Annotated in this window: 59 protein-coding genes (1 of these 59 only partly in view); 25 read left to right on the forward strand and 34 right to left on the reverse strand. The window is 35.8% G+C overall.

The features are described 5' to 3' along the window. Positions 1 to 48 precede the first annotated feature (48 nt). Complete coding sequence (locus ACK4R1_RS12305; RefSeq protein ID WP_409687409.1) at positions 49 to 1533, reverse strand: TonB-dependent receptor; 1485 nt, start codon at positions 1531 to 1533, stop codon at positions 49 to 51. 111 nt (positions 1534 to 1644) lie between these two features. On the opposite strand from ACK4R1_RS12305, the gene ACK4R1_RS12310 reads away from it, so the two are divergent. The 3 genes from ACK4R1_RS12310 to ACK4R1_RS12320 are packed head-to-tail and all read left to right on the forward strand — an operon-like array spanning position 1645 to position 3413. Beyond that, entirely contained in the window at positions 1645 to 2412 is a 768-nt protein-coding gene (locus tag ACK4R1_RS12310) for an MBL fold metallo-hydrolase (protein ID WP_409687612.1), read from the forward strand. A gap of 4 nt (positions 2413 to 2416) precedes the next feature. Further along, positions 2417 to 2911: a hypothetical protein gene (locus tag ACK4R1_RS12315; RefSeq protein ID WP_409687412.1), complete on the forward strand. Its 495-nt coding sequence runs from the start codon at positions 2417 to 2419 to the stop codon at positions 2909 to 2911. Between the two features lie 13 nt (positions 2912 to 2924). After that, complete coding sequence (locus ACK4R1_RS12320; protein ID WP_409687415.1) at positions 2925 to 3413, forward strand: hypothetical protein; 489 nt, start codon at positions 2925 to 2927, stop codon at positions 3411 to 3413. Between the two features lie 29 nt (positions 3414 to 3442). Here the strand turns inward: ACK4R1_RS12320 and ACK4R1_RS12325 are convergent, their stop codons facing one another. From ACK4R1_RS12325 to ACK4R1_RS12345, 5 genes are all read right to left on the reverse strand, one after another. Beyond that, on the reverse strand, positions 3443 to 4087 hold the full coding sequence (locus ACK4R1_RS12325) for an alpha/beta hydrolase (RefSeq protein WP_409687615.1): 645 nt from the start codon (positions 4085 to 4087) through the stop codon (positions 3443 to 3445). Then, positions 4087 to 4410, reverse strand: coding sequence for a DUF4870 domain-containing protein (locus tag ACK4R1_RS12330; protein WP_409687418.1), 324 nt, complete (start codon positions 4408 to 4410; stop codon positions 4087 to 4089). The genes ACK4R1_RS12325 and ACK4R1_RS12330 overlap by 1 nt, the downstream gene beginning before the upstream one ends. Positions 4411 to 4416: 6 nt before the next feature. Beyond that, positions 4417 to 5670, reverse strand: coding sequence for a dihydroorotase (locus ACK4R1_RS12335; protein ID WP_409687421.1), 1254 nt, complete (start codon positions 5668 to 5670; stop codon positions 4417 to 4419). After that, a complete protein-coding gene (locus ACK4R1_RS12340) occupies positions 5667 to 7607 on the reverse strand; it encodes a BatA domain-containing protein (protein ID WP_409687424.1) in 1941 nt (646 codons plus the stop codon). Before ACK4R1_RS12340 ends, ACK4R1_RS12335 begins: the two co-directional genes overlap by 4 nt. 61 nt (positions 7608 to 7668) lie before the next feature. Further along, on the reverse strand, positions 7669 to 9012 hold the full coding sequence (locus ACK4R1_RS12345) for a DEAD/DEAH box helicase (protein WP_409687427.1): 1344 nt from the start codon (positions 9010 to 9012) through the stop codon (positions 7669 to 7671). A gap of 241 nt (positions 9013 to 9253) precedes the next feature. Here ACK4R1_RS12345 and ACK4R1_RS12350 point away from each other — a divergent pair, with 241 nt between their 5' ends. From ACK4R1_RS12350 to ACK4R1_RS12400, 11 genes are all read left to right on the forward strand, one after another. Further along, the gene (locus ACK4R1_RS12350; RefSeq protein ID WP_409687430.1) at positions 9254 to 9994 is read left to right on the forward strand and encodes a LytR/AlgR family response regulator transcription factor; all 741 of its coding nucleotides are present in this window, start codon (positions 9254 to 9256) and stop codon (positions 9992 to 9994) included. Positions 9995 to 9997: 3 nt separating this feature from the next. Further along, entirely contained in the window at positions 9998 to 11920 is a 1923-nt protein-coding gene (locus ACK4R1_RS12355) for a histidine kinase dimerization/phosphoacceptor domain -containing protein (RefSeq protein WP_409687432.1), read from the forward strand. A gap of 218 nt (positions 11921 to 12138) precedes the next feature. Continuing rightward, positions 12139 to 12897 (forward strand): hypothetical protein, encoded by a 759-nt coding sequence (locus tag ACK4R1_RS12360; RefSeq protein WP_409687435.1) that lies wholly within the window; start codon positions 12139 to 12141, stop codon positions 12895 to 12897. A 23-nt stretch (positions 12898 to 12920) separates the two neighbouring features. Then, positions 12921 to 13436 (forward strand): nuclear transport factor 2 family protein, encoded by a 516-nt coding sequence (locus ACK4R1_RS12365; RefSeq protein ID WP_409687438.1) that lies wholly within the window; start codon positions 12921 to 12923, stop codon positions 13434 to 13436. Positions 13437 to 13500: 64 nt separating this feature from the next. Further along, on the forward strand, positions 13501 to 14439 hold the full coding sequence (locus ACK4R1_RS12370; RefSeq protein ID WP_409687441.1) for an NAD-dependent epimerase/dehydratase family protein: 939 nt from the start codon (positions 13501 to 13503) through the stop codon (positions 14437 to 14439). Positions 14440 to 14450: 11 nt separating this feature from the next. Further along, positions 14451 to 15797, forward strand: coding sequence for an MFS transporter (locus ACK4R1_RS12375; protein ID WP_409687444.1), 1347 nt, complete (start codon positions 14451 to 14453; stop codon positions 15795 to 15797). Positions 15798 to 15810: 13 nt separating this feature from the next. Beyond that, entirely contained in the window at positions 15811 to 16986 is a 1176-nt protein-coding gene (locus ACK4R1_RS12380) for a DUF1624 domain-containing protein (protein WP_409687447.1), read from the forward strand. A 35-nt stretch (positions 16987 to 17021) separates the two neighbouring features. After that, complete coding sequence (locus tag ACK4R1_RS12385; protein WP_409687450.1) at positions 17022 to 19115, forward strand: S9 family peptidase; 2094 nt, start codon at positions 17022 to 17024, stop codon at positions 19113 to 19115. Between the two features lie 18 nt (positions 19116 to 19133). Then, on the forward strand, positions 19134 to 20867 hold the full coding sequence (locus ACK4R1_RS12390) for an amidohydrolase family protein (protein WP_409687453.1): 1734 nt from the start codon (positions 19134 to 19136) through the stop codon (positions 20865 to 20867). Positions 20868 to 20873: 6 nt separating this feature from the next. After that, entirely contained in the window at positions 20874 to 22127 is a 1254-nt protein-coding gene (locus ACK4R1_RS12395; protein WP_409687456.1) for a DUF418 domain-containing protein, read from the forward strand. A 10-nt stretch (positions 22128 to 22137) separates the two neighbouring features. Beyond that, a complete protein-coding gene (locus tag ACK4R1_RS12400) occupies positions 22138 to 23445 on the forward strand; it encodes an amidohydrolase (RefSeq protein ID WP_409687458.1) in 1308 nt (435 codons plus the stop codon). A gap of 72 nt (positions 23446 to 23517) precedes the next feature. Here ACK4R1_RS12400 and ACK4R1_RS12405 read toward each other — a convergent pair whose 3' ends face one another. Genes ACK4R1_RS12405 through ACK4R1_RS12415 form a run of 3 tightly spaced genes read right to left on the reverse strand, consistent with a single transcriptional unit; the run spans position 23518 to position 26639 of the window. Beyond that, on the reverse strand, positions 23518 to 24282 hold the full coding sequence (locus ACK4R1_RS12405; protein ID WP_409687461.1) for a TIGR02757 family protein: 765 nt from the start codon (positions 24280 to 24282) through the stop codon (positions 23518 to 23520). After that, a complete protein-coding gene (locus tag ACK4R1_RS12410; RefSeq protein ID WP_409687463.1) occupies positions 24275 to 25975 on the reverse strand; it encodes an LIC_10190 family membrane protein in 1701 nt (566 codons plus the stop codon). Before ACK4R1_RS12410 ends, ACK4R1_RS12405 begins: the two co-directional genes overlap by 8 nt. Before the next feature lie 4 nt (positions 25976 to 25979). Continuing rightward, positions 25980 to 26639, reverse strand: a complete 660-nt coding sequence (locus ACK4R1_RS12415) for an ABC transporter ATP-binding protein (RefSeq protein WP_409687466.1) — start codon at positions 26637 to 26639, stop codon at positions 25980 to 25982. A 154-nt stretch (positions 26640 to 26793) separates the two neighbouring features. Between ACK4R1_RS12415 and folE the strand changes: the two genes are divergently transcribed. Then, on the forward strand, positions 26794 to 27465 hold the full coding sequence (gene folE / locus ACK4R1_RS12420) for a GTP cyclohydrolase I FolE (protein ID WP_409687469.1): 672 nt from the start codon (positions 26794 to 26796) through the stop codon (positions 27463 to 27465). A gap of 52 nt (positions 27466 to 27517) precedes the next feature. Here the strand turns inward: folE and ACK4R1_RS12425 are convergent, their stop codons facing one another. The 7 genes from ACK4R1_RS12425 to ACK4R1_RS12455 all read right to left on the reverse strand — a co-directional run bounded on the left by ACK4R1_RS12425 (position 27518) and on the right by ACK4R1_RS12455 (position 34852). Next, positions 27518 to 27838, reverse strand: a complete 321-nt coding sequence (locus ACK4R1_RS12425) for a DUF6787 family protein (protein ID WP_409687472.1) — start codon at positions 27836 to 27838, stop codon at positions 27518 to 27520. Positions 27839 to 27865: 27 nt separating this feature from the next. Beyond that, entirely contained in the window at positions 27866 to 28288 is a 423-nt protein-coding gene (locus ACK4R1_RS12430) for a DUF6146 family protein (protein WP_409687475.1), read from the reverse strand. A gap of 123 nt (positions 28289 to 28411) precedes the next feature. Then, entirely contained in the window at positions 28412 to 29932 is a 1521-nt protein-coding gene (locus ACK4R1_RS12435) for a DUF4394 domain-containing protein (protein WP_409687477.1), read from the reverse strand. A 141-nt stretch (positions 29933 to 30073) separates the two neighbouring features. Next, on the reverse strand, positions 30074 to 31036 hold the full coding sequence (locus ACK4R1_RS12440; protein ID WP_409687480.1) for a D-2-hydroxyacid dehydrogenase: 963 nt from the start codon (positions 31034 to 31036) through the stop codon (positions 30074 to 30076). Between the two features lie 102 nt (positions 31037 to 31138). Further along, positions 31139 to 32239 (reverse strand): 3-phosphoserine/phosphohydroxythreonine transaminase, encoded by a 1101-nt coding sequence (gene serC, locus ACK4R1_RS12445; RefSeq protein WP_409687483.1) that lies wholly within the window; start codon positions 32237 to 32239, stop codon positions 31139 to 31141. A 141-nt stretch (positions 32240 to 32380) separates the two neighbouring features. Further along, a complete protein-coding gene (locus ACK4R1_RS12450; RefSeq protein WP_409687486.1) occupies positions 32381 to 33760 on the reverse strand; it encodes a T9SS type A sorting domain-containing protein in 1380 nt (459 codons plus the stop codon). Between the two features lie 33 nt (positions 33761 to 33793). After that, positions 33794 to 34852 carry an acyl-CoA reductase gene (locus ACK4R1_RS12455; protein ID WP_409687489.1) on the reverse strand — a complete coding sequence of 353 codons (1059 nt, stop codon included), beginning with the start codon at positions 34850 to 34852 and terminating at the stop codon, positions 33794 to 33796. Positions 34853 to 35010: 158 nt separating this feature from the next. Between ACK4R1_RS12455 and ACK4R1_RS12460 the strand changes: the two genes are divergently transcribed. Next, positions 35011 to 35361: a 4Fe-4S dicluster domain-containing protein gene (locus ACK4R1_RS12460; protein ID WP_409687492.1), complete on the forward strand. Its 351-nt coding sequence runs from the start codon at positions 35011 to 35013 to the stop codon at positions 35359 to 35361. Positions 35362 to 35397: 36 nt separating this feature from the next. After that, positions 35398 to 35829 carry a hypothetical protein gene (locus ACK4R1_RS12465; protein WP_409687495.1) on the forward strand — a complete coding sequence of 144 codons (432 nt, stop codon included), beginning with the start codon at positions 35398 to 35400 and terminating at the stop codon, positions 35827 to 35829. 50 nt (positions 35830 to 35879) lie between these two features. Here the strand turns inward: ACK4R1_RS12465 and ACK4R1_RS12470 are convergent, their stop codons facing one another. Then, complete coding sequence (locus ACK4R1_RS12470; RefSeq protein ID WP_409687498.1) at positions 35880 to 36416, reverse strand: hypothetical protein; 537 nt, start codon at positions 36414 to 36416, stop codon at positions 35880 to 35882. Positions 36417 to 36692: 276 nt separating this feature from the next. Between ACK4R1_RS12470 and ACK4R1_RS12475 the strand changes: the two genes are divergently transcribed. The 6 genes from ACK4R1_RS12475 (at position 36693) to ACK4R1_RS12500 (ending at position 45234) form a co-directional block, all read left to right on the forward strand. After that, positions 36693 to 37859 (forward strand): hypothetical protein, encoded by a 1167-nt coding sequence (locus ACK4R1_RS12475; protein WP_409687501.1) that lies wholly within the window; start codon positions 36693 to 36695, stop codon positions 37857 to 37859. Positions 37860 to 37941: 82 nt separating this feature from the next. Then, positions 37942 to 39036 carry a redox-regulated ATPase YchF gene (ychF, locus tag ACK4R1_RS12480; RefSeq protein ID WP_409687504.1) on the forward strand — a complete coding sequence of 365 codons (1095 nt, stop codon included), beginning with the start codon at positions 37942 to 37944 and terminating at the stop codon, positions 39034 to 39036. Positions 39037 to 39283: 247 nt separating this feature from the next. After that, a complete protein-coding gene (locus tag ACK4R1_RS12485; protein WP_409687507.1) occupies positions 39284 to 41137 on the forward strand; it encodes a DNA topoisomerase IV subunit B in 1854 nt (617 codons plus the stop codon). A gap of 120 nt (positions 41138 to 41257) precedes the next feature. Further along, a complete protein-coding gene (locus ACK4R1_RS12490; RefSeq protein WP_409687510.1) occupies positions 41258 to 41632 on the forward strand; it encodes a GxxExxY protein in 375 nt (124 codons plus the stop codon). Positions 41633 to 41831: 199 nt separating this feature from the next. Further along, positions 41832 to 44546, forward strand: a complete 2715-nt coding sequence (locus ACK4R1_RS12495; RefSeq protein WP_409687513.1) for a DNA gyrase/topoisomerase IV subunit A — start codon at positions 41832 to 41834, stop codon at positions 44544 to 44546. 106 nt (positions 44547 to 44652) lie between these two features. After that, entirely contained in the window at positions 44653 to 45234 is a 582-nt protein-coding gene (locus ACK4R1_RS12500) for a hypothetical protein (protein ID WP_409687516.1), read from the forward strand. Positions 45235 to 45307: 73 nt separating this feature from the next. On the opposite strand, the gene ACK4R1_RS12505 is transcribed toward ACK4R1_RS12500, so the two are convergent. The 8 genes from ACK4R1_RS12505 to ACK4R1_RS12540 all read right to left on the reverse strand — a co-directional run bounded on the left by ACK4R1_RS12505 (position 45308) and on the right by ACK4R1_RS12540 (position 50320). Next, positions 45308 to 46081: a TerC family protein gene (locus ACK4R1_RS12505; RefSeq protein WP_409687519.1), complete on the reverse strand. Its 774-nt coding sequence runs from the start codon at positions 46079 to 46081 to the stop codon at positions 45308 to 45310. Positions 46082 to 46114: 33 nt separating this feature from the next. After that, complete coding sequence (locus ACK4R1_RS12510) at positions 46115 to 46483, reverse strand: DNA topoisomerase IV (protein ID WP_409687522.1); 369 nt, start codon at positions 46481 to 46483, stop codon at positions 46115 to 46117. Between the two features lie 159 nt (positions 46484 to 46642). Continuing rightward, positions 46643 to 46870 (reverse strand): DUF6095 family protein, encoded by a 228-nt coding sequence (locus tag ACK4R1_RS12515; RefSeq protein WP_409687525.1) that lies wholly within the window; start codon positions 46868 to 46870, stop codon positions 46643 to 46645. Positions 46871 to 46874: 4 nt separating this feature from the next. Then, complete coding sequence (locus ACK4R1_RS12520) at positions 46875 to 47342, reverse strand: hypothetical protein (protein ID WP_409687528.1); 468 nt, start codon at positions 47340 to 47342, stop codon at positions 46875 to 46877. 11 nt (positions 47343 to 47353) lie between these two features. Next, complete coding sequence (locus ACK4R1_RS12525) at positions 47354 to 48040, reverse strand: hypothetical protein (protein ID WP_409687531.1); 687 nt, start codon at positions 48038 to 48040, stop codon at positions 47354 to 47356. Between the two features lies 1 nt (position 48041). Continuing rightward, positions 48042 to 48854 (reverse strand): N-acetylmuramic acid 6-phosphate etherase, encoded by an 813-nt coding sequence (gene murQ / locus ACK4R1_RS12530; RefSeq protein WP_409687534.1) that lies wholly within the window; start codon positions 48852 to 48854, stop codon positions 48042 to 48044. Between the two features lie 53 nt (positions 48855 to 48907). Continuing rightward, positions 48908 to 49576 carry a ZIP family metal transporter gene (locus ACK4R1_RS12535; protein ID WP_409687537.1) on the reverse strand — a complete coding sequence of 223 codons (669 nt, stop codon included), beginning with the start codon at positions 49574 to 49576 and terminating at the stop codon, positions 48908 to 48910. Continuing rightward, the gene (locus ACK4R1_RS12540; RefSeq protein ID WP_409687541.1) at positions 49577 to 50320 is read right to left on the reverse strand and encodes a class I SAM-dependent methyltransferase; all 744 of its coding nucleotides are present in this window, start codon (positions 50318 to 50320) and stop codon (positions 49577 to 49579) included. Between the two features lie 154 nt (positions 50321 to 50474). Here ACK4R1_RS12540 and ACK4R1_RS12545 point away from each other — a divergent pair, with 154 nt between their 5' ends. Next, a complete protein-coding gene (locus ACK4R1_RS12545) occupies positions 50475 to 51638 on the forward strand; it encodes a class I SAM-dependent RNA methyltransferase (protein ID WP_409687544.1) in 1164 nt (387 codons plus the stop codon). Here the strand turns inward: ACK4R1_RS12545 and ACK4R1_RS12550 are convergent, their stop codons facing one another. The 6 genes from ACK4R1_RS12550 to ACK4R1_RS12575 form a co-directional block, all read right to left on the reverse strand. Further along, a complete protein-coding gene (locus ACK4R1_RS12550) occupies positions 51639 to 52049 on the reverse strand; it encodes a lipocalin family protein (protein WP_409687547.1) in 411 nt (136 codons plus the stop codon). It abuts the gene before it with no gap. Positions 52050 to 52232: 183 nt separating this feature from the next. Then, positions 52233 to 52481 carry a redox-active disulfide protein 2 gene (locus ACK4R1_RS12555; protein WP_409687550.1) on the reverse strand — a complete coding sequence of 83 codons (249 nt, stop codon included), beginning with the start codon at positions 52479 to 52481 and terminating at the stop codon, positions 52233 to 52235. After that, the gene (locus ACK4R1_RS12560; protein WP_409687553.1) at positions 52478 to 53998 is read right to left on the reverse strand and encodes a redoxin domain-containing protein; all 1521 of its coding nucleotides are present in this window, start codon (positions 53996 to 53998) and stop codon (positions 52478 to 52480) included. The genes ACK4R1_RS12555 and ACK4R1_RS12560 overlap by 4 nt, the downstream gene beginning before the upstream one ends. A gap of 139 nt (positions 53999 to 54137) precedes the next feature. Further along, a complete protein-coding gene (locus tag ACK4R1_RS12565) occupies positions 54138 to 54491 on the reverse strand; it encodes a hypothetical protein (protein ID WP_409687556.1) in 354 nt (117 codons plus the stop codon). 162 nt (positions 54492 to 54653) lie between these two features. Next, complete coding sequence (locus tag ACK4R1_RS12570; RefSeq protein ID WP_409687559.1) at positions 54654 to 55397, reverse strand: NYN domain-containing protein; 744 nt, start codon at positions 55395 to 55397, stop codon at positions 54654 to 54656. A 64-nt stretch (positions 55398 to 55461) separates the two neighbouring features. Continuing rightward, positions 55462 to 55677: a hypothetical protein gene (locus ACK4R1_RS12575; RefSeq protein WP_409687562.1), complete on the reverse strand. Its 216-nt coding sequence runs from the start codon at positions 55675 to 55677 to the stop codon at positions 55462 to 55464. Between the two features lie 103 nt (positions 55678 to 55780). Between ACK4R1_RS12575 and ACK4R1_RS12580 the strand changes: the two genes are divergently transcribed. Next, a complete protein-coding gene (locus ACK4R1_RS12580; protein WP_409687565.1) occupies positions 55781 to 56011 on the forward strand; it encodes a hypothetical protein in 231 nt (76 codons plus the stop codon). On the opposite strand, the gene ACK4R1_RS12585 is transcribed toward ACK4R1_RS12580, so the two are convergent. The 3 genes from ACK4R1_RS12585 to rlmD form a co-directional block, all read right to left on the reverse strand. Continuing rightward, the gene (locus ACK4R1_RS12585) at positions 56012 to 56785 is read right to left on the reverse strand and encodes a DUF6048 family protein (protein ID WP_409687568.1); all 774 of its coding nucleotides are present in this window, start codon (positions 56783 to 56785) and stop codon (positions 56012 to 56014) included. Further along, positions 56757 to 57266, reverse strand: coding sequence for a DUF6452 family protein (locus tag ACK4R1_RS12590; protein ID WP_409687571.1), 510 nt, complete (start codon positions 57264 to 57266; stop codon positions 56757 to 56759). The genes ACK4R1_RS12585 and ACK4R1_RS12590 overlap by 29 nt, the downstream gene beginning before the upstream one ends. 114 nt (positions 57267 to 57380) lie before the next feature. After that, positions 57381 to 57671 carry the end of a 23S rRNA (uracil(1939)-C(5))-methyltransferase RlmD gene (gene rlmD / locus ACK4R1_RS12595; protein ID WP_409687574.1) on the reverse strand. It continues 1122 nt past the right edge of the window, so the window shows 291 of its 1413 coding nt (coding positions 1123–1413); its start codon lies beyond the right edge, outside the window; its stop codon occupies positions 57381 to 57383.

Consider the following 57671-nt stretch of genomic DNA (forward strand, 5'->3'; position numbering starts at 1 on the left):
CGAACTGCCTTCACAATCCGGATTTATATATCTAGTTGCTATAGTTTACTAAGCTTTCTCCAAAATTCTATTCGGATCATAACCAAACAACTGGTGCTGTTTGATAATGTCTGCAATACCTTGAGGTAGTAATTTTTCCCAACCCGGTGTTCCGGTACTTATCATTTTTAATACTTCGCGAGAAAATATTTTTAAGTGGTCTTTGTCGAAATCAGTAATATCAACCACTTTTCCGTTGTAAGCAAAGAATTTGTATAATTCTTTCATGCGCGGATGTACTTTCAGGTTTTGAGAATTTACAATTTCTCCGTTTTCATCTTCCATCGGATATAAGAATACTTTCAAATCACGGTAGAATAATTTACCGAAAGCTTCCAAAATACCACCACTCAAATGACGATAATATTTTTCGTCAAAAATATCTACTAAGTTGTTAACTCCCATGGCCAGTCCCATACGAGCTTTGGTATAATTCGAGAAATATTCTACTACTTTATAATATTCTTGGAAGTTGGAAATCATTACAGTTTGACCAAGAGAACATAGCAGTTCGGCTCTGTCCATAAAATCTCTTTCGTCAATTTCACCTTCAGAACGCAAATTGGATAATGTGATTTCAAAAACAACCAATGTATTGTCTTTGTCAACCTTACTTTCTTCAAGAAACATTTTTAGTGATTTCTCATACATGTCCATGTTTACCTGAGTAACCGGTCGGAAACTTCCTCTTAAGGCCAAAATATTTTTCTTGTAAAGAATAGAGGCCGGCAAAATATTTTTTCCATCAGGACCAAACATTACCGCATCCGTCATTCCATTTTTAACCAACTGTAAACTCATCAAGCGATTGTCAACATTGGCAAAACGCGGACCGGAAAAGTTAATAGTATCTATTTCTAATTGGTCTTTGTCTAAATGATCGTATAAATAACGCAACAATTTTTTAGGATCATTGTATTTGTAAAAAGCGCCATAAATCAAATTCACACCCAATATCCCTAAAGTTTCTTGTTGTAAACGTGCGTCAGTTTCTTTAAAACGGATGTGAAGTGTAATTTCGTTGTAATCTTCATCAGGTTCAACTTGGTATTTTATTCCAACCCAACCGTGACCTTTGAATTGCTTGGCAAAATCAATAGTAGCGACGGTATTGGCAAAACTGAAAAATATTTTATTGGGATGTTTGTCTCTTTTTAAACGTTTTTCAATTAACTCTACTTCATGATTCAGCATTTTTTTCAGACGACTTTCGGTTACATAACGACCGTCATCTTCAATTCCATATATTGCATCACTAAAATCTTTATCGTAAGCCGACATCGCTTTTGCAATCGTTCCGGAAGAACCACCGGCTCTGAAGAAGTGTCTTACCGTTTCTTGACCGGCTCCAATTTCTGCAAATGTCCCGTAAATGTTATCATTAAGATTGATTCTCAGGGCTTTATCTTTGATTGCGGGAATTTGTTCAATGGCTTTATCGCCTTTCAATTTGATAATAGAAACAATATTGTCCATAGTAGTGTAAGTATTCATGGCAAAGTTAGTAAAATAGCTATTTTATTAAAAGATAATTAACCTATTTTTGTAATTAATTACTTTTATAGTACAACTTTAAAAAATGATTCCATCAAAAACCATGCTATGATGCAAGTTTATTTTCTCGGAACAGGTACATCTCAAGGAATTCCTGTGATTGGTAGTCATCATCCCGTTTGTATGAGTGAAGATGTAAAAGACAAGCGTTTGAGGGTTTCGGTTTGGATTACTTTTGAAGAAGCTTCGGTCGTAATTGACTGCGGTCCCGATTTTAGACAACAAATGCTGACTTCTGGTTGTGAGAAGCTAGACGCCATTTTATTTACACATGAACATGCTGATCACACAGCAGGTTTAGATGATATTCGACCGTTTTTCTTCAGACAAAAAAAAGACATTCCAATTTATGCACACCATCGAGTTTTAGAAAATTTCAAAAAGCGTTTTGATTATATTTTTGAAACTGAAAACAAGTATCCGGGCGCGCCTGGTGTTGAGATTTTTGAAGTTAAAAACAATACTGATTTTACAATAGGTCAAGCCAAGATTACACCAATCAATGTTAATCACGGAAATCTTCAGGTTTTTGGTTATCGAATTCAGGATTTTGTATATTTAACCGATGTAAAAACGGTTGAAGCTACGGAAATAGAAAAGATGAAAGGGTTAAAAGTATTGGTAGTGAATGCCTTAAGAGAAGAACCGCATCATACTCATTTTAATTTGCAGGAAGCGTTAGATTTTATACATTTGGTTCAACCCGAAAGAGCTTATCTGACTCACATCAGTCATCTTTTAGGTTTTCATGAAGAGGTTCAAAAAAAATTACCGCCAAATGTGTTTTTGGCCTATGACAATTTGAAAATTACAATTTAATATTATGAAAAAGTCTTTGTTTTTGTACTTGTTTATCATTGCGGTTTTGATGAATATTTTTACTTATAAATATTTTACTTCAAAAGAATCGTCAGAAAAAAAACCAGCAATTGTCCAAGACAGTAAAAAGCTAAATGATAGTATTACAAATTTGACAGACCAATTATACGATGCTAATTATTTTTCTTTAGAAGCCAATGACAGAGCTCAGAATTACTTAAATCAAAAAGACATCAGCACTTTTAGTGAAAAAGTAAAGCAAAAGCTATTGTCTTATAATGATTCACCGGAAGGAAATCAGTATACTGACCAAATTAAAATGGGTGAACAGAAGTTTATTATCAATAAAATCAAACTTTTAAATCACCGTTGGATAATAGCCAATTACAGCAATGGTAAACTTTGGGGTGAAGTGATGCTTAAATATTTCATCAATGAAGACCAAACCATTTCGTTTGAAATCATGAATTCCTATCTATATCCTGAACAATTAAACTAGAAATTTTTAAGGCATGAAAAAAATATCTCTACTCTTAATGGCTTCAATTGTTTTGTTTTCCTGTAAATTAACGGATCAAAACGAAACAGAAACTGAAGAAGAAAATGTTCCTTCGGCAGTTAAAGATTCCACTGTTGTAAATGACAAAGACGAACACGGATGTTTGGCAACGGCAGGTTATATTTGGTCTAAAATGAACAAAGAATGTGTCAAAGGTTACACCGGCATTCCTTTAAATCCGATTGCTAAACCAGACAATGAAGACGAAGCTTTGAGTGCGTTTGTGCTTTTTAGTGAAGATCTAAGTCAGGCGGAAGTTTTTTTTCCAAATGACACCAATTCTTTAGTTTTAAAACGTCTTTCTGAAGGAAAGCCTTGGGTTTTTGAAGATTGGCAATTAGTGCCGTGGAAAGGGTATGTTTTGAAAAAAGGAGACGAAATTAAGTACGCCGGAGATGGTCAAATTGGAAAAAAAGTTACTGGTAGTGATACCGAAGAATAACAAAAAGGTCTTGATTTTCAAGACCTTTTTTATTGGGATAACCAATGCTTGAAATCGAAGAAATTTTGTGGTGCAACGCCATGACCAACCATGTATTCTTTAAAAATAACGTCAATACCTAAAACTTGAAGCATCGGAATAGATTTTCGAGCCCATTCAACCGGAATTACTTGGTCAACCGTTCCGTGTGAAGCAAATATTTTTAACTTACTCAAATCATTTTCAGTATAATCATCAACTGCGATTTCCGGATTAAAATAACCACTCATAGCCACTACGCGCTGAACTTTTTCAGGATAAGACAAAGCCACGGCATAACTTAATATGCAACCTTGACTAAAACCAATTAGTGTTACGTTATCAGCATCGATTGGATAATTGGCTGTTAATTCGTCAATAAAACCGGCAATAATATCTCTCGAGGCTCTGGCTTGTCCAATGTCTGAAAACTTATTCTCATCAGCATCGAAATTAATCGCGTACCAAGCATAACTGCCAAAAGTCATATCAAATGGCGCGCGTGCTGAAACTACATAGTACTCTTCGGGTAATTCACCGGCAAATGAAAACAAATCTTCTTCATTACTACCATAACCGTGAAGCAATAGGAGTAAAGGGTTTTTGTCTTTCTTGTCTTTAGGTTCTCTAACTAGATGGTGAAGTGATAAAGTCATCATAAATTTTTAAATAGGTTTTGAAAAAATCCACCAACCAACGGCAATTCTCTTTTTTGTCCTTGAACGGCTCCTAAAAAGCCATAAATCCAAAGAATAAAATAGAACAAATAAAAGGCAGAAGTCGCCGTCCAACTATTGGCATAACCCACAAAATAACCCAATAAAAAGAAAGAGATAAACAATCCTAAAGCTTGTCGAATGTGAAATGAAGCAAACTCTGATTTGTTTTCTTCTTGATTCATAAAAATGGCAATTACGCTACCAATGATAGTTAAGTAAGCTACAATTGCTGTGTTCTTTGCTTTTTCAATATTTTCCATAATAATTTAGGCTAAAACTAATTTTCCTTGATTGTAAATTCCAATAGCTTTTCCTTTCATGTTTTGTCCAAGGAATGCAGAATTTTTAGATTTTGATAAAATATGTTCTTTAGTAAATGTCCAATCGTTGTCAATTTGAAACAAACTAAAACTAGCGTTATTTTTTTCTTTAATTATATGATTTTCAATATTTAAAATAGTTTTACCGGAAGTTAATTTTTCTATTGTTTTATCTAAAGGCAATATGGTTAACAATGCGCTAAAAGCACTTTCCAAACCAATGGTTCCGTTTTTGGCCAAATCAAATTCCATCTTTTTATGCTCAATATCCATTGGATTATGGTCAGAAGTAATGCAATCAATGGTATTGTCTAAAACGCCATCGATTAAAGCTTTTCTGTCAGCTTCCGTGCGCAATGGCGGTGAAACTTTATAACGCGTATCAAAACCATCCAGTTTTTCATCGGTTAAAACCAAATGGTGTACGGCAACGCTACAAGTCACATGCAAACCTTTGGCTTTAGCTTCTTTAATTAACGCAACCGATTTGGCGGTAGAAATTGTTGGAATGTGTAATTTTCCACCGGTATATTCTAGTAAAAATAAGTTTCTAGCGACCATCAATTCTTCGGCTAAACTTGGAATTCCTTTCAAACCTAATCTTGTAGAAACAACGCCTTCATTGGCAACGCCATTACCTTTGATGTTTTCCTCTTCAGCAAAAGCAATCACTAAACCGTCAAAATCTTGAGTATATTGTAATCCTATTTTTAACAGATTGGCATTCGCTATATTTTTTCCATAATCTCCAAAAGCGATAGCTCCGGCGTTTTTCATGTCAAACAATTCAGCTAAATCTTTGCCTTCGCTGTTTTTAGTTAAAGCACCAATCGGAAACAATTCTGTGGCTGAGTTAGCGCTTTTTTGTTTAACGAAATGTACTTGAGACTGGTTGTCTATTATAGGATTTGAATTGGGTTGCAAAGCGATTCCGGCAAAGCCACTTTTAGCAGCAACTTCTAATCCGTTGGCGATGGTTTCTCGGTCTTCAAAACCCGGTTCGCCTAGAGAAACACTAGTATCAAACCAACCTTGAGAAAGATGCAAACCATCGTGTTGGAATTCCTGGTGCGTATCTATATTGAGCAGAGAAGTGCCTATTTCTTCGATGATGCCTTGTGTAATTTTCACATCAACGGTTTTGTTGTGAAACGGACTTTTAGGGTCAACAATTTTGGCTTTTCGGATGATCAGGTTCATTTTACAAATTTTTGAATAAGTAGTTCTAATACTAAAAAGAGTAGTGTAAGCAGCACAAACCATTTCCAGATTTGTGTATCAGTTCGTTCTGTTTGAATCGTATTGAAAACCGTTTCTATATCATCGATTTCTTTGTAATTCGTTGCAATATCTGTATTGGTTAAACTCAAGTTGCTTTCAGTTCGTGTGTAATTAAAGCTGATGTTTTGGATCAAATCCGTACCGTTAAAGATACCAAAATTTCCGGCTTCAGTTGGATTGTCAGCAAAAGTCATTTTTACTTTAGTATTCAACAACTGTTGAATGGGAATAAAACTCTCGGTCGTGTTTCTAATGCTTAAAATTTCATCTTTCGATAACAATGCATCAACTATTAAGGGTTGGTTTTCACCAATAACAATTGCATTGACACCGGTTTTTTGACTGTTTTGCGCCATATTGTAGAACGTTGGTACAATCAATGGAGAATTCTGAAAATTACTGTTGGTTTTGTTAATTGGCGCTGCAAAAACATAGACTGATGACAATGGATTTGAAATCGAACTCAGAAATGCGCTTTGGTCTTCATACGAAAGTACAGCAGGTGATGTAGTGTTTATACTAAAACTTAATTTAGTGGATGGATATTGAAAATTATCGATTTTTTTTTCAAAAACACTGCTGAATAACGGATGATTAAAATTGATTTTAGTGACTTTTTTTTCACCGCTTGTTGCTGTTTTTAGTTGAATGCTTCCAAAATTGGCTAACAAACTGTTTACCGAATTCACATTGCTTTCTTGCGCCGGAATGACAATCAGGTTTCCGCCTTTGTTTACAAATGATTTTAAGGTTGTTTGTAACGCTTGCGGTATATCTTTGAGTTCATTTAATACAATTGCATCTTGCTTTTCTAATAAGTTGTAATCCAAATTCGCTATCGGAAAATTGGTGTACGCAAACTCATCGTTGGTATAAATTCGGGCCAAGAAATTACTTTTTTCTGTATCGCCAACACTGATTACATTGGTTTTGCTGGGTTTAGAAATGCTGAAATAATATGTATTGTCATAAGCCAAACCATTGTCTGTAATCGAAACATAGCCATGAAAATCTTCTTTCGGAATGGTAAACTTAATTATTTGATTTTTGCCATTGCCATTGTTATTGAAATCTATTAAAGTTTTTGCAGTCAACTTATTTTGGTTGTACAACGCAATCGGAACTGCGGAAATGTCTTTTCCGTTGGCTGATAATTTCACCCCAATTTCATAAAAATTATCTAAGGTTTGTTGGAGGTAAACACTGTCAATGGAAACGTTATTTTTTTGTTCTGCTTGCGGTATAATGAAATAAACATTGTCTTCTTTCTTGAAGCTTTTCGCCTGATTGGTCTCTAATCCAACAGCATCGGTAATGACAATGATGTCTTTATTGAAAGCAGACTTTCTCGCATTGACTTTAGCAATCAAATTGTCTAATCTAAAAGGTGTCGCGCTGTATTTTAAATCCTGTAAATCTTTTTGAATCGATTTGATATCGGTATTCCAATAGGTTTCAGAGTTGGTAATCAACGAAAAGTTTTGTGCTTCCGGAGTGTGTTCTAATAAATCTTGTACGGCGCGTTTTAGCAATTCTCCTTTTTTACCTTTGGCTTGCATGCTATAGGAATTGTCTAGGATAATGTACATTTCATTAGTGGCTTTCAAACTTTCCTTAGCGGTGAAAAAAGGTTGAGCAAAGGCCAAAATCAAACAAGCCAGCAGCAATAATCGTGTAAAAAGCAACAACCATTTTTTGATGGTCGAACTTTTTCGGGTTTGCAGGGAAAGTTCTTTTAGGAATTGTACGTTGGTGAAATATTCTTTCTTAAAACGTCTCAATTGAAATAAATGCACCAATATTGGAATCACCAATAAGAAAAGAAAATAGAGAATTTCCGGGTGTTTGAATTGCATTACGAATTTCGATTTGTCAAAAATAGTAATCAATTGTCAATTATCAATTACTAAGGGTGAATTATTTCTTCTTTCGCTTCGCTGCTCTGTTCTTCAAAATGTTTCTATTCACCGAAGTGCCGGTTTTCTTTTTAGTTTTCGATGGTCCGCCGAGATTGACTTTGGTATTTTTCTTGGCCTTTTCGTGAAAGGAAGCGCCGCCTTCTAGTTTGTTGGTTTTCAGAATGACCTTCATTTTCTTTCTGTCTTTCTCAAACTCAAGCAAACGTTCCGCGATTACAACTTCTTTTGGTAAAGGCAAAAAGGTAAGTTCTTTTTCCATGAGCATTTCGGCCTCAATCATGATTTCTTCTTCTCTTGGACTGATTAAACTAATCGCAATACCTGATTTGTCGGCACGACCGGTTCTACCGATACGGTGGATGTATTGTTCTTGAATTTCGGGAAACTCTACGTTGATTACGTGTGTGATGTCTGAAATATCCAAACCTCTTGCCATTACGTCGGTAGTTACAATCCCGCGAATTTCTCCGGCTTGAAAGGTAGCCATCGTTTGCAAACGGTAGTTTTGTGATTTATTCGAGTGAATCGTTCCGAATTGTTCCGGATAGACTTCTTCCAATTTATCAGCCAACAAATCAGCCGTTTTTTTATTGTTGACAAAAAGCAATACACGTTCGTAGGCTTCGTCTTTTAGTAATTCGATGATCAAATTGACTTTCGTCAAAAAGTTAGGCGTTTTGTAACCCAATTGTTCAATTTGTTCCAATGGCGTGCCACTTGGTGCCAGCGACACTTCTTCGGGAAATTCAAAATATTCTTCTAGCATGCCATCAACCTCATCGGTCATGGTCGCTGAAAACAAAATATTTTGGCGTTTGGTTTTAATCATCGCTAAGATTGAAGTCACCTGAGTGCGGAAACCTAAATTCAGGATTTCGTCAAATTCATCAATGACTAATTTTTGCAAACTGTCAAAGCGAATGACGTTGTCTAAAGCCAAATCCATGATTCTTCCCGGAGTTCCAACCAAAACATCAATTCCTTGATAAACGGCTTTTTTTTGCGTATTGATGTTTACACCACCATAAACGCCTAGAGTTCGCACCGACATAAATTGGGTCAGCTTTTCTACTTCGGCAGCAATTTGCACTACTAATTCACGTGTCGGTACTAAAATAACTACACGTGGCGTATCAGTAGCAACAAATTTCCATTGTTTTAGTATTGGCAATAAATAAGCGAACGTTTTTCCGGTACCGGTTTGGGCAATTCCCATCATATCTCGACCTGACATAATCACCGAAAATGATTTTTCCTGAATAGGTGTTGGTGTTGACAAACCTAATTCGTCGACGGCTTTTTGTAGGGATTTCGGAAGATTGAATTGCTCAAAAGTGTTCATTGCATGTGTAATTTGCGGCAAAGGTAAGGAATTCTATTTTGGGAATTTTTTAGTCGTTTTCTTTTTGTTAATCACCCAATAATCAATTAATTCGGTTTTAATTAATACTGACTTTCTTACTATTAAATTATATTTCATACATTTATAAAAATAATTTCCTTTAGATTAAAATTTCCGCCTCCAATTCGCTTATTGTTTTAACCTGCAAAACGGATTTAGTAAACAACTTAAACACTAGTTGATGAACACAATGCAATCTGTATTGATAGTTGAGGACGAAATGATAATTGCGGCAAATATCTCGATGCAACTCAATCATTTGGGATACCAAGTCAACGGAATTATTCCTCGAGCCGAAGAAGTACTTCCGCACATTAAGCAACAGGTGCCCGATATTCTTTTGATGGATATTAATCTAAAAGGAAAAATGGATGGTATTGAATTGGCAAGTTTGATTCAGAACGAGTATAAAATTCCTATCATTTATTTAACGGCTAATTCAGATGAAGCTCATTTCAATCGAGCAAAATCGACTAATCCTTACGCATTTATTTCCAAACCTTTTAAGAAAATCGATTTACAGCGTGCGATTGAATTAACTATAATTCGTGTTGCCGAAGAAAAGAACAACAAGCCAACAGAAGTAATTTCAGACGAACCTTTTGTGCTTAGTGATTCTATTTTTGTGCGTCATCATGACAAAATGGTAAAAATCAATATTAACGATATTCTGTACATTGAAGCAGAAAGAAATTATTGCAAAATCCACTGCAAAGACAAAGAGCATTTACTGGTTTCGACTTTAAAAGATTTAGAAGAAAAATTAACGGTCAATCATTTGATGCGGATTCATCGTTCGTTTATCGTCAATTTATTCCACATCGATGAAATTGCCAACACTCATGTGGTCATTGCCAGAAAAGCCATTCCATTGAGCGCTGAATTAAAGAAGCAACTGTTACTTCACATCCAAAAGATTTAAGTAATGAAACCATTTATTTTATTTCTGCTCCTAATCGTTTCTCCGTTGCTGTTTTCACAAGCAAAACACCAATTATCGGCTAAAGAAGCCTTGAGCTTAAGTAATAAATACAAAGAAAAGGCCAGTTGGTTTACCGATATGCCACAATATAATAATGACAGTAGCGCTTATTATTCGGCTAAAGCCATTAAAGTTTTAAATCGAAACGAGTCGACACATCGAAATACTTTGTTGCAATTGCAATTGGAACTGAATAAAAGTAAGTTTTACACACTTCCAAATGCTGAGAAGGATTCCATATTGAAAAAACAATGGTCTGACTATGAAGAATTGGATGCTGAAATAACCGAAAACAGAATTTTACAATACCATTATTTGGTTTTTTGGGCCAATATTAAACTTCAAAAAGGCGATTCAAAAGCTTCATTACATTTATTTGAAAAAGCTTTAGCATTAATCCACAAAAATGACAAACCTAATGTGAAAGCAAGAATGACATTGGACAAAGCATTATACTATGGTTTATATGGTTTAGAGGCAGAAAAAAAGCTTTCGCTTAAATATTTAAAAGAATGCCTGGTTTTTTTCAAAGAGAATTACAAAAAATATCCTTCAGAATATTATATGATTAATGCCGAATTACAATATTTTTATGCTACAAAAAATTCGGATTCTACCTATTACTATCTTAATGAGGTAAAAACGATACTCAAGGATTTCAAAAAACCGTTGTGTCATATTTGGTACTACTCGTCTCTAGGCGGTTTTCAGATAGGTGAAAAGAAATATGATCAAGGCAGAATTAACATTAAAAAAGCACTTGAACTGATCGAAACCTACCAATTTGATTTTTATTATGCCTATTGTCTTGAGCGATTGGGTCAAATAGATTATGAAACAAAAAATTATGATCAAGCAGTTGTTAGTTATGCTAAAGCGCGAGATGTTTATCTAAAAGATAACGATCATTACAGTGCTATCAATGCCTTAAACAATATAGCCGATACTTATGAAGCCAAAGGAGATTTAGCCAATGCCTTAAAGTTTAAAAAACAATATTATACCGAATCATTGGATTCTCAAAAAGAATTGAATGATAGAAGTTTACGCGAAAGCGAACTTAAAGTCAATGTACTAAACCAAGAAAAAGAACTGACACAAAAGAGCAACCAACAAATTTTCTTTATTGTGGCTTTAGGTTTGTGCGCGATTTCATTGTTGTTAATCTATCGAAACGTAAGGCTCAAGCAAAAAAGTAATTTAAAATTGGCAGCGGTTAATCACGAACTAGAGGATAAAAATAATTTGTTAGACAAACGCAATGCTGAAAACGAGTTACTCTTAAAAGAAATACACCATCGAGTGAAAAACAATTTGGAAGTTGTATCGAGTTTATTAGCCTTACAATCCGCGCAAATTGATGACCAACATACCAAAGACACTATGGCTGAAAGTCAGAATCGTGTAAATTCGATAGGTATAGTTCATCAAAAACTCTATCAAGGAAGCAATCTAGGTGCTATTGAAATGAAAGATTATTTTCTAAACCTAAGCGAAAGTATACTCGATAGTTTTGGTGCTGAAGATCGCATTAATTTAGAATTGGCGATGGATAATCTCGATTTAGATATAGACACCGCAGTTCCATTGGGATTAATAATCAATGAATTATTAACCAACATCATAAAATACGCTTTCCCAAAAGGCGAAAAAGGAACCATTACCATCAAAATGGAAAGACAAAAAGACAACATTCTCCATTTAGAAGTGGTTGATAACGGTGTCGGAAAATCGGGTGTCACGCATGGAACAGGCTTTGGCGGGCAATTGGTTACCTTACTTACAAACCAACTAAACGGCACTATGCGGGAAGAAAGCCAAAACGGTACCGCAATCATATTTGACTTTAAATTGAAGGCTGCTTAAATAAATTACGAATTACGAATTTTGGACTTATAAACTCCAGATTCTTAAATCTATTCTCTCTTATCTATTTTCTTTTTTTAGTTCCGATAAATAAATCTGCTGCTTCGGACATAATTTAGTGCCATTCGTCCTAACTTGTTTTTGTTTCTAATTGATTAACTGTTACTTAGATGTAGAATTAATAGCTGATTCTATACAACTAACAAAAACAAATAATCATGAAAACAGTAAACCAAACTATGCTACTGATGCTATTTCTGATAGTAGCAACCTTTTCATCTAATGCGCAAAACCAATTGTATTGGGTGCATGAAGATCATGTAAAACCGGCTATGCAAGCAGAATACGAAAAAACGTCCAAAGAACTCGTTGACGCTTGTAAAAAGTACAAGATCCAAAACAGTGATTGGAATGCCGCAAGAATGGACAACGGCGTTTATTTATCTATTGCTCCGATTGCTAATATGGCTGAATTAGACACTAACACTTTTGCTGTATTGGCTGAAAAAATGGGAAAAGACAATTTGGCCGCAATTTGGGAACGCTTCAACAAATGTTATGATAAACACGGCAGTTATGTGGTTGAATTGATGAGTGATTTGTCTTATATGCCAAATGGACTGACAGTAAATACAGAAGGACAAAACTACAGAAAGTACCATTATTTTTATGTTACTCCAGCCAACTCAAAAGCTGTAGCTGATAAATTAAAAGAAATCAAAGCTTTATTTGCTTCTAAAGGTTCAAAAGAATATTACAGAATTTATCACAGTGGTTTTGGGACAATAGGAGAATACTATATGGCAGCAGTTTCGGCAAAAGATGTTCAAGACTACGAAAAAACTTCTGATGAAAATGAGAAGCTTTTAGGAGATGCATGGAAAACAAAATTCAATGAACTTTTTTTGCTTAGTGCAAGATATGACGTTAAAACAGGTTATATGCGCCCGGATTTAGGCTATACGACTAAAAAATAATAATCAATAAAACAGTTAAAATCATGAAAAAAATATTTCTATTAGGACTGGCAATAGTTCTTTCCTTAAGCGCTTGTAACAATGAAAAACGTTACACACAACAATCACCTGAAATCGATTCGTATAAAAAATTAATGGAAGCTTATAAAACCCAAAAATGGGACGAATTTTCAAGTCATTATGCTGATACCGCCAAAATTGCCAATAACGTCATTAAAGAAAAAGGAGTGCTTTTGGCAGAAGTTATTAAAACCAATAAAGAAGATGCCGCTTTATTCAATTACGCAGTAGAAAAAGAAGAATATGAAATGGTAGTCACCGATAAAAAAGAAACTTGGGTGAACTTTTGGGGATTGTGGAAAGGAACACTAAAATCGAGTGGGAAAGTATACCAAATTCCGTTTCATACTACGGCAAGATTTATAGACGGTAAAATTGTAGAAGAATACGGTTATTGGAATAATTCTGAGATAATCAAGGATTTTATGAAACAACCGGAAACACCAGCTAAAACTCAGGAAACAGTATCAGAGAAATAATTGTTAATTCAGAAACCTACATGACGTCAAAAATCATGTAGGTTTTTTTTTAATCGAATTAAAAATGAAGAAAGTAGGCATCATTGGTGGTTCCGGTTTCATTGGAAGCCATATCACCAAAGTGTTTTTAGAAAATGGTTATCAAGTTAAAGTATCCGCAACTGATATTAGTCGGGAAGATAAATACCAACATTTGATGAACTTAAAAAACACAGAAAACTTATACATCAGTGAATTGAATGTTACGGATAGTAACCAATTACAAGATTTTGTAACCGATTGTGATTACGTTATTCACGGTGGAACGCCTTTCTTATTAGACTTTCAAGATGCAGAAACAGAATTATTTAATCCAACAATTAATGGCACCATAAACTTTTTGGAAGTAATTAATAAAACACCCGGAATTGAAAAAGTAGTTTTAATCGCTTCAGTCGCCGGATGGAATACTAATTTTCCTTTACCTGCAAACGGAAACGATTTCTACGACACTTTTGACGAAACCGATGCAAGATTTACTAGCAAAGAAAGTCATCCGTATGCACAAGCCAAATTCATCGCGAATCAAGTGGTGGAACAATTTATAAAAAACAATCCAAAATTATCCTTCGAAATAACTTCTGTTTCTCCGGTAGCCGTGATGGGAAAGGCATTGTCTGACAGAGAAGATTCAACTTCAAGCGGATTACAATTTTTAATCAAAAACAAAATCGCTCCGAATGATTTTATTCAATTTTTATACGAAAACGATGTGCCTTTTGCCATGATAGATGTAGCCGATGTTGCTCAAGCAGTTTTTAAAGCTACTAGAACTAAAGGTTTACACGGAAAGGATTATTTACTTAGTAGTGAAACGTATAAAGTATCTGATATATACGAAATGCTGAATGGGCGAGAACCCCATTCAAGTGCAAAAATTGTTTATAAAAATGATTTAGCCAAAAGGGATTTAGGAATACAATTTCGACCGGCAAAAGAAACATTGAACAGTTTTTCGAACTAAAAATGCGACAAATGAGAACCAATACTTTGCCATCGCTTTCAGAAAACACATTTCTTCGATACTTCAATTTCATCGCTCTCTATTTTGCGCAAGGCGTTCCCGAAGGAATGTTGTTTTACGGCATTCCGGCTTGGATGGCAATGAATGGCAAATCTCCCGGAGAAATAGCCGGTTTTGCAGTTGCTTGCGGACTACCTTGGAGTTTTAAATTTATTGTAGCGCCAATGATGGATCGTTATACCTTTTTACCAATGGGACGAAAAAGACCTTGGGTGATTTTAGGTCAAATAGGTTTAATTGTAAGTTGTATTTATATGGCTTATGTTCCCGATCCATTAAATAATCTCAACCAATTTATGATTGCAGGTTTTATTGTTTCTTTCTTTGGTGCCTTTCAGGATGTAGCTACTGATGGAATGGCGGTTGATGTTATTCCGATTGACCAACAAGCTCGTGCTAATGGTTTAATGTGGGGTTCAAAAATGGTTGCTATTTCTACTACGCTTGCCTTGGGAACTTGGTTGTTAAACGAATACAATTTTACCGTTTCTATACTCACGCTTGCCACAATGATTGGTATTATTATGTTAGTTCCATTATTTTTAAGAGAAAGACAAGACGAAAAAATAGTGCCTTGGACTGCTGGAACAGCATCAATAGAAAATAAAAAAATGCAACTAACCAATTGGACTGCTCTTCTCAAATCATTATACAGTGTTTTTAGTTTGCGAAATTCTTTAATACTTGCTTTAATAGCATTCATAACGCAAGGTTCTTATAACTACTTGGATGTATTGCTTCCTATTTTTACGGTAACAGAGTTAGGCTGGACTAACCTTGATTATTCCCAAGTTTACGCAACAGCAACATTGATAGGAGGAATTAGCGGTATGGTTATAGGTGGCTTTTTGATTGATAAATTCGGGAAGAAGCGCATGATGAATATCTATTTTTTCTGTTTGGTAGCTTCAACCTTAACGTTAGTTTTTATAAAATCTTATTGGATTAACGCTACTTTTATTTATGGCTTTATGCTACTATTTAATATAATGAATGTCTTTGCTTCAATAGGTCTTTTTGCCATCGCTATGCAATGTTGTTGGAAAAAAGTCTCAGCAAGCCAATTCACACTTTATATGACCATTGCTAACCTTGGTCGAATTGCTTTAGCAGCATTAATTGGCCCAATAAAGGAAAATTTTAGTTGGGAAATTACACTTTTTGTCTTTGCATTCTTTATAGCATTAGCTTGGCTGCTATTGCAATTTTTAAATATTAATCAGCAAGTAAAAAGTGTTGTCCGATTAGAAAATAAGGATGTGCAAACAAAAGCAAATTTAACTTTAGTAAAGGTATAATTCATTATTGATTATGTCATCATCACTAACAAAACAAAGAATACAATCCATCGATCTCCTAAAAGGTTTAGTAATGGTTATCATGGCACTAGATCATGTTAGAGATTATTTCCATTATTCAGCATTCTTTTTTGATGCGACTGATCCAACGCAAACCACATGGCCAATCTTTTTTACGAGATTCATAACGCATTTTTGTGCGCCGGCTTTTAGTTTCTTAGCTGGGACTTCAGCGTTTATGATTGGTAAAAGAAAATCACCTTCTGAATTGTCAAGCTTCTTGTTCAAGCGCGGCCTATGGTTGGTTTTTGTCGAAGTAATAATCATTTCTTTCGCATGGAAATTTGATATTAACTTTACTCATATTACTTTGGCAACGATCTGGCAATTAGGAATTAGCATGATTGTTTTGGCCGGACTAATTCATCTTCCGAAAACAGTGATTTTGGGGTTTAGCTTGGTAATCATTTTTGGACACAATTTGCTCGACAACATTCATTTCGAGAGTAATGTTTTATGGGCAATGCTTCACGAACGTCAAAAATTTGAGTTTGCAGGTCATACTATTGTTTTTGCCTATTCATTATTGCCTTGGATTGCGGTAATGTCTTTGGGTTATTGCTTCGGGTCACTTTATGACAGTTCGTTTGAGGCTAAAAAAAGAATCCGAATTTTAAATGGTTTGGGAATAGGCAGTATTGCACTTTTCTTTATTCTAATTGCCTTCAATACTTATGGCGATCCCGTAAAATGGACCAATTATGGTGATACTTCCAAAACATTAATGTCTATTTTTAACATCAGTAAATATCCTCCATCGTTATTGTATTTACTGATGACATTAGGTTGCTCATTTCTTTTTTTGGCGAATTCTGAAAAATTAAAAGGGAAAGTAATTAATTTCTTTTGTATCTTCGGTAGAGTTCCCTTCTTCTATTATATCATTCACCTTTACTTGATTCATTTGCTTGCGATATTAGCCGCTGAGTTTTCGGGCTATGGATGGCAAATTATGGTTTCAATGCCAACATTCGTCACCCGAGTAGAAGCATTAAAAGGCTATGGATTTAACCTGGTTACCGTTTATCTCATATGGATTTTAGTGATTCTTTTACTTTATCCTTTGTGTAAAAAATTTGATGCTTATAAACAAAACCATAAAGAAAAATGGTGGCTCAGTTATTTGTAAAGCAAACTTAAAAATAAAAACCAACTTCTAAACAAATGAAATCGAAGATTACTACGTCAATTCCCCGCCAAGGCGGCTCGGGTCACGAACACCAAAAAAACAATTTGTTCTTTGTGAGTAAAAACACAAAAACAATCCTCGTATTTATCGTCTTGATAAATCTATTTTCTTTTCAACTTTTTGCTCAAAAGAAATTTGAAATAGCAGACTACGCTAAGTTTGTCAACATCTCAGATCCGCAATTATCTCCTGATGGTAAAAGTGTCGTAATCGTAGTATCCAAACCTGATTATACGCTAAACCGATACAATGCCGAATTGGTATTGATAGACATCGCATTAGGCAGAAAAAGAACGCTTACTTCACAAGATAGATTTACGGTTTCAAGTCCGAGATGGTCGCCCAATGGAGAACAATTGGCTTTTATTTCCAAAATCGGTCAGGGCAAGGAAGCCAACAATCAAATTTTTGTACTTTCCATGTCTGGTGGCGAGGCAAAGCAAGTTACCAAATCACCCAAAGGCGTACAGCATTTTGCTTGGAGTCCGAATTCAATTGATATTGCTTATGCCGCTCTTAATGAAGCTAAAAACAAGCAGGAAATCGAAAAAGGATTTACGGGTTTTGAAATCACCAATAACGACATGTTTGTTGGAAGCCAACCGTTGCCAGCGCATATTTGGTTGGCCAACACCAATACTCTTGAAAGTAAAAGACTAACGGATGGCGATTGGACTTTGCCACTTATTATTCCACCAAGTGCGCCATCTTCTCCGTTTTCATGGTCACCCGATGGCAAGTCTATTTTGTTTGTAAAAACAGTATCTCCTTATTCCGGTGATGGCATGCATAGAAGTATCCAATTACTTAACCTTGCTGATGGAACCTACAAACCTTTAACTACCAGAACCAAATGGGAAGGATATCCAAATTTTTCACCTGATGGCAGTAAAATTTCCTATTGGTATAAAAAAGGCGGTGCTATGCCGGATATAAACGAAGTATGGCTAACCAATGCAAATGGTGGCGAAGGCAGGCCTATTTCAACTCAATTAAACAGAGATTTGTATCTCTCCGCTTGGATGTCGGATAACAAAACCTTGTTGGTTGGTGGTCATGACGATAATAAAACTTCTTTGTGGACAATGACATTAGACGGTAAAACAACAAAACTTGATTTGGGGAATGTTAGTCCATCATGGGGTTTTTGGATTGGCGCATCAGTCAGCAAAACCGGTGCACTAGTCTTCACAGCTTCAGAACCCGACCAACCGCTTGAATTGTATTATATGGCCTCAACCAAATCAAAACCGATAGCCATAACCGACTACAATAGCGAAGTGAGTAAAATGACTTTTGGCAAAACCGAAACCATCCGATGGGAAAATAATGGCTGGAAGCATTGTGGTATAGTGACATATCCAACCAACTATGAAAAAGGAAAAAAATACCCTTTGGTCTTGATAGTTCACGGTGGTCCAAATTCGGCTTCTGTCGAACAGTTCTCGAGACTGGCGCAAGTATTTGCCAATGAAGGTTACTTTGTTTTTGAACCCAACTACAGAGGAAGTGATAATTTAGGCAGTGAATATAAAGTTGCCATTGTAGAAGATGCCGGTGCCGGACCGGGAAGAGATGTTATGGCTGGTTTAGATAAACTCAAAGCAACCGGAATGATAGATGTTGATAGAATAGGCGTAAGCGGTTGGTCGTATGGTGGTTTTATGACTGTTTGGCTCGCCGGACATTACACCGGTTGGAAAGCAGCAGTAGCCGGAGCAGCAGTAACAGATTGGGTAGATCAATATAGTTTTAGTGATAATAATATTGCTCGTGGTGAAGCACTTGGGGGTTCGCCTTATGTGGGAGATAACATGAAAAAATATATCGCCCAATCACCCATAACTGAAGCTAAAAACATCAAAGCACCAACACTTATTTTAGCCAATGTTGGTGATCCAAGAGTACCGGTTACCCAATCCTATAAACTATACCATTCGTTGATAGACAATGGAACTGTTGCCAAATTTATAGGTTGGCCAATTCCGGCACACAATGCTACTGATCCGGTTACCCAAATGGAAACCCATAAGCAATGGTTGAATTGGCTGAATACGTATTTGAAATAACACATTAATTATAGACTTATGAATAGACTATTAAACATCGTATTGTTAATTTCTTGCAATGCGCTTTTTTCACAAACCTACATTACTAATGTAACAATTGCCGATGTAGAAAAGCAAAAATTAATTCCCAATCAAACCGTGGTTGTTACTAAGGATTTGATTTCAAATATTCAACCTAGTAATAAAATAAAAATTCCAGCAAATGCTAAAGTAATCGATGGCAAAGGCAAGTTTTTATTTCCTGGATTGGTCGATGCGCACATTCATTTCTTTCAAAATGGAGGATTATATACACGTCCGGATGCCATTGATTTTAGAACTGAAATGCCTTACAATAAGGAAATCGACTTGGCGCATAATACTATGGAAGACAAATTACGCCGGTATTTGCAAAATGGCATTACCACTGTAATCGATGTTGGAGCGACCTATAGTTTTTTAAAACAAAGAAAAGAATTCGCAACTAAAGATTTTGCACCAACTGTTTATATGACAGGTCCATTGGCCACCACATATGAGCCATCAGTCTATGAAAATTTAAAGGAAGATGAACCTTTTAATTTGGTTAAAACCGTTGAAGATGGCATTAAAATGGTGCAAAATCAATTGCCGTTAAATCCTGATTTTATTAAAATTTGGTACATTACAGCTAGAGACAAAGACGGTATTGAAGCCAGCGCCAGAAAGAATTTACCTATCATCAAAGCGATAATAGAGGAAGCTCACAAACATAAACTCAAAGTGGCAGTTCACGCCACGGAAAGAATTACAGCCCAATTGGCCGTTGAGGTTGGTTGCGACTTTTTGGTACATAGCGTAGAAGATGAATTGTTGAAAGACGATTTTGTCCAATTGCTCAAAAAGAACAAAACGATTCTTTGTCCAACCTTAATTGTGCATGATGGTTATGTCAACACTTTTGGACAAAAAATACAATTTACCCATCATGATTTATTAAAATCCGATTCTTATCAATTAGGCTCTTTGCTCGATTTGAGGCATCTGCCCGATACTTTGCTAATCAATAATTATAAACGGAGAATTAATTCGGAAGCATTTTTGGCTGATGTTATTAAAGACAATGCAATCTGCATGCAAAATCTGAAAAAGTTATCCGATGCCGGCGTCATCATTGCCACAGGAACCGATGCCGGCAATATTGGCACTTTACATGCTTCTTCTTATTTAGCCGAATTAAAGGCCATGCAGAAAAGCGGAATGAGCATCTGGCAAATCATTCAAGCATCAACAATTAACGGTGCTAAAGTGTTGAACAAAGAAAATGAATTCGGAACCATTAGCATCGGCAAAAAAGCCAACTTGATTTTATTGGATAACAATCCCATTGAAAACTTAGAACATATTGCTAAAATCAACCGTGTCATCAATCGCGGCGTAGTTTTTAATCCGGCCGACTTAATTCCGGAAACACCGGAAGCTTTGGCTCAAAGACAATTGAATGCTTATAATGTTCGAAATATTGAGGCTTTTTTAGAACCGTATGCGGATGATGTTGAAATCTATAATTATCCTAATGAATTACAATCTAAAGGAAAAGAAATGATGCGCCAAGGTTACGCGGCAATGTTCCAATCGGTAACCAATTTGCATTGTGAATTAAAAGAACGGATTGTGCAAGGCAACATCGTAATTGATAAAGAACGCGTTCAATTTGGAGATAAATTCATTGAAGCCGTAGCCATTTATCACATAGAAAACGGAAAAATTAAGAAGGTCTATTTTATTCAGTAAAAATAAATGGAAAATATAACACCAATAAAAACACAAGAACGCGAAATCTTTATGGACGCTTTGCGTGGCTTTGCTATTCTTGGGATATTTATTGCCAATCTCGGAGGATTTAGTCATTTTGATGACGATGCTCAAGTGGTTAGTCCTTGGGTAGTTAAAGGTGCTGATGATGTTATGAGTTTTTTGCACCACATGCTTATTGAAGGTAAGTTCTATTCCATCTTTAGCTTACTCTTTGGCTGGGGAATTGCTTTGCAAATCAAGCGTGGATTGGCTAATGGGGTTGATGCGCTACCAACCATCAAAAGAAGGCTTTTGTTTATGATGTTATTTGGCGCCTTGCATTTGCTTATTTGGTCCGGAGACATAGTCTTTTTTTATGCGTTATTAGGATTTATATTATTACCGCTGAGAAAGCTCTCCAATAAAACCTTACTGATTACAGGAGCGATTCTTATTCTATCTCCGATACTTTTGTATTGGTTAAAAATGACTTTTCCGGTACTCAATTTACCGGCTCAAATGACTTATCAAGCCGGAGTTGAATTAGAAGAAAAATTTCTAGGCATTAATAGCGAAGCTTCTTATAATGATTTTTTACAAAACGGCAGTTGGTTTGACCATCTAATAGGTAATATCAGTGGCTTCTTTTATCGTTATGGTTATTTATTCTTCGTAAGCCGCATACCAAAAGTACTTGGTATGTTTTTGATAGGTTACGTTCTAGGGCGTTCTGATTTTTACAAGAATTTGGCTCAAAATAAAAAAACAGTCTATTGGATTATTGCTCTTGGCTTGTTAATAGGCTTGCCGGCTAATTATCAAATGGCGCAATACATGTCAGCTCCGGGCGGTGCTTATTTTGGTTTAAAAATTAATGGATGGTATCAAACCATTTTTTATGCTATTGGTGTTGTTCCTTTGTCGTTAGCGTATGTTGGCATTTTGATGTTGAGTTTTCATACCAAAATCGGACACAAATTATTACTTTTGATTTCTCCCGTTGGAAAAATGGCTTTTAGCAATTACTTCATGCATTCTTTGATAGGGAACTTTGTTTTTCTGGGTGCCGGATTGGGTTATATGGGACAAGTCGGGCCGTTTTATTATACAATTTTTGCTATCTTGGTGTTTGTTTTCCAAATTATTTTAAGTACCGTTTGGTTGAAATATTTTCATTATGGACCGATAGAATGGTTTTGGCGTTCCTTGACCTATAAAAAGCGACAAGTATTCCGTGTGAATTCAAATTCAGTATAAATTAGTCAACATGAAAAAAGTAGTCCTTATTGCATTATTGTTGTGTTTCAAGATAACCACAGCTCAAAAAAGCAATTATAGCGAACTCATCGCCAAAAAAGCCATTCAAATAGAACAAAAAGTAATCGCTTGGCGACATGATATTCATCAAAATCCCGAACTCGGAAATCGTGAAGTTAGAACAGCAGCGCTTATTGCCAAACATTTACAATCCTTAGGCATCGAAGTAAAAACAGGGGTTGCAATAACAGGTGTTGTTGGTATTCTAAAAGGAGATAAACCCGGACCGGTGATTGCCTTGAGAGCTGATATGGATGCCTTGCCCGTAATAGAAAACAACGATTTGCCTTTCGCCTCAAAAGTAAAAACCACTTATAACGGAAAAGAAACCGGAGTAATGCACGCTTGCGGACATGACGGACACGTAGCCATTTTGATGGGCGTAGCCGAAATCCTTTCAGGAATGAAAAAAGAGTTGAAAGGAACAGTTAAATTTATCTTCCAACCGGCTGAAGAAGGTGCGCCGGTAGGAGAAGAAGGTGGCGCAGAATTGATGGTTAAAGAAGGCGTTTTACAAAATCCAAAAGTCGATGTCATTTTCGGATTGCACTTGAGCGCCGGAACAGAAGTAGGTAAAATCAACTATCATCCCGGAGGAACTATGGCGTCTTCTGCAGACGTAAAAATCACTGTAAAAGGAAAACCGGCTCACGGTGCTTATCCATGGCAATCTGTTGATCCAATTGTGGTTTCGGCACAAATTATTAATAGTTTGCAAACAATAGTGAGCCGAAATGTCCAACTTACTCATAATCCGGCCGTAGTCACTATTGGTTCGATTCATGGCGGTAATCGCCACAATATTATTTCAGAAGAAGTCGAAATGTTAGGAACGATTCGGACTTTCAGCAAAGATGATGAAGAGCTGATATTCGAACGTATTAGGCAAATCGCTATTAAAACGGCAGAAGCTGCAGGAGCAACGGCTGAGGTAAAATTACCGTATTCGTCTTATAATCCGGTAACTTTTAATGATATTGCCTTGACTGAAGCGATGCTGCCATCTTTGCAAAAAACTGCTGGAAAAGCGAATGTTAATTTAGTGCCTGCCGTAACCGGAGCCGAAGATTTTTCATTCTACCAAGAAAAAGTTCCGGGTTTGTATTTCTTTGTAGGTGGCATGAAAAAAGGACAAGATCCTGATACTGTCGGGCCTCATCACACACCTCAATTTCTCATTGAAGATACAGCTTTCCTTACCGGAATGAATGCTTTGTGTAATTTGGTTTTTGATTATATAGATTTGTATAAGAAATAAATCAACACTGTTGAAACATAGCATATAAGTTGAAATTGATTCAGGAATCTATATGGTGAAGCGCTTTTTATCCTAAAACCCTTCAAAAACGCCTAAACCAAACAAGGCAAAATCATACTTTACCGGATCGTTTTGGTCTAGTTGTCTTAGCGCATTGTCAAGTTCTACTAAAGCTTTTCCGTCGTTTTGTTTTCGAGTAAGTAATCCGAGTTTTCGAGCGACATTTCCGGAATGAACATCCAGCGGACATGACAAAGCTGAGGTTGGGATATTTTTCCAAAGTCCAAAATCAACACCATTAGCATCTTGGCGAACCATCCAACGCAAATACATGTTAATTCGTTTGGCAGCCGAACCTTGCATCGGGTCAGAAATGTGTTTGGTTGTTCGCTGTAAATGATTTACTTCGAAGAAATACTTTTTAAAAGTTGAAATCGCCGGTTGCATTGAAAATTCTTCTTGATTTTTGGTTAATATTGCTTCCAATCCACCATGATTTTGATAGAGATTTTGCAAAGCAATAATAAATGTTTTGAAGTCGTTACCATTAAAAGTTCTGTGTACAAACGGTGCTAAGTTTTCCAAATGATAATCTCGGTGATTCATCACAAAGTCATAAGGTGAATTTCCCATCAAATCCATCATGCGCTTGGCGTTGTTGATAATCATCTTGCGATTACCCCAAGCGATTGTCGCCGTTAGAAAACCTGAAATTTCAATATCTTCTTTCAAAGAAAACTGATGCGGAATCTGAATCGGGTCGCTTTCTATAAACTTTGGATTGTTGTATAATGCGACCTTTTCATCCAGAAATTCTTTAAGTTCAGTTTTAGTCATCAGCTTTTACTTTTTTGGCATAAAAACCTTCACTTAAAGTCTCACCACGCAATTGTGGAATGACATGAAAATAAGTTTCAAAATAATCCATTTGTTCTTTGCTTACGCAAGGCAAGTCACTTTTTCCGGTAATCCAAAAAATAGGTGTTTCGGTAGGCGAGTAGTAGTCAAGATTTCCCTTTCTTAGGTTTATATAATGTAACTTTTCTTTAGTGTTTGGTTCCGGTAAAATAAAATTCTTTGTTTGAAATGTATTGTTGTTTGACAATAATTTGTTTTGAGTCAAGGCACTGAATGACATTGGCACAAAAACCAAAGCAGTAATCACAATCAAACTCAGGCTAATTAATCCAAGAATGAGCTTCTTGTTGGTAAATAAAATCGAAAGGAAAATAAGCCCGAAGAAAATCGTGAAATAAAGATAAAAACGATATTGTGGTGAACTAAAAGTAAGCAATGCCAATAAGATGACAAAGACAACATAAATATCGCGAACGCTTTGTTTGGGATAATATTTGATAAAAAGGAATGGCGAAACAATTACCAATAATATCGTAGTTAAACCAAAGATGCCATCGATTCCGCTTTGTAAAAAATAATTCTTCAGAAATTCTATAAAAGAAGCATCTTCAAAATCACCAAAAGGCATATAAAAAGAATGCATCATCTTCGGGCTGAAGAAATAATCCATGATTTTATTCGGAACCAAATAATCGGCAGTTGAATAAGGGAAAATAGTTAAAGGATAAAAAGGATAACCGGTCAACAGTATGTTTTTTACTGAAAAAAGAAACAATACTAATCCACTTAAAAGTTGAAGTCGAATGAGTTGGTTTTTCAGCAACGCAGCGTATTTCACAAAAAATATTAGCGGCAAAAGCAATAGCACAACTGCCGTGATTTTATTGTAAATTACAAAGAGTACTAATGCTGTGATGATACTGAATTTTTCTAGCTTGAAGTCTAGTTGTAATTCCAAATACAACGAAAATATTATGAATCCGATGAAGTATACTACCAAATCAGGTGATGGCGCGCTGATGAATTGGAATAGAAAAACATAAGCCAAAGGCAATAGTCCAAAAACCAAATCCATTCGATTTCCATCGGAAAAATAGGAGTGAAGCTTTTGAAATGCCCAAAAGTTTCCCATCAAGAACAAATATCCGTTCAAATCATTCAAGCTATCGTAAAGAAATGAAAACGAATAAACACTCTGTGTAATATGCCAACCGCTGGTTTGTCCGAGAAACAAGTGTAAATTGGCTAAACCCGGAACAAATCCGTATTCGTTGAGCCATTTGATGGTTTGGATATAATAGGTTTCGTTGTCAACAATAAAAGGTAAAGTGGCGCTTTGTGCCAAAATCAATAAACTACTGATGCCAAAAAGTATTTTTATGGATAAAGAAAATGTATTGAATTGAAGTAATGTGCTTTTGATGATTTCTTTTAATTCGGTCTTAAAACCAAATCCAAACCCAAGCGAAAGGATTAGCAAAAAAAAATGAAAGCCAACATTTATGGGACCAAAAATAGCCCAAGAACTTGCCAGTAGTGTAATTCCAAATAAACCTAAAATACTAGTAATAACTACAGTTAAAGATTGAATTCGAAAAAGCTTTGAAAAGCCTATTCCAACCACAATTGAAGTAAAAAAAACATACAGCCAGCTAAGTAGAATAAGCGTCATATTATCAAACGATTAAGCCGTCTTTCATAATGAGTTTTCGATCAGCCATGTTGGCTAATTCTTCGTTATGTGTGACAATGACAAAGGTTTGCCCAAATTCTTCTCTTAGCTTAAAAAACAATTGGTGCAAATTCTCTGCAGAAGTTGTATCCAAATTTCCGGAAGGTTCATCGGCAAAAATTACCGCCGGTTTGTTTATCAAGGCACGAGCTACGGCAACCCGTTGTTGTTCACCGCCTGAAAGTTCATTAGGCTTATGATGGCTTCTTTCGGCTAAGCCTAAATAATCGAGTAAGCGTTGGGCTTCAATTTCAGTTTCTTTTTTCTCTTTGCCGGCAATGTAGGCCGGAATACATACATTTTCCAAAGCCGTAAATTCAGGCAATAACTGGTGGAATTGAAAGATAAAGCCCAAGTGTAAGTTTCTAAACTTAGATAAAGCTTTGTCATTCATTTTCAATACGTTTTCGCTATTTATCTCAAGCGAAGTTCCATCTAATTTTGCAGTATTATCAAGTGTTCCTAGAATTTGCAGTAAAGTTGTTTTTCCGGCACCGGAAGCCCCAACAATAGAAACAATTTCCCCCTTTTTTATGTGTAAGTCAACACCTTTTAAAACGTGTAAACTATCGTAGTACTTGTGAATGTTTTTGGCAATAATCATTAATTGATTTTTTCACAAAGTAACAAAGTATTTTCTTTTAATGCTTGATATCAATTTTTTTTATGATTGAATAAATAATAAAGTTATGTTAAGAAAATTATTTTGTTTAATTATTCATTACATTTGTTAAACAAAATAACAAAAATTAATTCTTATGAACACGCCCATTGAAAAAGAATTATTTGAATTGATAGGTGACAATCATCAAATGACTTCTGCAGAAACACCTTTGCGTCCCGACGCATTTATTAAGTCAGATAAGCAAAAGATGGAGGTCATCGAAAAACATTTCCATAGCATAATGGAGGAAATGGGCTTGGACATGACTGATGACAGTTTGAGAGGTACGCCGCATCGCGTAGCCAAAATGTTTATCCAAGAAATATTTTCCGGTTTAAATCCTGCGAACAAACCAAAAATATCGGTTTTTGATAATTCATATAAATATGATAAAATGCTGGTTGAAGCGGATATTAGTTTCAATTCTACTTGTGAACATCATTTTCTGCCTATCGTAGGCAAAACTCACATTGGCTATGTTTCCAGCGGAAAAGTGATTGGTTTATCAAAGTTGAATAGAATTGTGGACTATTATTCGCGGAGACCGCAAGTTCAGGAACGCTTGATTATGCAGATTTTCAATGAATTAAAGTCTGTTTTGGAAACTGAAAGCGTTATTGTTGTCATAGAAGCCAAACACCTTTGTGTGTCAAGCAGAGGAATTCAAGATGAAAGTAGTTACACTTCAACCATTCAGTATGGCGGGATATTTATGGATAAAGAAAACAGAAATGATTTTTTCCATTTAATCAATAAAGAAAAGTAGAATTTTAGTTAAAATAAGTTGAGTATTTTGGTGAAAAGTCCTGAGTGTTAATTTACTCGGGATTTTTTTTATCTGAAAATAAAAAACCCAAACCCATACTTTTGAGCATTTTCTTTTCAAACGCCCAAAAGAAAGTAAACTGCCCAAAGATAAATCCGAAACTAACCAATAAGACTTGATAAATAGGGAAGATAAGGATGATGTATAACGGATAGTATATCCAATTGGAAACGTCACCTTTTACAATACCAAATAATTCTAAAACAGGTTTGGAAAGTAATGCAGATGACGAGCCGGTAACAGCAAAAACTACTAAAATGACAAAGACTTGCCAATTTGATTTAATATTCCATCGCTCTTTAAAACTCGCCATAAACTATTTTTCTACAAATATAACAGTTTATGGAAAAGGAACAATGCCGCCCAATCGCTGATTATAGGTGACTTGAAAATAAACGAAATAGTTGAAAATTAAATAATTAACTTCATAACCATAACGAATTGACGGATCATAGTCTATTCTCATTTGGTATAAATTGTTATAACGTTGTGGTTGTAAAGCTCTGGAATTCCATTCCATTACATACAACTGATTTTTATTTTCCAAATAACTCTCAGAGTAATAACCTCTTGGTCTGGCTCTGCTGGCAACCCAAGAACTAAATCCCGGATCAATAATGATGACTTCATATTCTAGTTCTTCATTGGCAATTTTAACCGTATCGGAAACTTTTGCGCTTATATCATTTGAAGCAATGTTTTTACTACTGTTACAACCTATAACAGCCAATAATACAAGCAGTAATGATATCAATGTTTTCATCGCTTTAATTTTTTAAATAAAATTACTCAAAACAGCTTAATATTGAAGCCATCAATATGTTAAAAAAAACCTTGTCACAGCTTTAGCCGTAACAAGGTTTTAACTAACCCAAATTAAAAATAATTAAAAACCTAAACCTACTGCCATTGCAGTAGCTTGGATATTTATGTCGGCTCCTTTTGTAGCAGCGCCGGTTGTTAAATTGATTGCGTAAACAGAAGTTACACCATTTACTCTAAATAAGGCAAAAGCAGCATTACTACTTCCGCCAATATCAAATCCGTTAGCTGTCTCAACATTAAAACCAAGTGAACCAACGGACACTAAAGTTCCGTTATTTGGTGGGTTTTGAAGGTAAAGCATATCTGTTGAAGTATCAATGACAAATAGAGCCGTAGTAGTTGAACCTGCAAAATTATTGGTATAAGCACCAGCATTTACTACCGGAGTTCCCGGATTAAGATTCCCGTCTGTAAATACAACTGTTCCCAAATCTGGATGTAATCTTAGGTTTTGGCCTGTGTCACTAACTAATCTGATTCGATCTACGGTCGGATTAAAATCAAATCCAAATGATGTTCCTGAAAGTGAAGGTGTTAAGCTTGTGCCAACTTGAGTCAGTTGACCATTAGCCGTATTAACAGTCAACAATCTACTCTGATTTGTAATTGCGTAAAGCGTTCCGGTAGCCGGTCTGAAGTCTAATCCGACTACAGTTTCGCCACTTGAAAGTCCGGCCAATGCAACCGAATTGATCATTGGACTGGTTGGATTAAATCGGTAAAGTAAATTGTCAGCTGTAGTTGCAAACGCAACCGGATTAGTTTTGAAAGCCAAACTGATTACTTGCAATCCAAAAGTGCCAACATCAACTGCTTTCCCATTAGTTAAATCAATAGTGTATAGTTTTGAGATACTGTTGTTATTGGTTACAGCCAAAGCTTGACTGTTGTCTGCCAAAATATCAAAATCTCCTTGTCCTTCAAAATCGATGGTCAAATCGCCTACAAGTTGTAATCCTCCATCGTTTGGCGGGTTTTGAATGTATAATTTGTCTTCTCCAAAGTCTATGTCATACAAAGTAGTTGAACTAGCACCGGCCATACTGTTGGTATAAGCTACTGCACCAATTCTGGTATTTGCATTACCGGCAATAGCAATATCGGTTGCGACAACTGTCCCTAATTCAGGATGCAAACGTAGATTTTGTCCCGATGCTGTAACCAATCTGATTCGGTCAACCGTTGGGTTAAAATCCAAAGACGCATTTGTTCCGCTAGTAGCCGGAGAAAATGAAGCAGTGCCTAACGCAGTTGCAGCGCCACTTTCTTCATTGATAAAATAGAGTCTGCTTGACGAACCTAATGCATATAATTGTCCGGTTGCCGGTCGGTAATCAATACTGACAATTTGTTCGCTACCGGCTAAACCTGTGATGGGCGTAGTTGAAATTGGCGAGGTCAAGTTTCGTGCGTTGTACTTCACTATAACATTGTTGTTGGTTAGTGCAGTAAAATTTACATTTGGAGCTTCAACAGTATTGTTGCTGTTATTGTCATCATCACTACAAGAAATTGTAGTCGTAGCCAAAGAAGCCATTAGTAAAAACGAGGCGATTCGATAATTAATTTTGTCTTTTTTCATAATGATAAATGTTTTTTGTTTTCGTCATTTACGAGATGAAATCAGACTTGGTTTTTTAATTTACTACATTTTTTTATTCCTAAATTTAGAAAAATAAAAAAGCCACACTTTTCAGCATGGCTCAAAATATATTTTGATTTATTATACTTTCTCCGATTTCAGCAAACTAATAATTTGTTCCGCTAATTCAGTTCCAATTCGGTCTTGCGCTTCTAAAGTCGCCGCACCAATATGCGGTGTCAATGAAATCTTTGTATGCATCAAGATTTGAATTTCCGGAGTTGGTTCGTTTTCAAAGACATCTAATCCGGCAAACAATACTTTATTATTATCCAAAGCTTCTACCAAAGCCACTTCATCAATCACACCGCCACGTGCGCAGTTTACTATCCCAACGCCATCTTTCATCAGTTCAAATTCGGCTTTGCCAATCACATAACCATCTTGCGCCGGAACGTGCAGCGTAATAAAATCAGAATGTTTAATTACGTCTTCTAAAGGTTCCGTTTCAAATTCTACGTTAATAAATTGACCGTTGTAAAAATCCACTTTCACTTCCGCTTTGTCCACATATTTATCGGCAGCAATGACTTTCATGCCCAAACCAAGCGCCATTTTAGCTACAGCCTGACCAATTCTTCCAAAACCAATAATCCCTAAAGTTTTACCTCTTAGCTCAATTCCGTTAGCATACGCTTTCTTCAAACCGTCAAAATTGGTATCGCCTTCCAAAGGCATATTTCTGTTCGAATCATGTAAAAATCTAACGCCGGTAAACAAATGAGCAAACACCAATTCAGCCACGCTTTCTGAAGAAGAAGCCGGAGTATTGATCACGTGAACTCCTTTACTACGAGCATATTCTACATCAATATTGTCCATACCAACACCGCCGCGACCAATGATTTTCAATCCCGGACAAGCATCAATAATATCTTTTCTAACCTTAGTGGCACTGCGAACCAACACCACCGAAATGTTATTGGCATTGATATAATTCGCAACTTGCTCTTGCGCTACTTTGGTTGTTATTACCTCAAAACCACCTTTTTCTAAAGCTTGAATTCCGCTTTTTGAAATTCCGTCGTTGGCTAATACTTTCATTTTTTTGTTCTATGTTATAAAGTTGTATGTTGTATGTTTTTTTCTAGGAGCTTGATCCGGTTTTCCGCGCTACATGGTAGCTCGCTCCAATCCGGGCTAATTTTATTCTGCTAACTGCGACTGTGACTGAACACTGAACACGATCTCAAGTTCCTTCATCACATCGACCAAAACTTGTACGCTTTCCAAAGGCAAAGCATTGTACATCGAAGCTCTGTAACCGCCAACAGATCGATGACCCGGCAAACCGGAAATCCCGGCCGCTTTCCACATTTTATCAAACGTTTCTTGATGGTCAGGATTTACTAAAAGGAAAGTCGCATTCATAAAACTTCTGTCAGCAGGATTTGCGGTGCCAATGAACAACGGATTTCTGTCGATTTCGTTGTAAAGTAAATTGGCTTTGGCTTCGTTGATTTTTTCGATAGCCGCAATTCCGCCTTGGTTTTTCAACCATTGTAAAGTCAGCAAACAAGTATAAACCGCAAAAACAGCTGGCGTATTGTACATACTTTCGGCTTTGATATGCTTTTCATAATCCAAAATACTCGGAATCGCTCTGCCTGATTTCCCCAAGATTTCCTCTTTAACAACTACTAATGTTGCTCCGGCGGCACCCATATTTTTCTGAGCTCCGGCATAAATCAAATCAAACTGAGTAAAATCTAAAGTGCGTGAAAAGATATCTGAACTCATATCACAAACCACCGGTATATCGGTTTTTGGAAAAGATTTCATTTGTGTTCCGAAAATCGTATTATTACTCGTGCAATGAAAATAACTCGCGTCAGCAGGAATCGTATAATCAGTCGGAATGTGATTGTAGTTTTGTTCTTTAGAAGAAGCAACAACAACGGTTTCACCAAACAATTTAGCTTCTTTAATGGCATTGTTGGCCCAAGTTCCGGTATCTAAGTAAGCCGCTTTTCCATCGACTTTCATTAAATTATAAGGAACCATTAAGAATTCCAAACTGGCACCACCTTGTAAAAACAACGCTTGGTAACCTTTGCCTTCCAAACCTAAAAGTTCTAAGACCAAAGCTCGAGCTTCGTCCATTACGGCCACGAAATCTTTACTTCGGTGTGAAATTTCCAATAAGGACAAACCCGAGTTGTTGAAGTTCAAAACGGCTTGAGCAGATTTTTCAAAAACTTCTTGAGGAAGTATACACGGTCCGGCGCTGTAATTGTGTTTTTTCATAGTGGATTTCCTAAAAATTAAAGTGCAAATTTCGGAAATAGGGCTAAAATAAGCGATTAGAATTCCGCAATAATAAGGCTATGTTATTAACGAAAACGTTTTAGTTTATAACAATTATTGATAATAACTTAAAATAGCAGTTTAAATCTTTACAATTCTTTTACAAGTGGAAATACCGTTAGTCCAAGTTATTTTTAAAAGATACACCCCATTTTGAAATTCATTCAATGAAATTGGGTTTTGGGAATATTTCACTTTTTTTATTAGTTTTCCATCAAACTGATAAATACCTATAGTACTTATGTTTTCCCCTAAATCGTTTGTCAAATAAACAAGGTCGGAAGTTGGATTAGGATAAATTTCTAAATCATTTAATGTATTTTCGTTAACTCCTAAAGTGACATCAATTGTATAGGCATTTCCACCATATGCCTGCGGCATTCGCTCAATTGGAGCTCCAATTACCACAATGCTATTTGAAATAGCCATTTGGGAACCAAAACCATCATCATGTTCAAATGGTCCGACCCCATAAATTAGTTCCTGATATGACCAAACACCGCCTATTTTTTTAAACATCGCTACTGGAGTTTTACCGGTATACAATAACGGATGGAAATTGAGACTGATAAACATTAAATTATTCTTAACCTCAAAGTTGGTTGGCATTCTGTCATTGAAATTTAATGACGTGACTGTAGTATTTAAATTCCAGGTGTCAGCAACTTCGTTATATATATCTATGTTGGAACTAAAGCCAGTTACTCGTAAAACAAAAAGTTGATTGTTGTCTAAATCAAAATCAACCATTGTTGAAGAAGCGAAGGTGGAAGAAAAGTTCCAATTGCTTCCATCGAAATTATAGGTGTGTAAGTCAGTTCCAGCAGCTATTACTAATTGGTTATTAGCCACTTTAATTTTATTACCAAAATTATAAGTACCACTTTGTATTATCTTTTGTGAAAAAATCCAGTTCAGTCCATTAAAATTATATACATACACAGCTCCACTGTTGGTAGTAGTTGGTTGTCCGATAGGTTCATTATTAATTGCACTTACAAAAAGTTGGTTTCCAATAACTTTAACATCGGTTCCGAAGTAATCATCAACCACACCATCAAAAGCAGTTATCTTTTCGAAAAACGTCCAATTGCCTGCCACTTTTCTATACATATAAACTGCTCCGGCATTCGACGCGACTTGATCGTTTAATCTAGAACTAGCCGCAATGAAGTCGTTGTCTATAGATACTTTTTCACCAAAGTTGTCAAATGGGGCAAAGTCTGTTGGTGTAAAATAAGTTTCCTGTGAGATAGTAGTGCCATTTTTTTCAAAGACAAAAACCATTGTTTGGGAGAAATCATGAGCATGACTACCAGATATTGCTATTTCGTTGCCAAAAGCATCAAGTGAACTTGTAAATCCACTAAAAGGAATATCGGGTGTGAAAGGTGTTAATGTTATTTGAGCAAACAAACCTTGAATAAATAAAATCGAAATGCAGAAAGTAATTTTTCTCATGATTTACAATTGTTTAGAAAGTAAATGTAGGAATTAAATTGTCGTTAAGAAAGTTAAAGTATCGATATTATCCGCATAATCCCAAAGTTCAGGCTGTTGCGTTTTGCCAAACGGAATCGAATTTGGAGTCAGATTATTAGAAACAATACACTGAATTTGCTCTGCATCGTTTTCCAATTGCTTTTTAATGTCTTCTAAGTTTACATAATATTCATAAAACACCGAAGAAATAGGCGAGGCGTAGCTGGTATCTTCTTTCAACGTCAGGAATTCATTATCGAGTAATTTGAAATTGCTCATCAAAAAAACCGCTTTATTGTAATCGTAATTGTTAGAATATTTTTCGTAAAAAATCACGTCTTTATATTCATAAATCGCCTGAAAGAAAGGCTGGAAATCGTAACCTTTGGGCACAAATAATTTGGAGACATTTCTACAACCTAATCCAAAATACCTAAAAATATCTTCGCCCAAATTGATTAAGTCTTCTTTAGTTTCATTTCCGGTTAAAACGGCAACTGAATTTCTGTTTTTGCGAATGATACTAGGTTTGTCTTTGAAGTAAAATTCGAAATATCTAGCGGTATTATTGCTTCCGGTAGCGATTACGGCATCAAAATTTACCAACTTACCATCGGTAAAAGTGATGTAGTTTTCTATATCAGGATTAACAGCAATTATATATTTGGCTAAAAACTTGATTAAATGTTGGTCATTGGAAGAGGTCTTTACCAAAACTTTATGTCCGGAAATCAACACCGAAAGAAAATCGTGAAAACCAACTAAAGGAATATTTCCGGCCAAGATTAAACCGACAGTTTTAGGTTGCACTTTCGAAAAATCATAATTTGATAACCATTGATTTAAATTGTCTTCTTGTAAAGCTTTCGACCAAGATTGAACCGAATGATAAACCTGTTGCGGTGTAAACCAACCGTTGTGCGATTGTGATAAATGAATTAAATCGATAAAACCTTCAAAAAATAAATCGTTGTGAAGAACTGCTTCGTTTTTACTGTTTTGTTCCAAAGAAAATTGGCTTAAAAACTTCCCTAATTCGGTAAAACATTTTTTTTTCTCGATTTGTAACATCAGTAACTTGTTTATGAATGGTTTTGATTGTAATTTTGCGCAAAAATAAGACAATAGAAAATAGAATAAAGATAAAAGATGCAATTTTAATCTATTGATGAAGCGTCTATATTCTATTCACTATATTCTTTTTATCTAAAAATAATAAAAAATTAGCTATGGCTATCATAATAACTGACGAATGTATCAACTGTGGTGCATGTGAACCCGAGTGTCCCAATACAGCAATTTACGAAGGTGCTGACGATTGGCGTTACAAAGACGGAACCAAGTTAAGAGGAAAAGTAATTTTACCTGACGGAAGCGAAGTAGATGCGGATGCTGCACAAACTCCAATTTCAGATGATATTTATTATATCGTTCCGGGGAAATGTACAGAATGTAAAGGTTTTCATGAAGAACCACAATGTGCGGCAGTTTGTCCGGTAGATTGTTGTATTCCCGATGATAATCACGTAGAAAGCGAAGAAACTTTGCTTAACAGACAATCATTTTTACACAACGAGTGATAAATAAAACCTCAAGTAATTGAGGTTTTTTACTTTATGAAAAGGTACTTTCTTATTATTTTTTGCTTATATGTTGGTTTCAATACGGTATATAATACTTACCGGTACTTCCAAAGTGATAAGGTTTTAGCTAAGGTTATAGGTTTTGAAAGGTACAAAAAGACCCGTGAAACCCGAACTAAAACTACTATTGAAATTTCAGATTCACCAGTTGTGGTCTATACCTATAAAAATTATGATTGGGAAGCTTCAGATCAAAAATGGGGTCATATCAATCTTCTTGATATAGGAGATGAAGTAACCGTTTTAATAAACGAGAAAAATGATTGGATTGGTTTGAATACCTTCTTTCAGTTTTGGTTTACTCTTAATGATATTTTTATTTCTTTTTCTCTTTGTTGTGTTGGAACTATAGTACTAGAAAGCGTATTTCCAACCAAAGAAAAAGCGCCAAAAACATGGAAATAAAAAAAGCCCAAGCATTTAGCCCGGGCTTCCCTAACAAAACATGAAATATATTAAGGCTTCACAACAATATATTTTTCAAGAACCACTGTGTCTGTTTTTTCGTCGTAGGTCTCCACAACTAGGTTTCCTTCTGCATCAAAATAACCAACAGAGAGTTTGTCCTTGTTTTTAAAAATATAATTGTTATTGGAAGTTCTTCTCAGAATTGTTTTTTCATTGTTCTCAGGCAACGACATAGTATAGCCACTATTGTCTATAGCAACTTGGTATTTTTGTCCGTTATAGGTGTAATAGGCTGAACGGTCAACGTCTACAAATCTGGTCACACCATCAACAGAAACTTGTGTTTTGGTGGTGACATCAACTTGGCTTGGTTTTGTAGGAATGTTTAAAGTGTTGGCTTTTTCCTCTTCTAACTTAATTTTCTGCACTTCTTTAGTTTCCTCAGTTTTTACAATTTTTTTTACACCATCAGAATCTTTAACGGTTGTGGTAGTTGTTTTGACTTCTGATTTTTTGTTTGTGTTTTGTGCTTGGCTATTGATTGACAATAATAAAGCAATCATACTTATAACTAGAACTTTCATAATCTTTTGTTTTATGGTTTGTATGTTACAAATTTAAATCGCAATGAAGTCTTTCGTGTTACATAATTTTTTTTAAATGTTATAGGATAATCACACAAAATAACTTCGTTGTCTCGCTGTCCTTTTTTAAACTTTATATTTTAAGGGCTATGACTTGATTTCAAAATCAGTTTTTTTAACAAAATCAATAAAAATATTATGATTAATTAACGAATAAAATGGTGGTGTGTTGGATAAAATGAAATTTTGTTAAATTTGTTCAAACCTAATCTAAGGATGAAACAACTTTACCTACTGTTTTTATTGGCTTTTAGCGTTTCAATGTATGGTCAGGCCTCCGAGATGACCTTGATATTGAAAGATACAGAAACCAATCTCCCTGTTGAAGATGTGACGGTTTATATTCTGAAAACTAAACAGACATTGCTAAGTAATGTTGATGGAAAGGTCACTTTTGTATTGAATGGTTCTTCCAATATTCAAGTAACTCATTCCTCTTATGCAAAAGTCACAGTGCGTTCATCGGCATTGCAAAAAACAGACAATACAATTTATCTGAAAAGTAATATTAATGATCTTGACGAAATTATTGTCACCAAACAACACCCTCAGAAAATCCTAAAAAGTATAGTGGCCAATTCTGTCAAAAAGCTTACTGTTCCGGCTCGATTGAAAGTTTATTCCAGAGAATTTTTTAAGATGGACGGAAATTACACCTACTACAATGATGGCTTAATGAATTTTCAGCTATTTGGCAAAGACAAAAACTTTAAAAGCAACATTTTAGTCGAACAAAACAGGTCATTTGGTTTGATGTTTGATCAAATAAATGCAGACGTTTTAGGTTATAATCTCAATGACATTATGCAGAATTATTACAATTTCAAATATTTGGAACCAATATTGGATAATGGTGCCAAAAAAGAATACGATTTCCTAATCAAAGGTTATTCTGCCAATCAAGACTACAATATGATGATAGTAACGCCTTTAGACAACAACAAGGATTTACGGGATGACTTTAAAATTATTTACGATTGGAAAAAGAAAATTATTATAGAAGTTAGTACTGTGGTTTCGCCTACTACCATTGCCAATATTAAAGAGAAAAAAGCCATTGGGTCCAAAAACATTTATAAATCTTTATTCAAAAATATTTATCGATTAGATGGTGAAAATTATTATTTAGTTAGTTCAAAAGAAGAGATTGGTTTTGAGCGAATTGACAAAAATAAAACTACTGATATTGAAGTTCGAAATTATTTTGTTACAACCAATTTCAGTAACCAAAATTACAGTTATAAAGAAAGTGAGGTTTTCAAAGACAAAACGCTTTACAACAAGAAAAATACTATTCTTTCGACTTATTGGGATGTCTCCGGATTAACGGCCACCGAAGAAGAACAGGCCATCATCAATCAATTACAAGAGAGGACAAATTAACTTCAATTTTTTGCTTTTTCAGACACTTTGTTACTTGGTTTTATTACGCTATATTTGCACACTTTTAAAAACAAGCATACTCATGAAAGCAGGAATTGTAGGATTGCCAAACGTAGGGAAATCAACCTTATTTAATTGTTTATCTAATGCCAAAGCACAAAGCGCGAACTTTCCGTTTTGTACTATCGAACCTAACATAGGCGTTGTAAACGTTCCTGACCCGAGAATCAACAAATTAGAAGAATTGGTAAAGCCGGAGCGCGTTCAAATGGCAACTGTAGATATAGTTGACATTGCCGGATTGGTGAAAGGAGCGAGTAAAGGCGAAGGTTTGGGCAATCAATTTTTGGCTAACATCAGAGAATGTAACGCTATCATTCACGTGTTGCGTTGTTTTGATAATGACAATATTATACACGTAGATGGGAATGTGAACCCAATCCGCGACAAAGAAACTATCGATATCGAATTGCAGTTAAAAGACTTGGAAACCGTTGAAAAACGTCTGGAAAAAGTTAATCGTGCTGCGAAAACAGGAAATAAAGAAGCCCAAGTTGAAAAAGCTTTCTTAGACAGAATCCGTGAAGCTTTATTACAAGCCAAGTCTGCAAGAACAGTTCTTCCGCAAAACGCCGATGAAGAAGCCTTGATGGAAGATTTCCAATTAATCACAACCAAACCGGTTTTATATGTTTGTAATGTAGAGGAAGAATCAGCCGCAACCGGAAACAAATACGTAGAACAAGTACGCGAATTGGTGAAAGACGAAAATGCAGAAGTAATTGTTTTGGCTGTTGGAACCGAGGCAGATATCACCGAATTAGAAACGTACGAAGAGCGTCAAATGTTCTTAGAAGATTTAGGGTTGAAAGAACCGGGTTCAGCGGTTTTGATTCGCGCCGCATATAAATTATTAAAGCAACAAACTTATTTCACAGCAGGCGTAAAAGAAGTTCGCGCGTGGACAATCAACATCGGAGATACCGCACCAAAAGCCGCCGGAGTTATTCACACCGATTTCGAAAAGGGATTCATCCGTGCCGAAGTAATTGCCTTTGAGGATTTTGCACATTACGGTTCAGAAGCCAAAGTAAAAGAAGCCGGAAAACTCAGAGTGGAAGGAAAGGAATACATTGTAAAAGACGGTGATGTGATGCATTTCCGTTTTAATGTGTAGTTAGTAATTAGGCATAAGCCAAAAGGCAATAGAAAAAAACCGGAAGTTAGTACTTTCGGTTTTTTTTTTGACACTAAATTTATTTCTAGAATGAGGAAAATCATTTAATTCAATAACTTTCAACTATTCCCTTTTGGCTTATGTCTATTGCCTTATTTTGTCAATATCATTCTTAATAACTTTGATAACTATCATTTCAAAAATCATCCTAATTCCACTATATTAGCACAAAATCGTTAGTTTTAAAATGTCAGAACAAAATCAATATACCGAAGACAATATCCGTTCACTCGACTGGAAAGAACACATCCGAATGCGTCCCGGAATGTACATCGGAAAACTTGGAGACGGTTCTTCGCCCGACGATGGTATTTATATTTTACTAAAAGAAGTCATCGACAACTGTATTGATGAATTCGTTATGGGTGCCGGAAAAGTCATTGAAGTGACCATCAAAGATAAACTGGTAACCGTGCGCGATTATGGTCGTGGAATTCCGTTAGGGAAAGTAGTGGATGTAGTTTCCAAAATGAATACCGGTGGAAAATACGATTCCAAAGCCTTCAAGAAATCCGTAGGTTTGAATGGAGTCGGTACCAAAGCTGTTAACGCTTTATCGAACTATTTCCGTGTAGAATCGGTTCGAGACAACCAACAAAAAGCTGCCGAGTTCTCTGCCGGAAATCTAACCATCGAAGAAGACGTTCAGGAATCGACCAAACGCAAAGGAACCAAAGTCGCTTTCGTTGCCGATGAAGCCATTTTCAAAAACTACAAATACCGAAATGAGTATGTCATCAAAATGCTCAAAAATTACTGTTATCTGAATACCGGTTTGACCATTTATTACAATGGCGAAAAGTATTATTCAGATAATGGGTTAAAGGATTTGTTAGAAGAAACGATTACGGAAGAAGACATGCAATATCCAATCATCCATTTGTTGGGTGACGATATTGAAGTGGCTTTAACACACAGTAAATCGCAATATTCAGAAGAGTACCATTCGTTTGTGAATGGGCAAAATACCACGCAAGGTGGAACGCACTTAGGCGCTTTCCGTGAAGCGATTGTCAAAACGATCAAAGAGTTTTACAACAAACCGTTTGAAGCGTCTGATATCCGTAAGTCGATTGTTTCGGCGATTTCAGTAAAAGTCGAAGAACCGGTATTCGAATCGCAAACTAAAACCAAGTTAGGCTCGACTGATATTGGTCCGAATGGACCATCAGTTCGTACATTCGTAAATGATTTTATCAAAACCAAACTCGATAATTTTTTACACAAGAATCCTGAAGTTGCCGATTTGTTACTCCGCAAAATCCTTCAGGCGGAAAGAGAACGTAAAGAGCTTTCAGGAATTCGAAAATTAGCCAAAGACAGGGCCAAAAAAGCTAGTTTACATAATAAAAAACTTCGCGATTGCAGAGTGCATTTAACCGATGCCAAAAACCCACGAAGTTTAGAAAGCACACTTTTTATTACGGAAGGTGATTCGGCTTCGGGTTCGATTACCAAAAGTCGGGATGTAAATACACAAGCGGTTTTCAGTTTGCGTGGTAAGCCTTTGAATTCGTATGGCATGACCAAAAAGATTGTATACGAAAACGAAGAGTTCAACTTACTCCAAGCGGCTTTAGACATTGAAGAAGACATGGGCGATTTGCGTTACAATAATATCGTAATCGCTACCGATGCCGATGTTGATGGAATGCATATTCGTTTGCTGTTAATCACGTTCTTCCTGCAATTTTTCCCGGAGTTGATTAAGGATGGCCATTTGTACATTTTACAAACGCCATTATTCCGCGTGCGAAACAAAAAGGAAACCATCTATTGTTACAGCGAACAAGAGCGAATTGATGCCATCGAAAAACTAAAACCCAAACCGGAAATCACCCGTTTCAAGGGATTAGGAGAGATTTCACCTGATGAGTTTAAACATTTTATTGGAGAGAGTATAAGATTAGATCCGGTCATGTTAGACAAAGCCACGTCAATTGAAACCTTACTCGAATTCTATATGGGTAAAAACACACCGGACAGACAGATTTTCATTATCAATAATTTGAAAGTGGAATTGGATGTGGTGGAGAAATAAGTTTTGGAGCACAAAGTGGCACTATGTAAAGCACAAAGTCACACAAAGAAATTTTACAAAAAACATTGAGAAACATTGTGAAAAAACTTAGTGTAACATTGTGTAACAAAAACACACATTATGAACGAAGAAAACGAAATTAGCCGAATTATATTGGATTGTGCTTATAAAGTTCATACAAAATTAGGTTCTGGTTTGTTGGAAAAAGTTTATAGAGAATGTTTAGCTTATGAATTAATAAAATTAGGATTAGACGTCAAGCAAGAACAACCCTTTCCTGTTATTTATGAAGATATAAAAATGGATTGCGGATACCGAGTTGATTTGATTGTAAATAATAAAGTAATTGTTGAACTAAAAGTTGTAGAAAATTTTACAATTGAACACACTGCTCAATGTTTAACTTATATGCGGCTTTCAGAATGCAAGTTAGGATTACTTTTAAATTTTTACAAAAAATCATTGAAAGATGGTATAAAAAGATTGATATTATAAAGTTAGTAACACAAAGTGGCACTACGTAAAGCACAAAGTCACACAAAGTAAAAGATAATAAACATTGAGAAACTTAGCGTTTAACTTTGAGTAACATAGTGAAACAAGAGGAGCACAAAGTCACACAAATAAATTTAAAAACATTGAGAAACTTAGTGTTTAACTTTGAGTAACATTGTGCTACAAAATAAAAATAGTAATGAAAGACGAAGAAGACGATATCATCCCAAACGAAGACGACAACAACGAAGAGTTGAACGAATCTTCAAGCGATGACGCCATGGAAGAAGGTTTTGAAGACCTCAAATCTTCAGGCAACCATTTCTACGAAAACGACGAAAACCCGGAAGACACCATTACCAAAGTTACAGGCATGTACAAAGATTGGTTTTTGGACTATGCTTCCTATGTAATCTTAGAGCGCGCCGTTCCTGCCATTGAAGACGGATTCAAACCGGTGCAACGCCGTATTATGCATTCCATGAAAGAGTTGGATGATGGTCGTTACAACAAAGTGGCGAACATCGTTGGACATACCATGCAGTATCATCCACACGGAGATGCGAGTATCGGTGACGCGATGGTGCAAATAGGGCAAAAAGATTTGATCATCGACATGCAAGGAAACTGGGGAAATATCCTCACGGGCGACAGTGCTGCGGCTTCGCGTTATATTGAAGCGCGTATTTCTAAGTTTGGCCACGATGTGTTGTATTCTCCAAAGATTACCCAATGGGGAATGTCGTATGACGGTCGACGTGCCGAACCGATTAATCTTCCGGTAAAGTTTCCGTTATTGTTAGCGCAAGGTGCTGAAGGAATTGCCGTTGGTTTATCGACTAAAATTTTGCCACACAATTTTAACGAATTGATTGATTGTTCGATTAAAGTTTTAAAAAACAAGCCTTTTACTTTATTTCCGGATTTTCCAACAGCTGGTATTGCTGACGTGTCGAATTACAACGACGGTTTGCGTGGCGGACGTGTTCGTGTGCGTGCCAAAATTGGTCAGCTTGACAAGCAAACTTTGGTGATTACCCAAATTCCATTTTCAACCAATACTTCAACACTGATTGATAGCATTCTGAAAGCCAACGAAAAAGGAAAAATAAAAGTCAAAAAAATCGAAGACAACACCGCTGCCGAAGTAGAGATTTTAATCCATCTTCCGCCGGGCGTTTCTCCGGATAAAACCATTGATGCGTTGTATGCGTTTACCGCTTGCGAAACTTCCGTGGCGCCATTGGGTTGTGTGATTGAAAACCATAAACCCTTGTTCATCGGTGTTTCGGATATGTTGAAAATTTCAACGCATCGTACGGTCGATTTGCTCAAGAGAGAATTGGAAATTCAGTTAGACGAACTCGAAAACAAATGGCATTTCTCGACTTTGGAGAAAATCTTCATCCGTGAAGAAATGTACATCGATTTCAAATTGTATTCCGACAGAGAATCGCTTTACGTTTATATGTATGACCGATTCAAACCGTTCTTAAAATCGTTTGTCAGAGAAATTAATGATGACGATTTGCAAAAGCTAACGCAAATTCCGATGATTCGTATCACGCGATTCGACTCGGATAAAGCCGATGATGCGATTGCCAAGTTGGAAGCCGAAATGGAAGAAGTAAAACACCATTTAGATCATATCATAGATTATACGATTGATTTCTTCCAAAAACTCAAAGACAAATACGGTAAAGGACGCGAACGCCAAACTGAGTTAAGAAGTTTTGATACTATTGAAGCTACGAAAGTAGTTTTGAGAAATACCAAACTCTATGTAAATCGAGAAGAAGGTTTCTTTGGAACGGGTTTGAAAAAAGATGAATACGTAGCCGATTGTTCAGATATCGATGATGTAATTGTGTTTTTGCGTGACGGAAAAATGATGGTGGCCAAAGTCGATGACAAAAAGTTCGTCGGCAAAGACATTATCCATATTGCGGTTTTTGATAAGAACGACAAGCGCACGATTTACAATATGATGTACCGAGATGGTAAAAACGGTTCCACCTTTATCAAGCGTTTCAATGTTTCCGGAATTACCCGTGATAAATTTTATGATTTGACACAAGAAAAAGCCGGTTCGCAAGTCTTGTATTTTTCTGCCAATCCGAATGGGGAAGCGGAAACGGTCACGATTTTATTGCGTCAAATTGGAAGTGTCAAAAAACTAAAATGGGATGTTGATTTCTCCGATATTGCCATCAAAGGAAGAGCTTCACGTGGTAATACCGTAACCAAATATCCAATTAAGAAAATCGAACTCAAAGAAAAAGGTATTTCAACTTTGCGTCCACGTAAAGTGTGGTTTGACGATACGGTTCAACGATTGAATGTCGATGGAAGAGGTGAGTTGCTCGGTGAATTTAGACCTAATGACCGTTTGCTCATCATCAACCAATCCGGGAAATTGAAAACGATTGTACCTGAGTTGACTACGCATTTTGACGAAGACATGATTGTTTTGGAAAAATGGCATCCGAAGAAACCGATTTCGACCATTTATTACGATGGCGAAAAGGAACGTTACTTTGTAAAACGCTTCTTAGTCGAAAACGAAAACAAGGAAGAAACTTTTATAACCGAACATGAGAAATCTCAATTGGAAGTCGTTTCAACCGATTGGCGACCAATGGCGGAAATTGTTTTTGCCAAAGTCAAAGGCGTTCAAAAAGAAACGATTACGGTTGATTTAGAACAATTTATCGCTGTAAAAGGAATCAAAGCAATTGGTAATCAGCTGACTACAGATAAACTAAAGCAAGTCAATTTATTAGAACCATTACCGTTTGAAGAACCGGAAGAAGTCCAACCGGAAGATGTAGAAGTAACCGGTGAAGACAATGTTTCAGACGACATTCAAACGGAAACGGATGATGATGGACAGATAACCTTGTCGTTGGAGTAAATTATAAACCTTATTATTGATAGTGTTAAATGTAAAATACAATTATTATTTTTTTTACTATAAATAAGTATATATTTGAAAGAATAATAATTAAAAACAAAAAAACATGAAGCAATTAACAAAATCTATTTTATTTTTATCATTTGCAGTATTACTTTTTTCCTGTAGCAGTGACGATAGCTCCTCTTCAGGAGGTACCACTTTTAAAGTCAACAATGAAACTTTCACAATACAGCCTTCGGGCGGAATTATTTTATTAACTCAGAATATACCTGCTCAAAACATGGTAAGGACAAGTTTTACGGTATCCGGACTTAAGGGTACGTCTAAAACGGCAAGTGTAAGTTTCGATTTATTTAGAAAACCAACCGAAAGCATAAGTGGAACTTATACGATTTATGATACTGATGATGCTGGTTCAGATGATATGGAAACATTTATTCAAACAAACAATAGAGGTTGTTTAGGATGGACATCATCGCTTCAGGTTGTAAATATTATGAGCCAACAAATTGAAAATGATGCAAACAACCCAACTACAGCAGCTACAATTACAATAACTGATAATGGTAATAATTCATACACCATTCAATATACCGGAAGTTATAGAAAGTATGATGATAATTTTGTTGTAACAGGTACAGTGCCGGTTGAAATGAATGTAACTGGAACAGCGGTAGGGAATTAAACCAAATAATTATAAAATAAATAAGTACCTTAATAAAAAACTCCCAATCACTTGGGAGTTTTTTTATTTAATATTAAGATTTCTTTTTGCGCATTTTCATATTAACGAATTCCACCGCTAATGAGAACGCAATGGCAAAATACAAATACCCTTTTGGAACGACACCAACGTGTTGTCCGGCCAATGAAGCGTTAGATAAATGCATACTTTCGGTAATTAACATGAATCCGATTAGAATTAAAAACGCTAATCCTAATACTTGAATCGATGGATTGGCATTGACAAAATTACCTACCGGAACGGCAAACAATAACATCACACCAACCGAAATGATTACAGCTGTAACCATTATGTAAATAGCGCCTTCCACACCATTAGTCATTCCAACCGCAGTTAAAATACTGTCAACCGAAAAGATTAAATCGATTAAAAGAATTTGGACAATCACATTGCTGAATGATTTCGCAGCCGAAGTTTTCAAATCTTTTTCTTCTTCACCTTTATGGTCAACTTTTTCGTGAATTTCTTTGGTGCTTTTGTAAATCAGGAAGATACCACCAAGCAACAAAATAATAGCTTGACCGGTGAAACTGGCGCTAAACCAACCCCAATCAATGCTAAACCAAGGCGCTTTCATTGCTATCAACAATGTGATTCCGAACAACAATCCAATTCGCATGAACATGGCTAAAAACAAACCAATTCGCGTGGCTTTTTTTCGTTTTTCTTGAGGAAGTTTCCCGGTGACGATTGAAATAAAGATAATGTTGTCAATTCCGAGAACAATTTCTAAAAAAGTTAAGGTTAAAAGTGCAATCCAAGCATCGGGATTTAAAAATACTTCCATGTTTGTAAATTAAGTTTGTATCGGTTAAAAGGTTTATTTCAATTTTGTCACCGTGCCGCGTTGTTTTTGCGCATCGCCTACAAAAGAATAGTCAAAGGTATAGGTATTGTCTTTAGTAAACAAAATTTTCATACTAATGGCTTTCTTTTCGTTCATGGTTTTCGGATGCAATTTTTGCAATACAAATTCACAGTCATTTACCCAACGAACCGAAGCCGTATCGGTTTTACCATTAAAGGTTTCTATTTGCAAAGTTTCAGTCCGTGTGAAATTAGAAGTGACTTTCTTACCATTGATTTCTTGCGAAAATTCGAAGGTTCCGGTTTTGAAATCAGCACAATTGCGTTCTTTTTCTGAGCAAGACACAAGGGTTAAAGCAATAAGGAGTAATATTTTTTTCATTTTTATTAGGAGCTATTTCCGGCTTTTCGTTGCAATCTTTTTACTATTTTCCTTGCACTTTGTTCCTGGAAAATAGTAAAAAGGATTTACACTGCACACGAGCGAAGCGACTGCCGAAGGAATCCGGGCTAGGGCTTTAGTTTATAATAGAATTTTTTGTTATTTATCGTTTTCAAACAATGCATCGGTTAATGTTTTGATTCCTTTGAACATAAAATAAACAGCCCAACCACAAAGGGAAATACCAATCGCTAAAACCAACCAATGCCACACATTTTGTTTGTTGATGAAGGCGTTATAAATGACACTCGGACCAATGAACATCAATGGTAAAGCGTAAAGCATATATTTAATTCCTTTGTCGAGTAGCGGTTTGTTGATTGCCATAATTTTAAAATTTTAATTGTAAACCAAAGCCGTTTTGATTCGAAACTGCATTGAGTTCAATAGTGTGGTTTGTGGCGCCTAGTTTTAATTCTTTGTGCTCCGAATTATAAATTTCAATCGCTTCATTATATCGTTTCTTTCTTCCTGAAAGTATCGGCACAGAAACCGCAATCGAACCCAATCCAGCGTAGGTCAAACCCGAAGGATAATCTTTGTCAGAAAACAATCCAATAGCCAAATCACCAACGGTTAAGCCAATGCCTAATCCTAATAAAAATCCGCCCAAAGCTTCTTTAGATTGTGCTTGTTTGTATAACGCAGCAGCTTTGACATTGGTAGCAAATAAATTTCGGGCTTGTCGACTGTCAATTCGGTTGCCGCCGAGATAAAATTTGCCTTTTTCTAAACTCATTTGTTGGGAATAGGAAGTCGCAGTAAGCCATAATACAATTAGAAGTAAGATTTTTTTCATGGTTGACTATTTTAGGATTTAGTCCAATTAGAAAGCAATTGTTTATCCGAAGATAATTTGCCTGCCACTCGGTATTTTGATTTAATTAATAAAGCCGATTCGTTAAACTTTTCTTTAACCACTTTAAACGGTCGCGCACCACTGGAATGGATAAAGTAATTGCCTTCATCGGATAAATATAAAAATCCGGTGTGATTGTCTAATCCAACTACATAAATACCGTTGCCTTTTTCTTTTAAAGTCTTTTCAAAATCCTGAATGCTTTTGTTCGAAAAACGATAAATATTGTCTTCTGAAACCAATTTTTTTATCATTTCCTCAGAAGCGCATTGGGCTAATTTTACTCGGTTGATGTCAACACCCAAATCTCTCAAAGTCGTTGTCACAAAATAACCGCAAGCAATGTTGCCTTCGTTTGGCTTTTGAGAAGTTCCGTTGAAATCCCAATTCGTGCCATACCAGTAAGGGAATATTTTATTGGTCAGTTGGTTGGTAAATGCTTTGGCTATTTCGGCATTGCTTTTACCTTTCAAATTTCTTCTGATTTGTTTGATACTATCCAAGGTTTTGGGATAATCATCAGCATCTAGTTCCGATTTGTATTCAACGACAGAAGCGCGAACAGAATTGCGATACGCATAAATGCCAATGGTCGTAGCAACAATTAAAAAGAAAACTATTTTGAGCGCTTTCTTCATATTAACTTTGATAAGCTTCAACCGCTTTTCTAACGCTTCCGTGTTTTTCTAACAAAACCGAAGCTTCTTCATAACTTACCGGAATTTCTCCCATAATCATACGAACGCCGCGGTCAACGAGTTTTACGTTGCTCAATTGCATATCAACCATTTTGTTGCCTTTCACACGTCCTAACTGAATCATCGTCGCGGTAGAAATCATATTCAAAACCAATTTCTGAGCGGTTCCGGCTTTCATTCGGGAACTTCCGGTTACGAATTCGGGTCCAACCACTACCACAACCGGAAATTGTGCAGTCAATGCTAACGGACTTCCTTCATTACAAGTAATGCAACCGGTGATGATATTATTTTCATGACATTTTTCCAAACCGCCAATCACATAAGGAGTTGTTCCTGAAGCTGCGATTCCGATTACGACATCATTCTCTGTTATATTTTCAGCGACTAAATCTTTCCAAGCTTGGTTTTTATCGTCCTCGGCAAATTCAACCGCTTTGCGAATGGCTTTGTCACCGCCGGCGATAATTCCGTTAACCAAATCAAAAGGAACACCAAAGGTTGGCGGACACTCGGAAGCATCCACAATACCAAGTCTTCCTGAAGTTCCGGCACCGATGTAAAACAATCTGCCGCCGAGTTTCATTTTGGCCACAATTTGAGTAACCAAAGTTTCAATTTGTGGCAAAGCTTTCTCCACCGCGAAAGGCACGGTTTTGTCTTCGTTGTTGATGTTGGTTAACAAGTCTGAAACCGACATTTGTTCGAGACTTTCGTAATGTGAGGATTGTTCGGTGGTTTTGGTGAAGCTCATTTTTGAGTGGCTAAGGTTCTGAGTGGCTAAGTTACTGAGTTTTCTTCAGATTTCTAAACAAAACATGCCAACAAAATTCCCAAAATAATCATCGAAATCTTAGCAATGTTAAACTTATGTCCTTCGCTGCTTTCAAAGATAATCGTTGACGAAATATGGAATAGAATTCCAATGACAACTGCTGTGATTTCGGTATAATATTGTGTAATTACCGGTGCCGAATCTGAAACGAATGTTCCCAATGGTGTCATTAAAGCAAATGAAATCATGAAAACAAACAAGGCTGTTTTATTCAATTCCGCATTGAGGAAAAAGGTGGTCAGAATTATGGCGATAGGCAAGTGGTGAATCGCAATACCGTAGGCCAGATCGTGGTGATGCCCAACCGGAAATCCTTCTAAAAAAGCATGAATACACAAACTAATAAACAACAACCAAGGCATTTGCTTGATTTTGTCGTGACCATGAACGTGACCGTGTTCTGCGCCTTTGGAGAAAAACTCTAAAATGATTTGGAATAAAATCCCGATCATGATGAAGATTCCAACGCTGTGCGAATGACTTTCATAGACTTCTGGTAACAAATCCATCACGGTAATGGAAAGCAAAAATGAACCGCTAAACGCCAATAACAGTTTGAGATTGTTTTTCTTTTTAGGTTTAATGATTAATGCAATTGCATAACCCAAAAGAACTGATAATAAGGGAAGTATGTAATTCATTTATTTGAAAATCATAATTAATCTCTCACTCGTATTCTTGTGGAATTTCTTCAACCTATAATCTCCGAAAGTATCCAATAAATAAATACCCGCTTCATCCATCATGCGTTGGAAATCTTCTAAAGTATAGGCTTTTACTTTTTCTTCAAAGTGAAAGGTTTGGCCATCGGCTTCAAAATCAATTTCTTTGATGATGAAATGGTCTTTATGACTGCGTTTGATGTGAAAAGTAATGCCGTCAACTTCTTTGGTTTCTTCCGGAATTAAGTTTTCTAAAACCGTGTAGACATTCATAAAATCAATTACCGCAAAACCGTATTCCGATAAACTGTCTTTGATAGCCACTAAAGTTTGCAAATTGTCTTCTTCTTTTTCAAAATAACCAAAACTGGTAAACAAATTAAAGATGGCATCAAACTTATCTTCATAAGGTTCGCGTTTGTCATGCACCACAAAGTGCAAAGTTTCATTCGCATTCTTATTCGCTTCGGCTATACTGTTTTCGGATAAATCGGCACCAATTACATCATAACCCAATTGGTTTAAATAAATAGAATGACGGCCTTTGCCACAAGCTAAATCAAGCACTTTGGCTTTCTCGGGTAAGTTTAAATAATGGGTAAGATTGTCCATGAAGATTTGCGCTTCACGGTAGTTTCGGTCTTTATATAAAATGTGGTAATAAGGTGTATCAAACCAGGAAGCGTACCAATTTTTTGGATTAGGATTTGTTATATCTGACATTTATTCTTTTCAAATGAATTCTTCACCCGCAAAATTAATGTATTTTTGCCACAGAAATTAAACTTTGCCCGACTTTGTGTCTTCTTTTAGTAACTTAAAAATAGTTATTACACAGAGATTCACAGAGATTTTCGCAGAGATTCACAAAGTTTTTATGGAGAATTTTAAAATGGTAGCCAAAACCTTTTTTGGTTTTGAAGAAATATTGGTCAAAGAATTACAGCAATTGGGCGCACAAGACGTCGAAATTGGTACACGAGCTGTGAGTTTCAAAGGTGATAAAGGTTTTATGTACAAAGCCAATTTGTCCTTGAGAACTGCCTTGAAAATCTTAAAACCTATTTACCATTTCAGAGCTTTTAACGACCAAAGTTTGTACAAAGGTATTCAAGGGATTGATTGGAGTAAGTACATGAACGCTAACCAGACTTTTGTCATTGATACTACCATTCATTCGGATCACTTTAAACATTCTCAGTTTGTTTCTCAAAAAGCTAAAGATGCTATCGTAGACCAATTTCGTGATAAAACCGGACAACGTCCGAGTGTTGACAAAGACTTTCCTGATTTAAGAATTAATATTCATATCGATCGTGACCAATGTTCGGTAGCGCTGGATACTTCGGGAGCTTCATTGCATCACCGAGGTTATCGAACAGCAACCAATATCGCTCCGATTAACGAAGTTTTGGCGGCAGGAATGTTGTTATTATCAGGTTGGGACGGCAGTTCTGATTTTTTAGATCCGATGTGTGGTTCGGGAACCATTTTGGCGGAAGCTGCTATGATTGCTTGTAATATTCCGGCGAATATCAATAGAAAAGAATTTGCTTTTGAAAAATGGAACGATTGGGACAACGATTTGTTTGACCAAATTATCGATGCATTGATGAAACGCACCAAAGAATTCCACCATAACATCATTGGTTACGATAAAGCGCCAAGTGCCGTTCAGAAAGCCAAAGACAATATTCGCAATGCTAATTTGGATGATTATATAACAATTAGTCAGGCGAATTTCTTTGATACTAAAAAGGAAACGGCCGGACCATTGCATATGGTTTTTAATCCGCCATACGGAGAACGTTTAGATATCGAATTGGAACGTTTTTACCGTGAGTTAGGCGATACTTTAAAGAACAATTATCCAAATACCAATGCTTGGTTTATTACCGGTAATTTGGAAGCACTAAAATTTGTTGGACTTCGACCTTCTCGCAAAATCAAACTTTTTAACGGAAGTTTAGAAGCGCGTTTAGTGAAATACGAAATGTACGAAGGCAGTAAGCGAACTAAATTTCAAAATACAGAAGAGTAATCATTTAGAAAAAGTTTCGATGTGTGTGCCAACATGCGGAACGACGATTTTCCATTTAAGTTTGGTTTCGGTTAGTTCTAAAATATGGTATTTGGTAACCGAATGACCATTGGTGTTATTTTCCCAATTGACGATAAGTGTATTTTCTACTATATAATAATTACCAATATCATCAACTTGATGGCTGTTTTGTCCTTCAAATTGATGGGTAAATTCTACTGAGTTGTCTATCGTAAATTCTATTTGATTATAAGAGTTTACTTCTTGACCGTTGAGTTCACTTTTTTGGAGTGTCCATTCCCCATATAATTTATTAATATCTGCCACAGCAACATCATCTTCACAATCTGAATCTGAGCAGGATAAGAGAAAAACAATAAAGAGTTTCGGAAATAGAAAGATTGTTCTCATAATGTTCTATTTTAATGTTACAACAAGCCCATTTACCGAGCATTTGAAATAAAATCAAAACATTGTCTTTTGAGGATAGGCTTTAACTTAACACATTTAGAGTATAGAAAAAGACAAGATTTATATTTTTACCTTTAAATCAGATGACTAAAATTAAAAAATATATTTTGAACGACCTAAAATTTAACTATTTCTCTTAGCAATTTCTTCTTTTATCTTTTTCAGATTATTAAAGTTGAGAATGATTAAAGGAAGAAAAGCCACCGGTATAATTACAAAGACATTAAATCTTTGCTGGAAAGTCAAATAGACACCAACGGCAAATTGTACCAATAAAACACCCAATAGAAAACCGGATGCAATTTTGGTAGTTTTAGCTCTTTTTTCGAGTTCTTCAACAGTTAGTGTTGAAAGTTCCGGTTCTTTTTTCATGATTTTAGGTTTTTGTCTTCGGCTTCTAAAGCCTTTATGATTGATTTTACGTTTGACGCATCAATTCTTTTAGCTCTGATGACTTTGTTTTTATCCAAGATATAAATTACCGGAGTTGAGTAGACGTCGTATTTTTCAATAACATTATTGTAATGTGCGCCATCGTATAAGTTGATGAATGGCAGTTTGTTATCGGCTATGTATTTTAGGTATTTTTCTCCTTCGTGTAAGGTGTAAACACTGTAAACTTTAACATCTTTTTTTTCTTGAAGCAATTCGTTGTAAGTTTTGACCAGTACCGGAATTTCTTTCTGACAATGACCGCAGTCTACGTCCCAAAATGCCAGAATAGTATAATCGGCTTTGACTTCGCTTAACTTGACGAACATTTTGTTGACTTCGTTGACGTTTTTATAGAATACTTTGGTCATTTCGTCACTGTTTTTGGCGTCTTCAAAACCCATCGCTTTGAACTTAGGAAAATCTTCGGCCCGAATCATGGATAAATCTATCGCTTTGGCACCAATCAATAAGGGTTTCATTTTATCCGCACGTTTGATGATTCTTTGTACAACATCAGCATCATCATAAATACCATTGGCTTTACCGGTTTTGAAATATTGATCGGAAATATGAACAAATACTTTATCAAATCCCATGATTTTTGAGGTTTCATAAGTGTATGTGAAATGCGCCAAAAGCAATTTGTACATCAAACTCTCGGGTTTTGTTTTTAAAAGTATACGGTCAATTTCGACACAAACCGAATCCGGATGAGTCAAGATAACTTTATCGAAATAGGTTTTTAATTTGCTAAACAAGAAAGGATTTCGCATCATGGCATCGTCTTTAAAATCAACGTTTCGCCAAAAGTTTTCTTTGTAAAATTTGTAAACTGCAATACTATCCGGTCTGCCGTTTGAAGCATTGGGTACATTTTTCAGGCTTTTTTCCATTTTCAAGTTGATTACATCGGCGATGTAGCTTCCTTTGTTTTGGGCAATAAAATTTTCTTCATAATCAACTATGCTTTGCTCGAGCTCTTTTTGTTTTTGGGCGAATGCCAAAGAATCACTTTTAGTAGCTAAAACTGTTTTTTGCTTGTATTCTAAAAAAGTTTTGTTTTGCTCGCCAAGGAACTTGAGGTATTTAAAAAAGTCGTTTTGTCTGGCCGAGTTAACTGCCGTTAAATCTTTATTTAAACTAGCACCCATTTCACTTTTGAGTTCCAGTTTTTGCGTGTCATCATCGATGAAGAAGTCGAAGAGTATTGTCTTTTGTTGGCTAACCAATGAATAAATTCCCTTGTCTAATTTGGATTTGCCTTTAAAAACAATTCGACCGTTTTTGATAGTAGTACAAGTATCTTTGATTAAAGTTTTGTCAAATCGATAAAAAGTAAGATAGGCCAGTGTGTCATTACAGTTTTTTAAATCGATTGTAATTTCGTAACCCTTTTGGGCATTAGCATAAAAAGAAGCGCAACAAATAATTAATACGGCTAATAATTTCTTCATATACAAACTCTCTTTGGTTTTTAGGTATTCAAAAATAATCTATTTTTTAAATATAAAACACACTGACTTTTAAAGTTTGCTTAAAAAACAAAAACACCCATTATTTGAGTGTTTTTTGTCATTTTTATGGGTTACAAAATTAAAATTCATCAAAAATAACGATACCTTTTCTTTCTAAGTTATTTTTAATCAATGATTCTGATAAGTTGTATTGCGCAGATAAATCAGCGATGCGGATTCCTGAAAAAAACAGTTCTACTAAAGTATCTAATATAATTGGATTTATATTTTCGTCATTGCTGGCATGACCATTCAATCCAATAATGTTTCTTTTTGATTGGTGAAGCGCATCAATAATCAGATCTATGTCATTGCTCGGAAATTCTAGGGTGTTAATTTCTTTGCTGTTTTGAGAAAGTTGTTTAAGGACAACAATTTTTGCCGTTTTTTTCTCGTTTTTTAAGTCAATACTGTAATTATAGATACTGCTCATAATAGGGTAAGTTTAAGTTTGTGTAAATTTGGGTACTACAAAAGTAACAATTCCTTTGAAAAAGAAATGTTAATTAACAAAAACATACCGACTAATATAAGCTTGTGAGGTATTTACTGTAAGAAAAATAAAATTAAACCGACGAACTGCATCAGTCAATAATTACTTTAATCTTACTAAAGGATGATTTAGGCCGTTGACTTCATTTTTGACCACTTGGTATTTGCTGATACTTTCAAAAAGTTTGGTCAAATTACGGTAACCATAAGTTCTTGAATCGAAACTTGGATCGATTTTCCTCAAATTGGTACCAACATGTGAAATATAAGCTTCATCTTCTTCATTAGTTGAAATTTCAAAGGCTTTGTCTATGATGGATAGATTGACTTTGTTTACAGGAACTGTTTCTTTGGGAGAAGTTTCTTTGGTATTGGTTTTGGTTTTTGCTTTAGGTTGTTTTTCAATTTGAGGCACTAAATTTTCGCTAAACGTAAAAATTTCACAAGATTGTACAAAAGCGCTTGGTGTTTTCTTTTGCCCGATGCCCATGACGAATAAACCTTCTTCACGGATTCTTTTGGCCAAACCGGTATAATCACTATCGCTGGAAACGATGCAAAAACCATCTATATTTTTACTGTGTAAAATATCCATTGCATCAATAATCATCGAACTGTCGGTTGAGTTTTTGCCGGTTGTGTATGCAAATTTCTGCACCGGACTTATAGAATATTGGTTGATGATTTCTTTCCAACCGTTCATTTGCGATTGCGTCCAATCTCCATAAATTCTACGAATGGTTGCTTTGCCGTATTTGGAAACTTCTTCTAGTATTTCTTTGATTAGTTTGGGTTGGGCGTTGTCGCCGTCAATTAATACGGCTATATTGAATTTGGTGTTTTCCATTTTAAATAGTATGTTGTTTTGAACAATAAAAGTAGTCTTTTAAAATCAATATACATTTGATCCCTTATTTTTTGCCGTTATGCGTTTCGATATGGTGTTGCAATTGCGACTTTAAAGTTTCCAAATATTGTACGAGTTCAGTAGTATGAACCCTTTCCGAAGAGGTTTCACATAATGACAAAGGTGTTTCGCTCAGGTATTTGTATAGTTCAGGATATTGGGTTTCTATTTCAGTGGTGAGTTGAATGATGTCTTGCATGAGTTGATTGAGTGTTTTCATAATGCTAAAGTTTAAGTGTTTTTAAACTACTATAAAATTACTAATTTTAATGGTTTTGACCCTTTGAATAATTGAGTATCTTTGGCACACAAAACAAAAAGGGATGAATAACAAAATAAAAGCTCTGTTGTATAACTTTCTAGGATTTGGTACAATCTTTATAATAGTTTATATTCTACTCATGCATTACTCAGGTCTAACCAGACTTTGGTTACCAATTACCTCCTTTGTTGTAGGAACAATTTTGGCACCAAAATTTCAAGCCATCAAAACCCAAAGCGGAGAAAAGATTTTTATGAAGTGGATATTTATTAAAGGAATTAAGCAGTTGTAGCTATTTCTTTTTTTGATTTTTAGCAGCTTTGGCTTTATTATCTGCTTTGGTATTGGCCTTAACTGTTGATTTGTAAAGCGGAATAAAATAAGAAACCGTATAGTTAAATCCAACCCCAAAATCACCGTTATAAGTTCGGTTAAAGCCCGGAATGTATAGGTTTTCGAAATTACTAGGCTGTTTCTGAGTTACCAATCGGTTTAATCTAAAACTGAAACCTACAAATACATTATTGAATACTTCCGCTTTAACACCGGCCACGACTTCAATCCATTGTGCGGATAATCCTTTGTATTCTTCATTGGGATAAACCGTTGGCGCTTCTCCAAAGTATTGATTATTGGGGTCATAAATTTGATAGCTGTTCAAGGTTTGGCTAAAACTACTCACACCATAGCGCAAACCAACGGAAATAATGTTTTCCATATCCAACCAATTTTGATAATTGTTGTAATCAAAACCTACTTTAATGTAAGTTCCTTTAGTGGTAAAGTTCAATTGTGCATCATCAACGGTTTTGTCTTCGTTTCCAATTTCGGCTGCTAAATAATGCTTACGAGTCAAGCGATAATCGCCTACAATTTCCAATCCTCGATAGTCTTTTTCGTAAAACGAACGGGTAAGTTTGAACAAATCGACACCAAGTCTTAAGCCATAACGCTCCATTTTGGGCGGAATGCTGTCTTTCTTTGCTTTGGTTTCCTTTTGGGCATTGCTCGTTAATGAAAGCAATACCAAAGCAATACTAAAAGTAAATTTTGATATGTACTTCATTTTCAGTTTCAATGTTAGTGGTTTGTATGCTGTAACTTCTTATCCATGGCAAATCGGGTGTCTCGGGTTCAGTTTGGATTACTCCGGCCGGAAAACTTAACAACTCGAAAATAGTTTTATAACCACATGCTCTGGAAACATAAAAGTTTTCACGGGTGTAATTAAATTGAAGAAAATCTTCATTGATTACTAATGGATTAGTACTGGCACTATTTAATATCAGACTGTATTTTGTAATGTCGTCATTGGTTTTCAGGGGTAAATATATTTTACTCACGCCACTGAAAGTTCCTAAAACTAAGTCGCCAATGGCGCCTTCGCCTTTAATTTTTAAACCCGTAACATTTTTGGTGTTCGCCGGACTGGCATCGTCATAAAATTCTAAAACCAATCGAGGTGTAGTTTCATCAATACAAATGTCATCTTTCTCACAAGCGGAAAACGAAATGGCAAGTAAAAACAGTAAAAATATCTTTTTCATATTTGTTTATTTGAGTTTTTATTCCGCTGCGCTCCATACAATTTTGCCATGCCTCGGGTCAGTCTCAGTCTCAGTTTACAGTTTTTATTGCCTACAGCGACTGCTAACTGTAAACTATCTTCTCTCCAAAAGTACAACATTTTCCACGTGATGGGTTTGCGGAAACATATCAACCGGACGAACGCGCGTTACTTTGTATTTTTCATCCATCAAAGCTAAGTCTCGTGCTTGTGTCGCCGAGTTACAACTGACATAAACTACTTTTTCAGGAGCAATTTTCAGGATTTGTTCTACGACGTCTTTGTGCATGCCATCTCTTGGCGGATCAGTGATAATCACATCAGGTTGTCCGTGCTGTGCGATGAAATCGTCGTTGAATACGTTTTTCATGTCACCAACATAGAA

The organism is Flavobacterium sp., assembly GCF_046293665.1.
Lineage (GTDB): Bacteria > Bacteroidota > Bacteroidia > Flavobacteriales > Flavobacteriaceae > Flavobacterium.

Bases quoted from the DNA above. Each gene is read 5' to 3' on its own strand.
- ACK4R1_RS12335 (WP_409687421.1), bottom strand. From the start codon at position 5,670: ATGAACCTGATCATCCGAAAAGCCAAAATTGTTGACCCTAAAAGTCCG.
- ACK4R1_RS12430 (WP_409687475.1), bottom strand. From the start codon at position 28,288: ATGAAAACATTGATATCATTACTGCTTGTATTATTGGCTGTTATAGGT.
- ACK4R1_RS12555 (WP_409687550.1), bottom strand. From the start codon at position 52,481: ATGAAAAAAGAACCGGAACTTTCAACACTAACTGTTGAAGAACTCGAA.
- ACK4R1_RS12475 (WP_409687501.1), top strand. From the start codon at position 36,693: ATGAAACAACTTTACCTACTGTTTTTATTGGCTTTTAGCGTTTCAATG.
- ACK4R1_RS12535 (WP_409687537.1), bottom strand. From the start codon at position 49,576: ATGAATTACATACTTCCCTTATTATCAGTTCTTTTGGGTTATGCAATT.
- ychF (WP_409687504.1), top strand. From the start codon at position 37,942: ATGAAAGCAGGAATTGTAGGATTGCCAAACGTAGGGAAATCAACCTTA.
- ACK4R1_RS12465 (WP_409687495.1), top strand. From the start codon at position 35,398: ATGAAAAGGTACTTTCTTATTATTTTTTGCTTATATGTTGGTTTCAAT.
- ACK4R1_RS12590 (WP_409687571.1), bottom strand. From the start codon at position 57,266: ATGAAAAAGATATTTTTACTGTTTTTACTTGCCATTTCGTTTTCCGCT.
- ACK4R1_RS12490 (WP_409687510.1), top strand. From the start codon at position 41,258: ATGAACGAAGAAAACGAAATTAGCCGAATTATATTGGATTGTGCTTAT.
- ACK4R1_RS12400 (WP_409687458.1), top strand. From the start codon at position 22,138: ATGAAAAAAGTAGTCCTTATTGCATTATTGTTGTGTTTCAAGATAACC.
- ACK4R1_RS12350 (WP_409687430.1), top strand. From the start codon at position 9,254: ATGAACACAATGCAATCTGTATTGATAGTTGAGGACGAAATGATAATT.
- ACK4R1_RS12355 (WP_409687432.1), top strand. From the start codon at position 9,998: ATGAAACCATTTATTTTATTTCTGCTCCTAATCGTTTCTCCGTTGCTG.
- ACK4R1_RS12370 (WP_409687441.1), top strand. From the start codon at position 13,501: ATGAAGAAAGTAGGCATCATTGGTGGTTCCGGTTTCATTGGAAGCCAT.
- ACK4R1_RS12325 (WP_409687615.1), bottom strand. From the start codon at position 4,087: ATGACTTTATCACTTCACCATCTAGTTAGAGAACCTAAAGACAAGAAA.
- ACK4R1_RS12570 (WP_409687559.1), bottom strand. From the start codon at position 55,397: ATGGAAAACACCAAATTCAATATAGCCGTATTAATTGACGGCGACAAC.
- ACK4R1_RS12525 (WP_409687531.1), bottom strand. From the start codon at position 48,040: ATGAAGAAAGCGCTCAAAATAGTTTTCTTTTTAATTGTTGCTACGACC.
- ACK4R1_RS12415 (WP_409687466.1), bottom strand. From the start codon at position 26,639: ATGATTATTGCCAAAAACATTCACAAGTACTACGATAGTTTACACGTT.
- ACK4R1_RS12380 (WP_409687447.1), top strand. From the start codon at position 15,811: ATGTCATCATCACTAACAAAACAAAGAATACAATCCATCGATCTCCTA.
- ACK4R1_RS12375 (WP_409687444.1), top strand. From the start codon at position 14,451: ATGAGAACCAATACTTTGCCATCGCTTTCAGAAAACACATTTCTTCGA.
- ACK4R1_RS12470 (WP_409687498.1), bottom strand. From the start codon at position 36,416: ATGAAAGTTCTAGTTATAAGTATGATTGCTTTATTATTGTCAATCAAT.
- ACK4R1_RS12550 (WP_409687547.1), bottom strand. From the start codon at position 52,049: ATGAGAACAATCTTTCTATTTCCGAAACTCTTTATTGTTTTTCTCTTA.
- ACK4R1_RS12320 (WP_409687415.1), top strand. From the start codon at position 2,925: ATGAAAAAAATATCTCTACTCTTAATGGCTTCAATTGTTTTGTTTTCC.
- ACK4R1_RS12385 (WP_409687450.1), top strand. From the start codon at position 17,022: ATGAAATCGAAGATTACTACGTCAATTCCCCGCCAAGGCGGCTCGGGT.
- ACK4R1_RS12580 (WP_409687565.1), top strand. From the start codon at position 55,781: ATGAATAACAAAATAAAAGCTCTGTTGTATAACTTTCTAGGATTTGGT.
- ACK4R1_RS12310 (WP_409687612.1), top strand. From the start codon at position 1,645: ATGCAAGTTTATTTTCTCGGAACAGGTACATCTCAAGGAATTCCTGTG.
- ACK4R1_RS12305 (WP_409687409.1), bottom strand. From the start codon at position 1,533: ATGAATACTTACACTACTATGGACAATATTGTTTCTATTATCAAATTG.
- ACK4R1_RS12505 (WP_409687519.1), bottom strand. From the start codon at position 46,081: ATGGAAGTATTTTTAAATCCCGATGCTTGGATTGCACTTTTAACCTTA.
- folE (WP_409687469.1), top strand. From the start codon at position 26,794: ATGAACACGCCCATTGAAAAAGAATTATTTGAATTGATAGGTGACAAT.
- ACK4R1_RS12395 (WP_409687456.1), top strand. From the start codon at position 20,874: ATGGAAAATATAACACCAATAAAAACACAAGAACGCGAAATCTTTATG.
- ACK4R1_RS12455 (WP_409687489.1), bottom strand. From the start codon at position 34,852: ATGTTACAAATCGAGAAAAAAAAATGTTTTACCGAATTAGGGAAGTTT.
- murQ (WP_409687534.1), bottom strand. From the start codon at position 48,854: ATGAGCTTCACCAAAACCACCGAACAATCCTCACATTACGAAAGTCTC.
- ACK4R1_RS12435 (WP_409687477.1), bottom strand. From the start codon at position 29,932: ATGAAAAAAGACAAAATTAATTATCGAATCGCCTCGTTTTTACTAATG.
- serC (WP_409687483.1), bottom strand. From the start codon at position 32,239: ATGAAAAAACACAATTACAGCGCCGGACCGTGTATACTTCCTCAAGAA.
- ACK4R1_RS12500 (WP_409687516.1), top strand. From the start codon at position 44,653: ATGAAGCAATTAACAAAATCTATTTTATTTTTATCATTTGCAGTATTA.
- ACK4R1_RS12485 (WP_409687507.1), top strand. From the start codon at position 39,284: ATGTCAGAACAAAATCAATATACCGAAGACAATATCCGTTCACTCGAC.
- ACK4R1_RS12360 (WP_409687435.1), top strand. From the start codon at position 12,139: ATGAAAACAGTAAACCAAACTATGCTACTGATGCTATTTCTGATAGTA.
- ACK4R1_RS12315 (WP_409687412.1), top strand. From the start codon at position 2,417: ATGAAAAAGTCTTTGTTTTTGTACTTGTTTATCATTGCGGTTTTGATG.
- ACK4R1_RS12520 (WP_409687528.1), bottom strand. From the start codon at position 47,342: ATGAAAAAAATCTTACTTCTAATTGTATTATGGCTTACTGCGACTTCC.
- ACK4R1_RS12450 (WP_409687486.1), bottom strand. From the start codon at position 33,760: ATGAGAAAAATTACTTTCTGCATTTCGATTTTATTTATTCAAGGTTTG.
- ACK4R1_RS12440 (WP_409687480.1), bottom strand. From the start codon at position 31,036: ATGAAAGTATTAGCCAACGACGGAATTTCAAAAAGCGGAATTCAAGCT.
- ACK4R1_RS12410 (WP_409687463.1), bottom strand. From the start codon at position 25,975: ATGACGCTTATTCTACTTAGCTGGCTGTATGTTTTTTTTACTTCAATT.
- ACK4R1_RS12425 (WP_409687472.1), bottom strand. From the start codon at position 27,838: ATGGCGAGTTTTAAAGAGCGATGGAATATTAAATCAAATTGGCAAGTC.
- ACK4R1_RS12405 (WP_409687461.1), bottom strand. From the start codon at position 24,282: ATGACTAAAACTGAACTTAAAGAATTTCTGGATGAAAAGGTCGCATTA.
- ACK4R1_RS12585 (WP_409687568.1), bottom strand. From the start codon at position 56,785: ATGAAGTACATATCAAAATTTACTTTTAGTATTGCTTTGGTATTGCTT.
- ACK4R1_RS12575 (WP_409687562.1), bottom strand. From the start codon at position 55,677: ATGAAAACACTCAATCAACTCATGCAAGACATCATTCAACTCACCACT.
- ACK4R1_RS12540 (WP_409687541.1), bottom strand. From the start codon at position 50,320: ATGTCAGATATAACAAATCCTAATCCAAAAAATTGGTACGCTTCCTGG.
- ACK4R1_RS12510 (WP_409687522.1), bottom strand. From the start codon at position 46,483: ATGAAAAAAATATTACTCCTTATTGCTTTAACCCTTGTGTCTTGCTCA.
- ACK4R1_RS12560 (WP_409687553.1), bottom strand. From the start codon at position 53,998: ATGAAGAAATTATTAGCCGTATTAATTATTTGTTGCGCTTCTTTTTAT.
- ACK4R1_RS12565 (WP_409687556.1), bottom strand. From the start codon at position 54,491: ATGAGCAGTATCTATAATTACAGTATTGACTTAAAAAACGAGAAAAAA.
- ACK4R1_RS12460 (WP_409687492.1), top strand. From the start codon at position 35,011: ATGGCTATCATAATAACTGACGAATGTATCAACTGTGGTGCATGTGAA.
- ACK4R1_RS12495 (WP_409687513.1), top strand. From the start codon at position 41,832: ATGAAAGACGAAGAAGACGATATCATCCCAAACGAAGACGACAACAAC.
- ACK4R1_RS12545 (WP_409687544.1), top strand. From the start codon at position 50,475: ATGGAGAATTTTAAAATGGTAGCCAAAACCTTTTTTGGTTTTGAAGAA.
- ACK4R1_RS12330 (WP_409687418.1), bottom strand. From the start codon at position 4,410: ATGGAAAATATTGAAAAAGCAAAGAACACAGCAATTGTAGCTTACTTA.
- ACK4R1_RS12515 (WP_409687525.1), bottom strand. From the start codon at position 46,870: ATGGCAATCAACAAACCGCTACTCGACAAAGGAATTAAATATATGCTT.
- ACK4R1_RS12390 (WP_409687453.1), top strand. From the start codon at position 19,134: ATGAATAGACTATTAAACATCGTATTGTTAATTTCTTGCAATGCGCTT.
- ACK4R1_RS12365 (WP_409687438.1), top strand. From the start codon at position 12,921: ATGAAAAAAATATTTCTATTAGGACTGGCAATAGTTCTTTCCTTAAGC.
- ACK4R1_RS12340 (WP_409687424.1), bottom strand. From the start codon at position 7,607: ATGCAATTCAAACACCCGGAAATTCTCTATTTTCTTTTCTTATTGGTG.
- ACK4R1_RS12345 (WP_409687427.1), bottom strand. From the start codon at position 9,012: ATGAACACTTTTGAGCAATTCAATCTTCCGAAATCCCTACAAAAAGCC.